Source organism: Burkholderia sp. 3C (genome assembly GCF_054589155.1).
In genome coordinates, this window is sequence record NZ_BAAILN010000044.1 from 5,988 (window position 1) to 61,851 (window position 55,864).

At 67.5% G+C, this 55,864-nt stretch carries 52 protein-coding genes (1 of these 52 running past the window's edge); 13 read left to right on the forward strand and 39 right to left on the reverse strand.

The window, feature by feature from the left end:
* On the reverse strand, positions 1-1,491 hold a 1,491-nt coding region (ppx, locus tag ACYP33_RS06495), incomplete at its 3' end, for an exopolyphosphatase (RefSeq protein ID WP_459620489.1).
* Between the two features lie 48 nt (positions 1,492-1,539).
* Between ppx and ACYP33_RS06500 the strand changes: the two genes are divergently transcribed.
* Both ACYP33_RS06500 and ppk1 read left to right on the forward strand, forming a co-directional pair.
* A complete protein-coding gene (locus tag ACYP33_RS06500) occupies positions 1,540-1,815 on the forward strand; it encodes a hypothetical protein (RefSeq protein WP_414444572.1) in 276 nt (91 codons plus the stop codon).
* A gap of 19 nt (positions 1,816-1,834) precedes the next feature.
* Positions 1,835-3,898: a polyphosphate kinase 1 gene (gene ppk1, locus ACYP33_RS06505; protein WP_459620491.1), complete on the forward strand. Its 2,064-nt coding sequence runs from the start codon at positions 1,835-1,837 to the stop codon at positions 3,896-3,898.
* A gap of 112 nt (positions 3,899-4,010) precedes the next feature.
* On the opposite strand, the gene phoR is transcribed toward ppk1, so the two are convergent.
* From phoR to ACYP33_RS06560, 11 genes are all read right to left on the reverse strand, one after another.
* Entirely contained in the window at positions 4,011-5,324 is a 1,314-nt protein-coding gene (phoR, locus tag ACYP33_RS06510; protein ID WP_414444570.1) for a phosphate regulon sensor histidine kinase PhoR, read from the reverse strand.
* Positions 5,325-5,402: 78 nt separating this feature from the next.
* The gene (phoB, locus tag ACYP33_RS06515) at positions 5,403-6,104 is read right to left on the reverse strand and encodes a phosphate regulon transcriptional regulator PhoB (RefSeq protein ID WP_206127137.1); all 702 of its coding nucleotides are present in this window, start codon (positions 6,102-6,104) and stop codon (positions 5,403-5,405) included.
* A gap of 31 nt (positions 6,105-6,135) precedes the next feature.
* Entirely contained in the window at positions 6,136-6,840 is a 705-nt protein-coding gene (gene phoU, locus ACYP33_RS06520; protein WP_414444569.1) for a phosphate signaling complex protein PhoU, read from the reverse strand.
* A gap of 16 nt (positions 6,841-6,856) precedes the next feature.
* Positions 6,857-7,705, reverse strand: a complete 849-nt coding sequence (pstB, locus tag ACYP33_RS06525; RefSeq protein ID WP_459620494.1) for a phosphate ABC transporter ATP-binding protein PstB — start codon at positions 7,703-7,705, stop codon at positions 6,857-6,859.
* A gap of 15 nt (positions 7,706-7,720) precedes the next feature.
* Entirely contained in the window at positions 7,721-8,617 is an 897-nt protein-coding gene (gene pstA, locus ACYP33_RS06530) for a phosphate ABC transporter permease PstA (RefSeq protein WP_414449865.1), read from the reverse strand.
* The gene (gene pstC / locus ACYP33_RS06535) at positions 8,614-9,594 is read right to left on the reverse strand and encodes a phosphate ABC transporter permease PstC (protein WP_414449866.1); all 981 of its coding nucleotides are present in this window, start codon (positions 9,592-9,594) and stop codon (positions 8,614-8,616) included. The genes pstA and pstC overlap by 4 nt, the downstream gene beginning before the upstream one ends.
* A gap of 112 nt (positions 9,595-9,706) precedes the next feature.
* The gene (gene pstS, locus ACYP33_RS06540; protein ID WP_414444565.1) at positions 9,707-10,738 is read right to left on the reverse strand and encodes a phosphate ABC transporter substrate-binding protein PstS; all 1,032 of its coding nucleotides are present in this window, start codon (positions 10,736-10,738) and stop codon (positions 9,707-9,709) included.
* Between the two features lie 562 nt (positions 10,739-11,300).
* Positions 11,301-12,656, reverse strand: coding sequence for a phosphoglucosamine mutase (gene glmM / locus ACYP33_RS06545; RefSeq protein WP_459620497.1), 1,356 nt, complete (start codon positions 12,654-12,656; stop codon positions 11,301-11,303).
* 24 nt (positions 12,657-12,680) lie between these two features.
* Positions 12,681-13,487 carry a dihydropteroate synthase gene (folP, locus tag ACYP33_RS06550; protein WP_414451974.1) on the reverse strand — a complete coding sequence of 269 codons (807 nt, stop codon included), beginning with the start codon at positions 13,485-13,487 and terminating at the stop codon, positions 12,681-12,683.
* 155 nt (positions 13,488-13,642) lie between these two features.
* Positions 13,643-15,532, reverse strand: coding sequence for an ATP-dependent zinc metalloprotease FtsH (gene ftsH / locus ACYP33_RS06555; RefSeq protein ID WP_414449869.1), 1,890 nt, complete (start codon positions 15,530-15,532; stop codon positions 13,643-13,645).
* Positions 15,533-15,700: 168 nt separating this feature from the next.
* A complete protein-coding gene (locus tag ACYP33_RS06560; RefSeq protein WP_414445550.1) occupies positions 15,701-16,363 on the reverse strand; it encodes an RlmE family RNA methyltransferase in 663 nt (220 codons plus the stop codon).
* A 226-nt stretch (positions 16,364-16,589) separates the two neighbouring features.
* Between ACYP33_RS06560 and ACYP33_RS06565 the strand changes: the two genes are divergently transcribed.
* Positions 16,590-17,138 carry a YhbY family RNA-binding protein gene (locus ACYP33_RS06565; protein ID WP_414451975.1) on the forward strand — a complete coding sequence of 183 codons (549 nt, stop codon included), beginning with the start codon at positions 16,590-16,592 and terminating at the stop codon, positions 17,136-17,138.
* A gap of 99 nt (positions 17,139-17,237) precedes the next feature.
* On the opposite strand, the gene ACYP33_RS06570 is transcribed toward ACYP33_RS06565, so the two are convergent.
* From ACYP33_RS06570 to gloB, 9 genes are all read right to left on the reverse strand, one after another.
* Positions 17,238-17,720 carry a DUF4149 domain-containing protein gene (locus ACYP33_RS06570; protein ID WP_459620499.1) on the reverse strand — a complete coding sequence of 161 codons (483 nt, stop codon included), beginning with the start codon at positions 17,718-17,720 and terminating at the stop codon, positions 17,238-17,240.
* A gap of 14 nt (positions 17,721-17,734) precedes the next feature.
* Positions 17,735-18,211: a transcription elongation factor GreA gene (gene greA / locus ACYP33_RS06575; protein WP_414444561.1), complete on the reverse strand. Its 477-nt coding sequence runs from the start codon at positions 18,209-18,211 to the stop codon at positions 17,735-17,737.
* 117 nt (positions 18,212-18,328) lie between these two features.
* On the reverse strand, positions 18,329-21,583 hold the full coding sequence (gene carB, locus ACYP33_RS06580) for a carbamoyl-phosphate synthase large subunit (protein ID WP_459620501.1): 3,255 nt from the start codon (positions 21,581-21,583) through the stop codon (positions 18,329-18,331).
* 51 nt (positions 21,584-21,634) lie between these two features.
* Complete coding sequence (gene leuE, locus ACYP33_RS06585) at positions 21,635-22,312, reverse strand: leucine efflux protein LeuE (RefSeq protein WP_459620502.1); 678 nt, start codon at positions 22,310-22,312, stop codon at positions 21,635-21,637.
* A 23-nt stretch (positions 22,313-22,335) separates the two neighbouring features.
* Complete coding sequence (gene carA / locus ACYP33_RS06590) at positions 22,336-23,481, reverse strand: glutamine-hydrolyzing carbamoyl-phosphate synthase small subunit (RefSeq protein ID WP_414449873.1); 1,146 nt, start codon at positions 23,479-23,481, stop codon at positions 22,336-22,338.
* Between the two features lie 341 nt (positions 23,482-23,822).
* On the reverse strand, positions 23,823-25,061 hold the full coding sequence (locus tag ACYP33_RS06595) for an MFS transporter (protein WP_459620504.1): 1,239 nt from the start codon (positions 25,059-25,061) through the stop codon (positions 23,823-23,825).
* A gap of 144 nt (positions 25,062-25,205) precedes the next feature.
* A complete protein-coding gene (locus ACYP33_RS06600) occupies positions 25,206-26,774 on the reverse strand; it encodes a transglycosylase SLT domain-containing protein (protein ID WP_459620506.1) in 1,569 nt (522 codons plus the stop codon).
* Positions 26,710-26,907, reverse strand: coding sequence for a hypothetical protein (locus tag ACYP33_RS06605; protein WP_414452006.1), 198 nt, complete (start codon positions 26,905-26,907; stop codon positions 26,710-26,712). Before ACYP33_RS06605 ends, ACYP33_RS06600 begins: the two co-directional genes overlap by 65 nt.
* 162 nt (positions 26,908-27,069) lie before the next feature.
* On the reverse strand, positions 27,070-27,876 hold the full coding sequence (gene gloB, locus ACYP33_RS06610; RefSeq protein ID WP_459620508.1) for a hydroxyacylglutathione hydrolase: 807 nt from the start codon (positions 27,874-27,876) through the stop codon (positions 27,070-27,072).
* A 19-nt stretch (positions 27,877-27,895) separates the two neighbouring features.
* On the opposite strand from gloB, the gene ACYP33_RS06615 reads away from it, so the two are divergent.
* From ACYP33_RS06615 to dnaQ, 3 genes are all read left to right on the forward strand, one after another.
* Positions 27,896-28,708, forward strand: a complete 813-nt coding sequence (locus ACYP33_RS06615) for a class I SAM-dependent methyltransferase (RefSeq protein ID WP_414444554.1) — start codon at positions 27,896-27,898, stop codon at positions 28,706-28,708.
* Entirely contained in the window at positions 28,705-29,154 is a 450-nt protein-coding gene (gene rnhA / locus ACYP33_RS06620; protein WP_459620510.1) for a ribonuclease HI, read from the forward strand. Before ACYP33_RS06615 ends, rnhA begins: the two co-directional genes overlap by 4 nt.
* Positions 29,155-29,234: 80 nt before the next feature.
* The gene (gene dnaQ, locus ACYP33_RS06625; protein WP_414449879.1) at positions 29,235-29,966 is read left to right on the forward strand and encodes a DNA polymerase III subunit epsilon; all 732 of its coding nucleotides are present in this window, start codon (positions 29,235-29,237) and stop codon (positions 29,964-29,966) included.
* Positions 29,967-29,988: 22 nt separating this feature from the next.
* On the opposite strand, the gene ACYP33_RS06630 is transcribed toward dnaQ, so the two are convergent.
* Positions 29,989-30,321 carry a YnfA family protein gene (locus ACYP33_RS06630; protein WP_459621053.1) on the reverse strand — a complete coding sequence of 111 codons (333 nt, stop codon included), beginning with the start codon at positions 30,319-30,321 and terminating at the stop codon, positions 29,989-29,991.
* A 596-nt stretch (positions 30,322-30,917) separates the two neighbouring features.
* On the opposite strand from ACYP33_RS06630, the gene proP reads away from it, so the two are divergent.
* Positions 30,918-32,399: a glycine betaine/L-proline transporter ProP gene (gene proP, locus ACYP33_RS06635; protein ID WP_414444550.1), complete on the forward strand. Its 1,482-nt coding sequence runs from the start codon at positions 30,918-30,920 to the stop codon at positions 32,397-32,399.
* Between the two features lie 172 nt (positions 32,400-32,571).
* On the opposite strand, the gene ACYP33_RS06640 is transcribed toward proP, so the two are convergent.
* The 11 genes from ACYP33_RS06640 to mdcA form a co-directional block, all read right to left on the reverse strand.
* Positions 32,572-32,778, reverse strand: coding sequence for a hypothetical protein (locus ACYP33_RS06640; RefSeq protein ID WP_206127117.1), 207 nt, complete (start codon positions 32,776-32,778; stop codon positions 32,572-32,574).
* A 136-nt stretch (positions 32,779-32,914) separates the two neighbouring features.
* Positions 32,915-33,544, reverse strand: a complete 630-nt coding sequence (locus ACYP33_RS06645; RefSeq protein ID WP_414444549.1) for a glutathione S-transferase family protein — start codon at positions 33,542-33,544, stop codon at positions 32,915-32,917.
* A 99-nt stretch (positions 33,545-33,643) separates the two neighbouring features.
* Positions 33,644-34,498, reverse strand: coding sequence for an alpha/beta hydrolase family protein (locus ACYP33_RS06650; protein ID WP_459620514.1), 855 nt, complete (start codon positions 34,496-34,498; stop codon positions 33,644-33,646).
* Between the two features lie 93 nt (positions 34,499-34,591).
* Entirely contained in the window at positions 34,592-35,149 is a 558-nt protein-coding gene (locus tag ACYP33_RS06655) for a phospholipase D-like domain-containing protein (protein WP_459620516.1), read from the reverse strand.
* A 183-nt stretch (positions 35,150-35,332) separates the two neighbouring features.
* Positions 35,333-36,265, reverse strand: coding sequence for a malonate decarboxylase subunit epsilon (gene mdcH, locus ACYP33_RS06660; RefSeq protein WP_459620518.1), 933 nt, complete (start codon positions 36,263-36,265; stop codon positions 35,333-35,335).
* Positions 36,262-37,128, reverse strand: a complete 867-nt coding sequence (gene mdcB / locus ACYP33_RS06665; RefSeq protein WP_459620520.1) for a triphosphoribosyl-dephospho-CoA synthase MdcB — start codon at positions 37,126-37,128, stop codon at positions 36,262-36,264. Before mdcB ends, mdcH begins: the two co-directional genes overlap by 4 nt.
* Positions 37,125-37,862: a malonate decarboxylase holo-[acyl-carrier-protein] synthase gene (gene mdcG, locus ACYP33_RS06670; RefSeq protein ID WP_459620522.1), complete on the reverse strand. Its 738-nt coding sequence runs from the start codon at positions 37,860-37,862 to the stop codon at positions 37,125-37,127. Before mdcG ends, mdcB begins: the two co-directional genes overlap by 4 nt.
* The gene (mdcE, locus tag ACYP33_RS06675; protein WP_459620523.1) at positions 37,837-38,553 is read right to left on the reverse strand and encodes a biotin-independent malonate decarboxylase subunit gamma; all 717 of its coding nucleotides are present in this window, start codon (positions 38,551-38,553) and stop codon (positions 37,837-37,839) included. The genes mdcG and mdcE overlap by 26 nt, the downstream gene beginning before the upstream one ends.
* On the reverse strand, positions 38,540-39,463 hold the full coding sequence (locus ACYP33_RS06680; protein ID WP_459620525.1) for a biotin-independent malonate decarboxylase subunit beta: 924 nt from the start codon (positions 39,461-39,463) through the stop codon (positions 38,540-38,542). The genes mdcE and ACYP33_RS06680 overlap by 14 nt, the downstream gene beginning before the upstream one ends.
* On the reverse strand, positions 39,460-39,777 hold the full coding sequence (mdcC, locus tag ACYP33_RS06685; protein WP_414444541.1) for a malonate decarboxylase acyl carrier protein: 318 nt from the start codon (positions 39,775-39,777) through the stop codon (positions 39,460-39,462). The genes ACYP33_RS06680 and mdcC overlap by 4 nt, the downstream gene beginning before the upstream one ends.
* A 77-nt stretch (positions 39,778-39,854) precedes the next feature.
* On the reverse strand, positions 39,855-41,501 hold the full coding sequence (gene mdcA / locus ACYP33_RS06690) for a malonate decarboxylase subunit alpha (protein WP_414449889.1): 1,647 nt from the start codon (positions 41,499-41,501) through the stop codon (positions 39,855-39,857).
* A gap of 199 nt (positions 41,502-41,700) precedes the next feature.
* On the opposite strand from mdcA, the gene ACYP33_RS06695 reads away from it, so the two are divergent.
* Entirely contained in the window at positions 41,701-42,549 is an 849-nt protein-coding gene (locus ACYP33_RS06695; protein WP_414444539.1) for a LysR family transcriptional regulator, read from the forward strand.
* A gap of 54 nt (positions 42,550-42,603) precedes the next feature.
* Here the strand turns inward: ACYP33_RS06695 and ACYP33_RS06700 are convergent, their stop codons facing one another.
* Positions 42,604-43,524, reverse strand: coding sequence for a 3-hydroxyacyl-CoA dehydrogenase NAD-binding domain-containing protein (locus ACYP33_RS06700; RefSeq protein ID WP_459620528.1), 921 nt, complete (start codon positions 43,522-43,524; stop codon positions 42,604-42,606).
* Between the two features lie 182 nt (positions 43,525-43,706).
* A complete protein-coding gene (locus ACYP33_RS06705; protein WP_459620530.1) occupies positions 43,707-45,572 on the reverse strand; it encodes a phosphoenolpyruvate carboxykinase (GTP) in 1,866 nt (621 codons plus the stop codon).
* Between the two features lie 535 nt (positions 45,573-46,107).
* On the opposite strand from ACYP33_RS06705, the gene ACYP33_RS06710 reads away from it, so the two are divergent.
* The 3 genes from ACYP33_RS06710 (at position 46,108) to ACYP33_RS06720 (ending at position 48,849) form a co-directional block, all read left to right on the forward strand.
* On the forward strand, positions 46,108-46,602 hold the full coding sequence (locus ACYP33_RS06710) for an Hsp20/alpha crystallin family protein (RefSeq protein WP_414444536.1): 495 nt from the start codon (positions 46,108-46,110) through the stop codon (positions 46,600-46,602).
* 21 nt (positions 46,603-46,623) lie between these two features.
* Complete coding sequence (locus ACYP33_RS06715; RefSeq protein ID WP_414449892.1) at positions 46,624-47,049, forward strand: Hsp20/alpha crystallin family protein; 426 nt, start codon at positions 46,624-46,626, stop codon at positions 47,047-47,049.
* A 207-nt stretch (positions 47,050-47,256) separates the two neighbouring features.
* Positions 47,257-48,849, forward strand: coding sequence for a DUF2242 domain-containing protein (locus ACYP33_RS06720; protein WP_459620533.1), 1,593 nt, complete (start codon positions 47,257-47,259; stop codon positions 48,847-48,849).
* A 172-nt stretch (positions 48,850-49,021) separates the two neighbouring features.
* Here the strand turns inward: ACYP33_RS06720 and ACYP33_RS06725 are convergent, their stop codons facing one another.
* Positions 49,022-50,215 carry an MFS transporter gene (locus ACYP33_RS06725; protein ID WP_414449894.1) on the reverse strand — a complete coding sequence of 398 codons (1,194 nt, stop codon included), beginning with the start codon at positions 50,213-50,215 and terminating at the stop codon, positions 49,022-49,024.
* A 479-nt stretch (positions 50,216-50,694) separates the two neighbouring features.
* On the opposite strand from ACYP33_RS06725, the gene ACYP33_RS06730 reads away from it, so the two are divergent.
* Complete coding sequence (locus ACYP33_RS06730) at positions 50,695-51,435, forward strand: HAD family hydrolase (protein WP_414444532.1); 741 nt, start codon at positions 50,695-50,697, stop codon at positions 51,433-51,435.
* Positions 51,436-51,847: 412 nt separating this feature from the next.
* Here ACYP33_RS06730 and ACYP33_RS06735 read toward each other — a convergent pair whose 3' ends face one another.
* The 3 genes from ACYP33_RS06735 to ACYP33_RS06745 form a co-directional block, all read right to left on the reverse strand.
* The gene (locus tag ACYP33_RS06735; protein ID WP_414444531.1) at positions 51,848-52,180 is read right to left on the reverse strand and encodes a DUF2322 family protein; all 333 of its coding nucleotides are present in this window, start codon (positions 52,178-52,180) and stop codon (positions 51,848-51,850) included.
* A gap of 197 nt (positions 52,181-52,377) precedes the next feature.
* A complete protein-coding gene (locus ACYP33_RS06740) occupies positions 52,378-52,974 on the reverse strand; it encodes an anthranilate synthase component II (protein ID WP_459620536.1) in 597 nt (198 codons plus the stop codon).
* A 96-nt stretch (positions 52,975-53,070) separates the two neighbouring features.
* Positions 53,071-54,348 carry an aminotransferase-like domain-containing protein gene (locus ACYP33_RS06745; RefSeq protein WP_459620538.1) on the reverse strand — a complete coding sequence of 426 codons (1,278 nt, stop codon included), beginning with the start codon at positions 54,346-54,348 and terminating at the stop codon, positions 53,071-53,073.
* A gap of 420 nt (positions 54,349-54,768) precedes the next feature.
* Between ACYP33_RS06745 and ACYP33_RS06750 the strand changes: the two genes are divergently transcribed.
* Positions 54,769-55,864, forward strand: partial view of an alpha-hydroxy-acid oxidizing protein gene (locus ACYP33_RS06750; RefSeq protein ID WP_459620540.1) — the 5' portion only. It continues 65 nt past the right edge of the window; 1,096 of the gene's 1,161 nt are visible here — the first part of the coding sequence; the start codon lies at positions 54,769-54,771; the stop codon falls past the right edge of the window.

Consider the following 55,864-nt stretch of genomic DNA (forward strand, 5'->3'; position numbering starts at 1 on the left):
ATACGGAATACCGACCTTCTCCCACTCCGCCGCTTCCTGGCTCAGGCTGTAGTCGGTCAACGGGTTCTGCTCGACCCAACTGCCCGGCAGCCGCACCTCGTAGCCGCCCTTCTTGGCGTCCGACACCGAAATCTCGGGCAAGCCGGCATCGGTTCGGCGACGGCACAGCAGCGCCGCCAGGCGCAGACAGAACAGCAGCGGCCATTCGACGTCGCGCGACTGCGAGAGCTTGCCGAGCTTGCCCGCATGGCCGAGCACCAGCGCCGCCAGGCGGGCCTGATCGGTGCGCGAGAAGCCGGGCATGTCGGCATTGCTGGCGATATAGGCCGAATGCTTGTGATAGGCGCTGTGCGAGATCGACAGGCCGATTTCATGCAACGCGGCGGCCCAGCCCACGAACGTGCGATCTTCCGGACGACGCAGTTCCTCGGTCTGCTCGAGCTGGTCGTAGAAGCTGGTAGCCAGCGAGGCGATCCGGTCGGCCTGGGCGCGATCGACGCCGTAGCGGCGCGTGAAGCCCTCGACCGTCACCGCGCGCATGTCCTCGTGCTGCGCCCGGCCGAGCAGGTCGTACAGCACGCCGAGGCGCAGCGCGCCGTCGGTGGTGTCCACGTAATCGATGCCCAGTTCCTCGAACACCGCGAGCATGATCGACAAACCGCCGGCCAGCACCGGGATGCGATCGGGCTTCAGCGCGACGAGCTTCAGGCGGTTGACGTTCTCGGCCTTGATCAGCGCGCGCTTCAAGCGTTCGAGCCCGCCGCGCGAGATGCCGTGCGTGATGCCGGCATCGTTGAAGCCGTTGCCCTCGACCAGTTCGGCCAGCGCGCGCGCCGTGCCCGACGAGCCAATCGCCTGATCCCAGCCGGCCTTCTTGTACTCGCCCGAGATAATCTGGATTTCGCGCTTGGCGGCCAGTTCGGCCTGCCGCATGGTGTATTCGTCGACGTTGCCGGCCGGGAAGAACTGGCGGCTGTGGCTGACGCAGCCGATATACAGGCTTTCCATGACGATCGGCGTGTAGTGCTGGCCGATGATGAATTCGGTCGAGCCGCCGCCGATGTCGACCACCAGCCGCTTGCCCGCATTGGCCGGCACCGAGTGCGCGGCGCCCGCGTAGATCAGCCGCGCTTCCTCGCGGCCCGCGATCACTTCGATCGGGAAGCCGAGCGCCGCTTCGGCCTCGACCAGGAATTCGCCGGCATTCTTGGCGACGCGCAGCGTATTGGTGGCCACCGCGCGCACGTGATCGGGGTGGAAATCGCGCAGGCGTTCGCCGAAACGCTTCAGCGCGTCCCAGCCCCGCTCCTGCGAGGCGCGATCGAGCATCTTGTCGCGCGACAGGCCTGCCGCGAGGCGAACCGGCTCGCGCAGGGCGTCGACCGGGTAAATCTGGCTGCCCGCAGGCGTTTCCTCGACGCGGCCGACAATCAGCCTGAAGCTGTTCGAACCGAGATCGACGGCGGCGAGTAGTTGCGGGGATGTGACCATCGGGTAGTTGCTCCGTTCTCGGCAGGCGAGCCGCCGCTACGCCAAACCATGACATTCAAACGCAGCATTTTAAATGCTGTCGCCGCCGCGGTGTCGGATCATCGCAGGCAATTGCAGCGCCGGCGAATGGTTTCGTTTGAAACAGACGATGAGATTTGCCGATTGCCGACGTATTATTTGCTGAACCATCCTGCATTGTCATCAATACGTCATCAAATCATGGAATGCCAGGACGTATCATTCGAAAAGAAGGTCAAATACGTCATCAATATGTCATTAAACCGTGAGAATTTCCGAGCACCCCTTCCTTCCCTCCGCACCTGACCAGCCCTCCACGCTGCCGATGTCCATCCGCTACCCGCTGCTCAACCGTGAACTGGGCATCCTCGGCTTCAACGAGCGCGTGCTCGCGCAAGCCGCCGATCCGCACGTTCCGCTGCTGGAACGGCTGCGTTTCATCTGCATCACCAGCAGCAACCTCGACGAATTCTTCGAAGTCCGCATGGCCGGGCTGCAGGAGCAGATGCGCGACAACCCGGGCGCGCCGTCGCCCGACGGCATGTCGCTGCAGCATGTGTACGACCTGGTGGTGCAGCGCGCGCAACGCCTGGTCCACAAGCAATACGCGATGCTGCACGAGACCATCATCCCGGCGCTCGAAACCGAAGGCATTCATTTTCACGGCACCGACAGCTGGAGCGAGGCGCAGCTCGACTGGGCCCGCAACTACTTCCTCGACGAACTGCTGCCGGTGCTGACGCCGATCGGGCTCGATCCGGCGCACCCGTTCCCGCGCGTGCTCAACAAGAGCCTGAACTTCGTGGTCGAACTCGAAGGCCGCGACGCATTCGGCCGCCAGGCGCTGCTCGGCATCGTGCAGGCGCCCCGCGCGCTGCCGCGCGTGGTGCGCATGCCGCAGGAGCTGTCGGGCTTCCGTCACGGTTTCGTGCTGCTCAGTTCGCTGATGCAGCGCTTCGTGGGCGAGCTGTTCCCGAAGCTCGTCGTCAAGAGCTGCAACCAGTTCCGCATCACGCGCAACAGCGAGCTGTTCGTCGACGAGGACGAAATCACCAACCTGCGCGTCGCGCTGCAGGGCGAACTGCCCGCGCGCCACCTCGGCAACGCGGTGCGGCTCGAAGTGTCGGCCGACACGCCCGCCCACATCGTGCGCCGCCTGCTCGACGAAAGCGACCTCAGCGAACGCGATTGCTACCGCGTCAACGGCCCCGTCAACCTGGTGCGGCTGATGCAGTTGCCCGACCTGGTCGATCTGCCCGAACTGAAGTTCGTGCCGCACACGCCGTCCACGCCGGCCGAAGTCACGAACGCGGCGTCGATGTTCGCGGCGATCGATCGCGCCGACATCCTGCTGCACCATCCGTACGAAAGCTTCCAGCCGGTGCTGCAACTGCTGCAGGAGGCCGCCCGCGATCCGAACGTGGTCGCCATCAAGCAGACCATCTACCGCACCGGCACCGATTCGCCGCTGATGGACGCGCTGATGGAAGCCGCGCGTAACGGCAAGGAAGTGACGGTGGTGGTGGAGCTGCTCGCGCGCTTCGACGAGGAAACCAACATCAACTGGGCGTCGCGGCTCGAAGCCGTGGGCGCGCACGTGGTGTACGGGGTGGTCGGCCACAAGTGCCACGCCAAGATGGTGCTGATCGTGCGCCGCGAGAAGCGCGGCGGCAAGAACGTGCTGCGGCGCTACGTGCACCTCGGCACCGGCAACTACCATCCGCGCACGGCGCGCCTCTATACCGATTTCGGGCTGATGACGGCCGAGCCGAGGATCTGCGAGGACGTCCATCACGTGTTCCAGCAGTTGACCGGCATCGGCGGCGAGCTGCGGCTGCACGAGCTGTGGCAATCGCCGTTCACGCTGCATCCGAAGATGATCGAGGGCATCCGCCGCGAAATCGCCAACGCGCGCGCCGGCAAACGCGCGCGGATCGTCGCGAAGATGAACGCGCTGCTCGAACCGTCGGTGATCGCCGAGCTTTACGAGGCCTCGCAGGCCGGCGTGAAGGTCGATCTGATCGTGCGCGGCGTGTGCGCGTTGCAGCCCGGCGTGCCGGGCCTGTCGGAGAACATCACGGTGCGCTCGATCATCGGCCGCTTCCTCGAACATCACCGCATCTACTACTTCCATGCGGGCGGCGCCGAGGAAGTCTATCTGTCGAGCGCCGACTGGATGGACCGCAACCTGTTCCGCCGCGTCGAGGTGGCGTTCCCGATCCACGATCGCAAGCTCAAGCGTCGCGTGATCGCCGAAGGGCTGTCGGTGCTGCTCGGCGACAATCAATCGGCGTGGCTGATGCAGAGCGACGGCCACTACAAGCGCCGCCGCACCGGCAAGACCTCGCGCAGCGCGCAGCTCGGGCTGCTGGAGAAGTTCGGCGGCTGAAGCCGGAAGCGCGCCGGCGCGCGCGTCGGGCTCGAACGAAAATGCCACCCTCGCGGGTGGCATTTTTCATGGCGGTGGCAACCGGTGTCGATCCGTTGTCCTGCGAATGCGCTCAGACTTCGTGCCGCCGCCGCGCCACCGTGCGCTGCGCCGGAAAGCGCGCCGTGAACGTGCTGCCGCGCCCTTCCTCGCTCTGGATCAACAACTGGCCGTCGTGGCGTTGCAGCACATGCTTGACGATCGCGAGGCCCAGGCCCGTGCCGCCGGTATCGCGCGAACGGCTGCGATCGACGCGATAAAAACGCTCGGTCAGCCGCGGCAACTCTTCCGCCGCAATCCCGAACCCGCTGTCCTTCACCGAAAACACCGCCTGCGAGCCGTCGCGCCGCCAGCACACGCGGATCTTGCCGCCCTCGGGCGTGTAGCGCACCGCGTTCGTGACGAGGTTGCCGAGCGCGCTGAAGATTTCCGTCTCCGCGCCCGTCACCGTCAGCGCTTCGTCGATCTCGAACGAGATCTCGTGATGGCCGGCCGACAGCGATTGCGCGACATCCTCGAGATGGCCGAGCACGTCGTCCATGTCGACCGGCTTGTCGGTCGGCGGCTTGCCCTCGCCTTCGAGCTTGGCCAGCACCAGCAGGTCGGTGACGATCTTGCGCATGCGCGACGCCTGCTGCTCCATCATGTCGAGATAGCGCGCGCGTTCTTCCTCCGACACCGGCAGCTCGCGCAGCGTTTCGAGGAAGCCCGACAGCACCGTCAGCGGCGTCTTCAGTTCGTGCGAGACATTGGCCACGAAGTCGCGGCGCATCGCGTCGGTGCGTTCGACCTCGGTGATGTCCTGCGTCAGCAGCAGCTTGCGGTTGTCGCCGTACGGGAACACCTGCACCGCGATCACGTGCTGACGTCCCTCGCCCATGCCGCGCATCACGAGCATCTCGTCGTAGTGCTGGGCATTGAGGTAACGCACGAAATCAGGATGCCGAACCAGATGCGTGATGTGCTGGCGCAGGTCGCGCTTCGAATCGAGCCCGAAATGCAGCTCGGCGATCGCATTGCACCATTCGATCTGGTCGTGGTCGTCAAGCATCGCCACGCCGTTCGGCGAGGCCTGGATCGCCTGGATGAAGCGCGAGTGCTGCTGCTCGACCTGACGCACCTGCGAATGCCACTGCTTCGCGAGCTTGTGCAGGCGATAGTAGATTTCGCCCCAGATGCCCGGCGCGCTCGGCACTTCGCCATACACCGGCGCGTCGAGCAGGCGCCAGAGGCGCTGCGTATGGAAGGTGCTGAAGAACGCCTGCGCGGTCAGCAGGATGATCGCGACCGCGAGACCCGCGCGCATGCCGATCAGCGCGCCGGCCAGCGCGGAAACCAGCGCGAGCAGGACGAGCGAGACCAGAAAGCGCGCCCAGATGATGTTCATGGTTGGCGCTCTAAAGAGAACGGGAATGAGCGGAGCCGCGGCGCGCGGGCGATCGCCCGAATCGCGCGCCGCATTGCATCAAGCGTGTTTCGCGAGGCGGTAGCCGCTGCCACGAACGGTTTCGATCATAGCATCGCACCCTGCCGGCTTGAGGGCCGCGCGCAGGCGCTTGATATGCACGTCCACCGTCCGTTCCTCGACGAATACGTGATCGCCCCACACCTGATCGAGCAGTTGCGTGCGGCTGTGCACGCGCTCGGGGTGGGTCATGAAGAAATGCAGCAGGCGGAACTCGGTCGGACCGAGATCGAGCTTGATCTCGTTGCCTTCGGCGCTGGCCGCGACACGGTGCGTAGCCGGGTCGAGGCGCAGGCCGTTGATCGACACCACGTCCTCGGTGAGCTGCGGCGCGCGGCGGCGCAACACCGCCTTGATGCGCGCCATCAGTTCCTTCGGCGAGAACGGCTTGGTGACGTAGTCGTCCGCGCCGATCTCGAGACCCAGCACCTTGTCCTGCTCGTCACCGCGCGCGGTCAGCATGATGATCGGGATGTGCTTCGTGCGCTCGTTGTTGCGAAGTTCGCGCGCGAACGCGATGCCCGATTTGCCCGGCAGCATCCAGTCGAGCAGGACCAGATCAGGCAGCACGTCGCTGATCAGGTTTTGCGCCTGCTCCGCGTTGTACGCGCGAATCGCACAATGGCCCGCGTGTTGCAGGTTCACCGAAATGAGTTCGGAAATCGCGGGCTCATCTTCGATGACGAGAATGTTGCTGGGCATCGGCACCTCTATCCGTCCTTATCCTGGCTGATTAACTGTTGGCTTCGCGGTCGAGCAGGTCGCGCGGCTTGTGCCGCACGTCGGTGCCCTTGACGATGTAGATGATGAATTCGGCGATGTTCTTGGCGTGGTCGCCGACGCGCTCGATCGCCTTGGCGATGAACAGGAAGTCGAGGCCGACCGAGATCGTGCGCGGATCTTCCTGCATGTACGACACGAGCTTGCGCACGAACGCGCGGAATTCCTGGTCGATTTCCTTGTCGTCCTTGACGATCTGGGCCGCGGCCACCGTGTCGAGGCGCGCGAACGCGTCGAGCGCGCGGCGCAGGATCGTCACGGCCATTTCGCCCGACACCTTGATCTCGGCGATGTTCACGCCACGCGCGATCGGCTCGTCGGCGAGACGGCGCACGCGCTTGGCGATCTTTTCGGCTTCGTCGCCGGCGCGCTCGAGATTGGTGATGGTCTTCGAGATCGACATCAGCAGGCGCAGGTCGCGCGCGGCCGGCTGGCGGCGCGCGATGATGTTGCCGCACTCTTCGTCGATGTCGACTTCCATCTGATTCAGGATGTCTTCGTTGGCGATCACGCGCTCGGCCGCTTCGCGGTCGAATTCGTTCAGGGCGTGGATGGCCTCGGTAATTTGCGCCTCGACGAGGCCGCCCATTTCGAGAACCTTCGACGACACCGCGTTCAGGTCGGCGTCGAATTGGCTCGACAGATGCTTATCGGTCATTGTTCTTGCTCCGTCATCAACCGAAACGGCCGGTGATGTAATCTTCCGTTTCCTTGCGGGCCGGCTTGATGAAGATTTTTTCAGTATCGCCGAATTCGATCAGCTCGCCCAGATACATATACGCTGTGTAGTCCGAACAACGTGCGGCCTGCTGCATGTTGTGCGTGACGATCACGACCGTATAGTCGCTCTTCAGCTCCGCGATCAGCTCTTCGATGCGGCCGGTCGAGATCGGGTCGAGCGCCGAGCACGGCTCGTCGAGCAGCAGCACTTCCGGGCGGATCGCGATGCCGCGCGCGATACAGAGGCGCTGCTGCTGGCCGCCCGACAGGCCGTAGCCGCTCTGGCCCAGCTTGTCCTTCACTTCGTTCCACAGCGCGGCCTTGGTCAGCGCCCACTCCACGCGATCGTCCATTTCCGAGCGCGTGAGCTTCTCGAACATCTTCACGCCGAACGCGATGTTGTCGTAGATCGACATCGGGAACGGGGTCGGCTTCTGGAACACCATGCCGATGCGCGCGCGCAGCAGCGAGATGTCCTGCTTCGATTCGAGCAGGTTCTCGCCGTCCATCACGATCGCGCCTTCGGCGCGTTGTTCCGGATACAGCGCGTACATCTTGTTGAACGTGCGCAGCAAGGTGGACTTGCCACAGCCCGACGGCCCGATGAACGCGGTCACCTTGCCTTCCGGAATGCGCATGTTGATGTTCTTCAGCGCATGGAACTTGTTGTAGAAGAAGTTCAGATTGTTGACTTCGATCTTCGCTTCAGGCGCTGCAAGCGGGCTCTGGCCAGGTGATGCGCTGGCGCCGGCGGGCGCTTTGCCGAGTTGGATCGGATTCAGGTGGCTTTCTGCCATATTCATCGGATTGCTCCGCCGTTACTTTTTCGAGAAGATCGAGCGCGCCAGGATGTTCAATCCCAGCACGCCCAGCGTGATCAGGAAGACGCCCGCCCAGGCGAGCGATTGCCACTGCGCAAACGGGCTCATCGCAAACTTGTAGATCGTGACGGGCAGGTTGGCGATCGGGTGGCTCATGTCGAGCGAGAAGAACTGGTTCGACAGCGCCGTGAACAGCAGCGGCGCGGTTTCGCCGGCGATCCGTGCAACCGCGAGCAGCACGCCCGTCATGATGCCGGCGATCGACGCGCGCAGCGTGATGGTCAGCACCATGCGCCACTTCGGCGTGCCGAGCGCGAACGAGGCTTCGCGCAGCGCGATCGGCACCAGGTTCAGCATGTTTTCGGTGGTGCGGATCACGATCGGCACTTGCAGCAGCGCCAGCGAGATCACCCCCGCCCAGCCCGAGAAGCGGCCGGTCGGCGCCACCACCACGGCATAGACGAACAGGCCGATCACGATCGACGGCGCCGACAGCAGGATGTCGTTGATGAAACGCATCGTGCTCGCCAGCAGGTTCTTCTGGCCGTATTCGGCCAGGTAGACACCGGCCATCACGCCGATCGGCGTGCCCACCAGCGTGCCCAGAACAACCATCATCAGGCTGCCGACGATGGCGTTGGCAAGACCGCCGCCATCGGTATCCGGGGCCGGCGTCGACTGCGTGAACAGGTCGACCGACAGGCCGCCGATGCCCAGGCGCAGCGTCGTGTAGAGAATCCACACCAGCCACACCAGACCGAACACCATCGCGGCGAGCGAGAAGGTCAATGCAACGGCGTTGGTGCGCTTGCGGCGAGCCTGCAGCCTGGTGCGCATCGCCTCGAGTGCGGGGCCGGACTGGCCGCCCGGCATGTTCAGGACGCGTTCGCTCATTTCTTGCCTTCCGACTTCTGGAGACGCAGCAGCATCAGTTTCGAAACCGACAGCACGACGAAGGTGATCACGAACAGGATCAGGCCCAGTTCCATCAGTGCCGACGTATGCAGGCCCGGCGCGGCTTCCGCGAATTCGTTCGCGAGCGCCGAGGTAATGCTGTTGCCCGACGAGAACAGCGAAATATCGTTGAGCAGGTTGGTGTTGCCGATCACGAACGTGACGGCCATCGTCTCGCCGAGCGCGCGGCCGAGGCCGAGCATCACGCCGCCGATCACGCCGGTCTTGGTGAAGGGCAGCACGATCTTCCACATCACTTCCCAGGTCGTGCAGCCGATGCCGTACGCCGATTCCTTCAGCAGGACCGGGGTGACCTCGAACACGTCGCGCATCACCGAGGCGATGTACGGGATGATCATGATCGCCAGGATCACGCCGGCGCTGAGCAGGCCGATGCCGATCGCCGGACCGGCGAAGATCGCGTTGAGGCCCGGGATGGGTTTCACGAGCTTGCCGAGCGGGCCTTCGAAGTATTCCGCGAAGATCGGCGCGAACACCAGCAGGCCCCACATGCCGTACACGATCGACGGAATGGCGGCCAGCAATTCGATGGCGATGCCGAGCGGGCGGCGCAGCCACACGGGCGAGAGTTCGGTGAGAAACAGGGCGATGCCGAAGCTGACGGGCACGGCGATCACCAGGGCGATGATCGACGTGACGATCGTGCCGTAGATCGGCACGAGCGCGCCGTAGACATCGGCGTTGGGGTCCCATTCGGACCGCCAGAGGAAACTGAGGCCAAACTTCTCGATAGTCGGCAACGACGCGATGAGCAGCGACACGATGATGCCGCCGAGCACCAGCAGGGTCACGATCGCGGCAATGCGCGCAAGACCGCCGAAGATGACATCGCCGAGCCGGCCCGGCGCGCGCATCTGGCCTGCGGCGGGACGTGACGAGAGAGGAATGTCGGACATGGGTGCCTGATTGTTCAGTGGCAGGCGGCGCATGCCGCCCCGCCGATACTGCACCGCGCCGCCCGACACATGCCGGACGGCGCGACCACGACTTGCTTGCTGCCGATGAAGCTTACTGAGCGACCGGCTTGCCGGCTGCGTCGGTCACCTTCACCTTCCATTGCTTGCGGATTTCATCCGTCACCGACTTCGGCAGCGAGATGTAGTCGAGATCCGTTGCAGCCTTTTCGCCGTTCTTGAACGACCAGTCGAAGAACTTCAGCACTTCCGCGCCTTGCTCCGGCTTGTCCTGCTTCGTGTGCAGCAGCACGAACGTTGCGCCGACGACCGGCCATGCGTCCTTGCCCGGCTCGTTCGTCAGGATCTGGTAGAACGACTTCGTCCACTCCGCGCCGGCTGCGGCGGCGGCGAACGTCTTGGCATCCGGCGCCACCACGTTACCCGACGCGTTCTTGATGTTGGTGTAGATCATGTGGTTCTTCGTGGCGTAGGCCGATTCGACATAGCCGATCGAACCCGGCAGGCGTTGCACGAAGGCCGCGACGCCGTCGTTGCCCTTGCCGCCCGTACCCGTCGGCCAGTTGACCGTTGCGCCTTCGCCGATCTTCGACTTCCACTCGGCGTTGACCTTCGACAGGTAGTTCGTCCAGATGAACGAGGTGCCCGAACCGTCAGCGCGGCGAACCACGGCGACGTCCAGATCCGGCAGCTTGACCTTCGGGTTCAGCGCGACGATGGCCGGGTCGTTCCACTTCTTGATCTTGCCCAGGTAGATGTCGCCGAGCACTTCGCCCGACAGAACGATTTCACCTGCCTTGATGCCCGGGATGTTCACCACCGGCAGAATGCCGCCGATGACCGTCGGGAACTGGAACAGGCCTTCCTTGGCCAGCTCGTCGTCCTTCAGCGGAGCGTCCGAGCCTGCGAAATCGACCGTCTTGGCGATGATCTGCTTCAGGCCACCCGAGGAACCGATGCCTTGGTAGTTGACCTGAGCGTTGGCAGCGTTCTTGTACTCGGCTGCCCACTTCGTGTAAATCGGTGCGGCGAACGTGCTGCCGGCGCCGGTGATGTCGGCTGCGTGGGCGGCAACAGCGAAGAGCGCGCCAGCCAGACCAGCGAACGCAGTTTGCATCAACTTCATGAGACCTCCAGTGTGTGAGCGGATGACTACGGCACCGCGAAGATTAGGGGGTACCCATGACAGTAATATGACAATTGATGAACCTGATGTGACAACAACATGACAGACCGAAAGCTGTGAGCCGCCCTGCCCGGCCGGCGGGCCTCGCCGCGGATGTCCCATCCGGCAAGGCTTCGCGGCGGCTGCGCGGGGAGGTTCGCGAAGGGAGGTCGAGCGGGCCGATGCCGCGAATGCATCGAAATCGCGCATCGAACGGCACGATTGTTCAACGCCGTCCGGCCCGAGCGGCAGCGCTCATCCACAGTAGTCGAAATGTCACGAAACGGAAGATTTTTGCCGATGCAAACGATTTTTTCGGGTAATTGCGGAGAAAATCGGGATCGAACGGCAGTGGCGTGGCGCGCACCGGTAAACGTTTTCATCCGAGCCATGACGAGATCGGGCGACGCCTGCGTCCGATCCGCTGCCGTGCGACAAGGTGGCGCGTCATCACGGTGCGCCGTCGGACCAATAAAAAAGGGCGACGCCCCACGCCGCCCTTGCCTTTCGTCCGCCTGGCCTGTCAGGCCGTCGCGGCCCGGACCGCCGCGGCGATCGTTTCGGCATGATGCTGCGCATCCGCGGCTTCGCGCGCCTCGACCATCACGCGCAGCACCGGCTCGGTGCCCGAGGCGCGGATCAGCACGCGCCCGCTTTCGCCCAGCTCTCGCTCGGCCCTGGCAATCGCGGCCTGGATCGAGGCGTCGCCCTTCCAGTCCGCGCCGGCCTTCATGCGCACGTTGATCAGTGTTTGCGGGAACAGCTCGACGCCGTCGAGCAGTTGCGCCAGCGTCTTGCCGCCGCGCGTCAGCGCGGCCAGCACCAGCAGCGCCGAGACGATGCCGTCGCCGGTCGAATGACGGTCGAGCGACAGGATGTGACCCGAGCCTTCCGCGCCGAGCTGCCAACCGCGTTCACGCAATTGCTCGAGCACGTAACGATCGCCGACGGCCGCGCGCACGAACGGCACGCCGAGCTTCTGCAGCGCCACTTCCACGGCCAGGTTCGTCATCAGCGTGCCGACCGCGCCCGGCACCTTGCCGTCGGTGGCCATGCGATCCTGCACCAGCACGTAGAGCAGTTCGTCGCCATTGAACAGACGGCCGGTGGAGTCGACCACCAGCAGGCGGTCGGCGTCGCCGTCGAGCGCAATGCCGAGATCCGCGCCGTTTTCCTTGACGGCGGCAATCAGCGCATCGGGCGCCGTGGCGCCGACCTTGTCGTTGATGTTGAAGCCGTTCGGCTTCACGCCGATCGGCACGACATCCGCGCCCAGCTCGTGGAACACGTGCGGCGCGATCTGGTACGCCGCACCGTGCGCGCAATCGACCACCAGCTTGAGCCCGCGCAGGTCGTATGAGGCCGGAAACGTGCTCTTGCAGAACTCGATGTAGCGGCCGTTCGCGTCGTCGAGCCGGCGTGCCTTGCCGAGGCCGTCGGACGCCTCGCAGGCCAGCGGCTTGTCGAGCCAGGATTCGATTTCGGCTTCGGTTTCATCGGGCAGCTTGTTGCCGTCGCCCGAGAAAAACTTGATGCCGTTGTCGTGATACGGATTGTGCGAGGCGCTGATCACCACGCCGGCGGCGAGGCGCAGCGCGCGCGTCAGGTAGGCGACGCCCGGCGTGGGCATCGGGCCGGCCAGCATCACGTCGACACCCGCCGCCGAGAAGCCCGCTTCGAGCGCTGCCTCGAGCATGTAGCCCGAGACGCGCGTGTCCTTGCCGATCAGTACCGTCGGGCGGCCGGCCGTGCTGCGTGCGTTCGAGCGCGCCAGCACCTTGCCGGCCGCATAGCCGAGCCGCAGCACGAATTCGGGGGTGATCGGGCCTTGGCCGACTTCGCCGCGAATGCCGTCCGTACCGAAATAACGACGTCCCATGAATGCAATCCTCCTTGTATGTACTTACGCGCGCCGTGCTGCCTCGCGCACGGCGCGCCAGATTTTCAGCGCATCCACCGTCGCGGCGACGTCGTGGACGCGAATGATGGCCGCCCCCCGCTCGGCGGCGCACACGGCCGCCGCCACGCTCGCGGCCACGCGCTCGGCGGGCGGCTTGCCGATCAGCGCGCCGAGCATCGATTTGCGCGACATGCCGGCCAGCACCGGGTAACGCTGCCCGTCCGGCCGCGCGGGGGCCGTTTCCGGCAAGCGCGCCAGCAAGGCGTAATTGTGCTCGACCGTCGCCTTGCCGAACCCGAACCCCGGATCGACGCTGATCCGCGACGGCGCGATCCCGGCCGCGACAAATGCCGCGGCGCGCACGGTAAGAAAATGTCTCACCTCCGAGACGACGTCAAGATAGTCCGGTTCGCCGATCTGCATCGTCTGCGGCTCGCCGAGCATATGCATGACGCACAGCCCGCAGTTGCTGTCCTTCACTGCCTCGATCGCACCGGCCTGCCGGAAGCCCCAGATATCGTTGATCAGGTCCGCGCCAGCGGCCAGCGTCGCGCGCATCACGTCGGGCTTGTAGGTGTCGATCGAGAGCGGCACGTTCATGCCGTGCAGCGCCTCGACGATCGGCACGACACGCGCCAGTTCCTCGTCGAGCGGCACGGGCGGCGCGCCCGGGCGTGTCGATTCGCCCCCGATGTCGATCAGATCGACGCCATCGGCCAGCATCTGCTCGGCCTGGCGCAACGCGGCGTCGCGGGCCACGTAGCGGCCACCATCGGAAAAGGAATCGGGGGTGACGTTCAGGATGCCCATCACGAGCGGACGGTCGAACGTCAAGGTGAAACGGCCGCACTGCAAAGGCGGCGGCGCGATGGAAGCGGTATCGGTCAACACGAAAAATCCGGAGGCAGAAACAAAACGGGCCGGTGTGAATCACACCGGCCCGCTCATGAGATCTCGTTTCGAGATTATGCCGGCGCAGTCGCGCTACCCGGCTTGACTTCGGCACCCGCGCCACCGGACGGGTCGCTGGCCGGCGGCACGTTGCCGCTGCTCTTCGGCGAGCGCGGCGGGCGGCCCGCCATGATGTCGTTGATCTGATCGGCGTCGATCGTTTCCCACTCCATCAGCGCGGCCGTCATGGCCTCGACCTTGTCGCGGTTCTCGTCGAGCAGGCGGTGTGCGAGCTTGTACTGATCGTCGATCACGCGACGGATTTCAGCGTCGACCTTCTGCTGCGTCGCTTCCGAAATCGCACGCGTAAAGCCCTTGCCGAACGGGCCGCCTTCGTTTTCGTCGTCGGCATACACCATCGGCCCGAGCGCATCGGTCATGCCGAAGCGCGTGACCATCGCGCGCGCCGTTTGCGTCGCCTTGTTGAAGTCGTCCGACGCACCCGTGCTGATCAGGTTCATGAACAGTTCTTCAGCCGCGCGGCCACCGAACAGGATCGCCAGACGGTCGAGCAGGTAATCCTTCGAATACGTCTCGTTGTCGTGCTCGGGCAATTGCCACGTCACGCCCAGCGCACGGCCACGCGGAATGATCGTGACCTTGTGGACCGGATCGGCCTTCGGCAGCAGCTTGGCCACCACGGCGTGACCTGCCTCGTGGTATGCCGTGGCACGCTTCGATTCCTCGCGGATCACGGCCGACTTGCGCTCCGGACCCATGAAGATCTTGTCCTTGGCATCTTCGAAATCCTGCATTTCGACGATGCGCTTGCCGCGACGCGCGGCGAACAGCGCCGCTTCGTTGACGAGGTTCGCCAGATCGGCGCCCGAGAAACCCGGCGTGCCGCGTGCCAGCACGGCCGCGTCGACGTCGTTCGAGATCGGCACCTTGCGCAGGTGAACGCGCATGATCTGCTCGCGGCCACGAATGTCCGGCAGGCCGACATAGACCTGGCGGTCGAAACGGCCCGGACGCAGCAGCGCCTTGTCGAGCACGTCGGAGCGGTTCGTTGCAGCAACCACGATCACGCCCGAGTTCGCCTCGAAGCCGTCCATCTCGACCAGCATCTGGTTCAGCGTCTGCTCGCGCTCGTCGTTGCCGCCGCCCATGCCGGCGCCACGATGGCGGCCGACCGCGTCGATTTCGTCGATGAACACGATACACGGTGCGTGCTTCTTGGCTTGCTCGAACATGTCGCGCACACGTGCCGCACCGACACCGACGAACATTTCAACGAAGTCCGAACCCGAGATGCTGAAGAACGGCACCTTCGCCTCGCCGGCGATCGCGCGGGCGAGCAAGGTCTTGCCGGTACCCGGAGGGCCGACCAGCAGCACGCCGCGTGGAATGCGCCCACCGAGCTTCTGGAATTTCTGGGGATCGCGCAGGAAGTCGACCAACTCGGACACTTCTTCCTTCGCTTCGTCGCAACCCGCGACGTCGGAGAAGGTCACCGCGTTGTTGTTCTCGTCGATGAGACGCGCGCGCGATTTGCCGAACGAGAACGCCCCGCCCTTACCGCCGCCCTGCATCTGCCTCATCATGTAGAACCAGAACACGATGATCAGCAGCGTCGGCCCGAGGTAATACAGCGCGGACACCAGCGCGTTCGGTTCGTCGTCAGCCTTGCCGCTCACCTGCACGCCGTACTTCATCAGGTCGCCGACCATCCAGATGTCGCCGGGCGACACGATCTGGTATTTCTGGCCTTCTGCCGGAGTGACGGTGAGGTTGCGGCCTTGCACGATCACGTTCTTGATCTTGCCGCCCTTGGCGTCGTCCATGAACTGCGAATACGACACACCTTCCTGGACGCGGGGCTTGTCGAATTGCTTGAACACGGTAAACAGCACCAGTGCGATCACGAGCCACACTGCCGCTTTCGATAACATATTGTTGTTCAAAGCACCACTCCTTCACTCATAGACGAGCGCCTACATTTTTCTTGCAGCGCTCCTGAGGCATTCTAATCCAGTCCGTAGCCCATCGCCATAAGCTTCGCCAAACGCTTCGATAGGCAAATCCCATGACCGGCAAGGCTCCCGGCTGGCCTGCGGCGCCTGCCGCATCCGTCAGCGCGGATGTTTCAGATGCCGACCCAAAATAAACGTCTCCGACGATTTATCGCGCGAGGCTTTCGGCTTGCGCGGTGCAACCGTACGGAATTGATGCTTGAACTTCTCGACGATCTGGCTGTAGCCCGTGCCGTGAAAGCATTTCACCAAAAGGGCGCCATCCGGTTTGAGATGGTTCTGTGTGAATTCGAGCGCGAGATCGCAAACGTGTTCGATCCGGGCCGCATCCGCAGTCGCCACGCCCGACAGATTGGGTGCCATGTCCGAAATTACAAGGTCGACGGCGCGGCCTTGCAGCACTTCTTCGAGCTGATGCAGCACCACATCCTCGCGAAAATCGCCCTGGATGAAGTGCACGTCGGCGATCGGCTCCATCGGCAGCATGTCGAGCGCGATGATGGTGCCGTCGATCCCGCCGTCACGCTGGGCGTCGCGCTGCTTGCCCTGCGCGAGCTTGTTGCGCACGTACTGGCTCCAGCTGCCGGGCGTCGAACCCAGGTCGACGATCACCTGACCGGGGCGGATCAGCTTGTCCTGCTCGTCGATTTCCTTGAGCTTGTAGGCCGCGCGTGCGCGATAGCCTTCCCGTTGCGCCAGCTTGACGTACGGGTCGTTGATATGGTCGTGCAGCCACGAATGGTTGAATCGGTTCTTTGCCATGCAGGAGGAAAAATGTCGGCCAAATACCACAGAGCCGGGACCGTTCGCCGATCGAAGCACCCAATGAATGGCGTCGATCGTGCAATGGTTCCGTCAGCTCGCGCTTTTGGCGGATAATACGCGTCTTGTTCGCGCGGCAGACGCCTCGATGGCGGTCCCGCAGCGATTTTACGTGGTTTTCGAGCGCGCCCATGCGGCGCGCCGATCTATTGATTCAAGAGTTCCGATGCCCGCCCTTTCGCTTTCCCCTGTCGAGCGCTCCGCGCTGCGTTCCCAAGCCCACGCGCTGAAGCCCGTCGTGCTGATCGGCGCCGAAGGCCTGACCGACGCCGTGCTGGCCGAGATCAAGGTCCACCTGGCCGCGCACCAGTTGATCAAGATCCGCGTGTTCGGCGACGAACGCGACGCCCGCATCGCCATCTATGAAGAAATTTGCGATCGCCTGAACGCCGCGCCGATCCAGCATATCGGCAAGCTGCTGGTGATCTGGCGCCCCGAGCAGGCCGAAGTGGCGCCGGCTCGCAGCCGCCGCGGCCCGCCGAGCGCTCGCGAAGCGGCGATGCAGCGCGCCGCCGGCGAGCCGGAAAGCCGGGGTGGCCGCGCGCCGCGCGTCGTGAAGGTCGTCAAGCATTCGCCCGATGCCAGCCCGGTTCGCAAGCCGCGAGCCACCAAGGTGGTCGTGCGCGGCAACGAGCGCGTAACGGCGGGCGGTACGGTCAAGCGCGCCAAGAAGCGCCAGCAAAGCACGAAGCGCCCGTTCCAGAACGACAAATAAGTATCGGGCAGCACCCGGCCGGGCAAGCAAGCCGCAAGGCATGCCCGGCTGCCGGTGCCGTCAGGCGCGGAGCATCACGCCTCGCAGCCTGCACGGCATTCAGGCACCCGCGGTACGCGATTCGCCCGCTGCGGACAGCCGCCACACCAGCCCGATACCGAGCACGCTTTCGACCAGATAGAACAGGCTCGAAACGCCGTGCAGCATGCCGAAGCGGCTTGCATATTCCGAATGGCCGACATCGGTGCCCGCCGCCTGCGCGGCCAGACGCATCGCGTCCATGAACGGCTCGATCGCGAAATACCCGAGCAGCACGCACAGCAGCATCGCGCCGACGATCACGCGCAGCCGGCGATAGTCGCGCTCGCCCGCTCGCACGCGTGCGTTCGCGATCAGCAGCATGACGACGCCGCACACCACACCGATCAGGCCCTCGATCCGGAACAGGCGTGCCGCCACGCCGCCCGCTGCGACGCGGTCGAGCGTGGTGAACAGCACCGGCGCAACCGCATAGCCGATCGTAAGCAGGCTGCCGACCCAGACGGTGGAGAGAAAACGGAACAACCGGGGCGCGTTGCGCATCGAAGCGCTCCCGATCAGATGTAGCTGACCGAGATGATCTCGTACTCGCGCACGCCGCTCGGGGCCTGCACCGCAGCCACGTCGCCTTCCGACTTGCCGATCAGGGCACGCGCGATCGGCGAGCTGATGGAAATCAGGCCGTGGTCGATATCGGCTTCGTCGTCGCCGACGATCTGATATTTGACGGTGTCGCCCGATTTGAGATCTTCGAGTTCGACAGTGGCCGCGAACACGACGCGCCCTTCCGCGTCGAGCAAGGACGGGTCGATGACTTGCGCCGCCGACAGCTTCGACTCGAGATCGGCGATCCGACCCTCGATGAAACCCTGCTTTTCTTTCGCGGCGTCGTATTCGGCGTTTTCGGACAGATCGCCCTGCGCGCGTGCTTCGGCGATCGAATTGATCACGGACGGACGCTCGACCGATTTCAGGCGCTGCAGCTCCTCGCGCAGTTGTTCGGCGCCACGCTTGGTCAACGGAATGGTGCTCATAAACGGCTCAATAACAAAAAACGGGCGTAAAAAAAATCACCGCGATTAAGCGCATTTCCGGTGAACCGGAAACGCCGCCTAACCGCGGCCTGTGAGTGCCTGGGAAAACCCGACGACTTAGTTTAGGCGAGCGTGAAGACCTTGTAAATCATAGACTTCGAGGTCCTTCAGGTAGCGCAAACCTTCGACCGCGGCGCGAGCGCCCGACATCGTCGTGTAGTACGTCACCTTCTGCGCCTGCGCGCTCATGCGGATCGAACGCGAATCGGCGATCGCCGTGCGCGTCTCGTCGACCGTCGTGAACACCAGGGCGATCTCGCCGTTCTTGATCATGTCGACGATGTGCGGACGGCCGTCCTTCACCTTGTTGACGACCTTGACCGGCACACCGGCCGCCTCGATCGCGGCAGCCGTGCCGCGCGTGGCGACGATCGGGTAGCCGAGGTCATGCAGCATGCGAGCGACTTCGACGGCCTTCGGCTTGTCGGCGTCCATCACGGTCAGCAGCACCGTGCCCGATTCCGGCAGGCGCGAGCCGGCCGCGAGCTGCGACTTGAACAGCGCTTCGCCGAAGGTCTGGCCAACGCCCATCACTTCGCCGGTCGAACGCATTTCAGGTCCGAGCACCGGGTCGACGGTCGGGAACTTGACGAACGGGAACACCGCTTCCTTGACGCTGAAGTACGGCGGCACGACTTCCTTCGTCACGCCCTGGTCGGCCAGCTTCTGACCGACCATCGCGCGCGCCGCGATCTTCGCGAGCGGCAGGCTGGTGGCCTTCGACACGTACGGCACCGTGCGCGAGGCGCGCGGGTTCACTTCGAGCACGTAGATGACGTCTTCCTTCGAACCATCCGCCTGCGGCACTTGCTGGATCGCGAACTGCACGTTCATCAGGCCGACCACGTTCAGCGCACGGGCCATCGCGCCGGTCTGGCGCTTCAGTTCGGTCACGGTTTCCGGCGACAGCGAGTACGGCGGCAGCGAACACGCCGAGTCGCCCGAGTGAACCCCCGCCTGTTCGATGTGCTCCATCACGCCGCCGATGAACACGGCTTCGCCGTCGCAGATGCAATCGACATCGCATTCGATCGCGTCGTTCAGGAAGCGGTCGAGCAGCACCGGCGAATCGTGCGACACCTTGACGGCCTCGCGCATGTAGCGTTCGAGGTCGCGCGGCTCGTGGACGATTTCCATCGCGCGGCCACCCAGCACGTAGGACGGGCGCACCACCAGCGGGTAGCCGATTTCGGCGGCCAGCGCGAGCGCTTCGTCTTCGGCGCGTGCGGTGCGGTTCGGCGGCTGGCGCAGGCCCAGGCCCTGCAGCAGCTTCTGGAAGCGCTCGCGATCTTCCGCGGCGTCGATCATGTCCGGCGAGGTGCCGACGATCGGCACGCCCGCGGCTTCGAGATCGAGCGCGAGCTTCAGCGGCGTCTGGCCGCCGTACTGCACGATCACGCCGACCGGCTTTTCCTTGTCGACCACTTCGAGCACGTCCTCGAGCGTCAGCGGCTCGAAGTACAGGCGGTCGGACGTGTCGTAGTCGGTCGACACGGTTTCCGGGTTGCAGTTGACCATGATGGTTTCGTAACCGTCCTCGCGCATCGCGAGCGCCGCGTGCACGCAGCAGTAGTCGAACTCGATACCCTGGCCGATCCGGTTCGGGCCGCCGCCCAGCACCATGATCTTCTTGTTGTTGGTCGGCTGCGCCTCGCACTCTTCCTCGTAGGTCGAGTACATGTAGGCCGTCTTGGTGGCGAACTCGGCCGCGCAGGTGTCCACGCGCTTGTAGACTGGGCGCACGTTCAGTTCGAGACGGCGCGCACGCACGTCGGCCGCGCTGGCGCCGAGCAGGGTTGCCAGGCGACGATCCGAGAAGCCGCTCTGCTTCACGAAGAACAGCTCTTCCTTCGACAGGCTGGCCAGCGTGCGGCCGCGCAGCGCCGCTTCCTTCTGGATGATCTGTTCGATCTGAGCCAGGAACCACGGGTCGATCGCGGTTTCCTCGAAGATCTGCTCGGCCGTCAAGCCGACGCGGAACGCATCGCCGACGTACCAGATCCGATCCGGGCCCGGCTCGCCGATCTCGCGGACGATCTCGTCGCGGTCGGTGGTCTTCTCGTCGAGGCCGTCGACGCCCACTTCGAGGCCGCGCAGCGCCTTCTGGAACGACTCCTGGAACGTGCGGCCGATCGCCATCACTTCGCCGACCGACTTCATCTGCGTGGTCAGGCGCGAATCGGCTTCGCGGAACTTCTCGAACGCGAAACGCGGGATCTTCGTGACGACGTAGTCGATCGTCGGCTCGAACGAGGCCGGCGTCTGGCCGCCCGTGATTTCGTTCTTCAGTTCATCGAGCGTGTAGCCGACCGCCAGCTTCGCCGCGACCTTCGCGATCGGGAAGCCGGTGGCCTTCGAGGCCAGCGCCGACGAACGCGACACGCGCGGGTTCATTTCGATGACGACCATGCGGCCGTCCTTCGGGTTGATCGAGAACTGGACGTTCGAGCCGCCGGTGTCGACGCCGATCTCGCGCAGCACCGCGAGCGACGCGTTACGCAGGATCTGGTATTCCTTGTCGGTCAGCGTCTGGGCCGGTGCGACGGTGATCGAGTCGCCGGTGTGCACGCCCATCGGGTCGAGGTTTTCGATCGAACAGACGATGATGCAGTTGTCCGCGCGGTCGCGAACCACTTCCATCTCGTATTCCTTCCAGCCCAGCAGCGATTCCTCGATCAGCAGCTCGCGGGTGGGCGAGAGGTCGAGGCCGCGCTTGCAGATTTCCTCGAATTCCTCGCGGTTGTAGGCGATGCCGCCGCCCGAGCCGCCCAGCGTGAACGACGGGCGGATCACGGTCGGATAGCCGCTGCTGCCGGTCAGCGCGGCGATTTCCGCCTGCACCTGCAGCGCTTCTTCCATCGAATGCGCGACGCCCGACTTGGCCGAACCGAGGCCGATCTTGGTCATCGCGTCCTTGAACTTCTGGCGGTCTTCCGCCTTGTCGATGGCTTCCGGCGAGGCACCGATCAGCTCGACCTTGTACTTTTCCAGCACGCCGTGGTGGTGCAGGTCGAGCGCGCAGTTCAGCGCGGTCTGGCCGCCCATGGTCGGCAGGATCGCGTCCGGGCGCTCCTTGGCGATGATGCGCTCCACCACTTCCCACGTGATCGGCTCGATGTACGTGACGTCGGCCGTGTTCGGGTCGGTCATGATCGTCGCCGGGTTGCTGTTGACGAGGATGACCTTGTAGCCCTCCTCGCGCAGCGCCTTGCATGCCTGCGCGCCCGAGTAGTCGAACTCGCACGCCTGGCCGATGATGATCGGGCCGGCGCCGATGATGAGGATGCTCTTGATGTCTGTGCGTTTTGGCATGGCTCGAATATTCAATAGGTAATCGTTAATGCGTGGCGGCGGCGGAGTCGGTCATCGGAGCGTCGCGAAGGCGAGCTTGAGGCCGAAGCCGATGAACAGACTGCCCACGCCGCTCGCCGCGCCCGCCGCGAGCTTGCGGCGGCGGCGAAACTGTTCGGCAAGACGCGCGCCCGCGAAGATCAGCGTGCTCAGGTACAAAAAGCTCGCGAACTGCGAGATCGCGCCCAGCACGACGAACGACACCACCGGATACCGGTAGGTCGGATCGACGAACTGAATGAAGAACGAAATGAAGAACAGGATCGCCTTCGGGTTCAGCAGGCTGACGACCAGCGCCTTGCGGAACGGCCGCTCGCCGTCCACCGGGCGTGCGTTGGCGGCCGGGGCGCTGGCGACGGGCGTGCCGTTGCGCGCGGCGCGCAGGGCCTGCCAGCCGCTGCGCAGCATGTTGAACCCGATGTAGAACAGATAACCGGCGCCGCCGTACTTGACGACCGAGAACAGCAGCGGGTTGGCCTTCAGCAGCGACGCGACGCCGGCCGCCGACAACACCATCAGGACGGTGTCGCCGACGAACACGCCGCACGCGGCACGATAGCCGGCCTTGACCCCGCGCTGCGCCGCGAGCGACAGCACGTACATCGAATTCGGGCCGGGCAGCAGGATGATGAACACCACGCCCACGACGTAGGTCCAGAAATCCGTGATCCCGAGTGCATGACCGAACATGATGCGCCGTCTCCGTTCTTCGCTCAGGCGCCGTGCGCCTTGGCCTTGTCCATCAACGCCGTGAAGCGATCGAACAGGTAGCCGATATCGTGCGGGCCGGGCGAGGCTTCCGGGTGGCCCTGGAAGCAGAACGCCGGCTTGTCGGTCAGCTCGAAGCCTTGCAGCGTGCCGTCGAACAGCGAGACGTGGGTCGCGCGCGCGTTGGCCGGCAGCGAATCGGCATCGACCGCGAAGCCGTGGTTCTGCGACGTGATCACCACGCGGCCGTCGGTCAGATCCTTGACCGGGTGGTTCGCGCCGTGATGGCCGGTTTTCATCTTCAGCGTCTTGGCGCCGACCGCGAGGCCCATGATCTGGTGGCCGAGGCAGATGCCGAAGGTCGGCACGCCGCGCTCGATGAATGCCTTGGTCGCCGCGATCGCGTAGTCGCACGGTTCCGGATCGCCGGGGCCATTCGACAGGAACACGCCGTCCGGATTCAGCGCGAGCGCGTCGGCCGCGCTGGCCTGGGCCGGCAGCACCGTCACGTCGCAGCCGCGTTCGGCCAGCATGCGCAGGATGTTGTACTTCACGCCGAAGTCGTATGCCACGACCTTGTAGCGCGGCGCGGTCTGCTCGCCGTAGCCGCCTTCGAGGCGCCATTCGGTCTGCTTCCAGGCGAACGGTTTATCGGTCGAGACGACCTTGGCCAGATCCATGCCGGCCAGGCCCGGGAACGAGCGCGCCAGCTCGATCGCCTTCGCTTCGTCGTCGGAACCGGCCAGGATGCAGCCGCCCTGCGCGCCCTTGTCGCGCAGCACGCGGGTCAGCTTGCGGGTATCGATGCCGGCGATGGCGACCACGCCTTCGGCGCGCAGGTAGGCGTCGAGGGTCTGGTCCATGCGGAAGTTCGAGGCGAGCACCGGCAGGTCGCGAATGATCAGGCCGGCTGCGTGAACCTTGGTGGCTTCGACGTCTTCGCGGTTCACGCCGACATTACCGATGTGCGGATAGGTAAGCGTGACGATCTGCCGCGCATAGCTCGGGTCGGTCAGGATTTCCTGATAGCCGGTGATCGCGGTATTGAACACGACTTCGCCGATCGTATGGCCGGGCGCGCCAATCGAATAACCGCGAAACACCGTGCCGTCGGCGAGAGCGAGCAAAGCGGGAGAAAAAGACGGCAACACGGGAGGCTCCTTGGGGGACACCCTTGCTGCCGACCTGTCGACCTGCCGCTGGCCGGTTCGCCTCTCGGGAGGCGGTCGCCGGCGCTCGCTCGGCTCACCCGGAAGACGCGCCAGGAACGCGCGCGCTGGCTAAAAGCGCGGGCTGCATTCGGCGGCGTCGCGTGCCGGGCGGCAGGCGGCGGAAGACGGGGATTTGGAGGTAGGCGCTAGGGTGCGGGGTTGAATTGCGCAAACCTTCAAATTATAGCGTGAAACCCCGACTATCTCAAATCTGACTTACCCGGCATTGTGTGACAGGGGTTTGACAGGCGGCCCGGAACACCCGCCCTGCCCGCCCCGGCTCACGATGCGCCCGGTTCGACGCCGGTTCGCGCCCGCCCCGGCCGCCCCGGCAATACGTACCAGATCGCGCCGGCGATCTGCAGCGCCACCAGCACGCCCCACGCCACCAGATGGGCGGCGCGCGGGTAGTGCCCGCCCTGCGTCGGCCATTGCGACAGCACCGCGCCGACGCCCAACTGGAAACCGAAGATCAGCACGAAGATCACCAGCGTCAGCGTGGTGTTCGCACGGCCGATCAAGTGAACGGGGAAATGCTCGGCCAGAATCGCGTAGCTGAGGATGCCGATACCGCCGAACGCGCCGTAGGCGGCCCACAGCACCCCCGCCGGCAGCGGCGCGCCGAGCATGATCGCGATCTGGGTCAGCACGAAGCAGCCCATGCCGATCCCGCAGAACGCGTAGACCGACACGCCGTGCCCTTCCAGCCAGCGCGCCGCCACGCCGGTGCCCACGCTGCCGGCCATCATCGCGAGGCCGATCACCGAAACCAGCGCCGCCGCCTCGTGCGGCGCGAAGCCCATCACGTCGCGCATCCAGGCGCCCACCCACAGCGACTGCATCGCATAGAACACGCCCTGCGTCACCACCGAGAACGACGCGATCTTCCAAAACGCCGGGCTGCACAGGATGTGCCAGGTGCCCTTGAACTGGCTCGCGATGCCGGCCTGTCGGTGCGTGCGTACGGCATCGGGCGCGCCGAGCCAGATCAGCGCGGCGACCGCCACGGTGAACACCGCGAGCGCCGCGCACATGGCGCGCCAGCCCATGAAGCCGAGCGTCCAGGCCAGCGGCGAGCCGACCGCCACGCCGCCGAAGCCGCCCACCGCCATCACGAAGCCGTTGACGAGCGGCAAGCGCGCCAGCGCGAACTGCTCGGCGATCGCCTTGAACGCGGCGCCCAGGCAGACCGACACCCCCACCCCGATCAGCAACCGGCCGGCCATCATCGCCCCGATGCCGTGCGCCATGCCGAACACGGCGATGCCGGCCGCCGCGAACAACAACATCGCCGCCGTCACGCGGCGCGGCCCGAAATGGTCGAGCAGAACGCCGGCCGGAATCTGCGCGCCGGCGAAACCCAGGAAATACAGGCTCGTCAGCAGGCCGAGATCGGCGGCCGACAGCCCGAGGTCGTGCGTGATCAGCGGCGCGAAGCCGAGATTGACGCCACGAAACACATAGGACACGAAATAACCGAGCGAGAACAGCACGAACACGCGCAGCTTGATGGACGACATAGGCACCTCGAAACCACCGCCCGCGCTCGCGAACGGCCACGCCAAACGAAAACGCCGTCACCTCGGTGACGGCGTGGGAGCGGGATCATAAGCGACGCGCGGCGAATCGGGCGAAAGCCCCTCGCGCGCAGCGACCGATTCGCGTTATTTCTTGTTGGTTTTGCGCGAGGCGGACTTGGCGGCCGGCTTGCTGCTGCGAACCGGCTGCTTGGCGGCGGCCTTGACCGGCGCGCGGCGCACGACCTTGCCGCCCGAGCGCAGGCTGGCGCGCTCGATGCGGGCGCCGCCCGTCGTGGTGGCGATCCGCTCCGGCCCCGGCTCGGCCGGCACCGCACGGCCCACCGGCACATGCAGCACCATGGTCTGGCCCGGCATCACCATGTCGCGGCGCGTGCGGTTCCAGGCATGCAACTGCCCGACCGACACGCCGTAGCGGCCGGCCAGCGACGCCATCGTCTGCTTGCGGCGCACCCGGATCAGCATCTTGCGCGTGTCGGGCACATCCGCTTCCATGGCCAGCGCGCCGTTCTCGGCCACGTCGGCGCTGATGTCCTCGTCGTCGTCGTCGGCGCGCGGCACCACGATCGTCGAACCGGGCTTCAGGCGCATGCCGGCCGGAATCTTGTTGACGGCCATCAGCGTATCGGCGTCCACGCCGATCTTCTCGGCGATCGCCGCCGGGCGCGCGCGCTCGGTCACCGTGTAAGTGGTCCACGACGACAGCTGGCCACCGTACGACTTCAGGCCCTTCTCGAACTGCGATGCGTTGTCGAACGGCAGCAGGATTTGCGGCTGCGTCGCGCCGACGATCACCGGCTTCGAGAACGACGGGTTCAGCGCCTTGAATTCCTCGAGCGACAGGCCCGACAACTGGGCGGCCATCTTGACGTCGATGTCGTGCGACGTGGTGACCGTCACGAAATACGGGTGGTTCGGGATATCGGGCAGCGTCAGGCCGTATTGCTGCGGATTCGCGATGATGTTCTTGACCGCCTGGAGCTTCGGCACGTAGTTGCGCGTCTCGTTCGGCATGCGCAGGCTTTGGTAGTCGGTCGGCAGGCCGGCCGCCTGATTGCGCGCGATCGCGCGCTGCACGTTGCCCTCGCCCCAGTTGTACGCGGCCAGCGCCAGATACCAGTCGCCGAACATGTCATGCAGGCGCGACAGGTAATCGAGCGCCGCGCTGGTCGAGGCCAGCACGTCGCGCCGCTCGTCCTGCCACATGTTCTGCTTGAGGTTGTAGGTGCGGCCCGTGCCGGGAATGAACTGCCACATGCCGGCCGCCTTCGCCACCGACAGCGCCTGCGGGTTGTAGGCCGATTCGATGAACGGCAGCAGCGCCAGCTCGGTCGGCATGTTGCGCGCCTCGAGCTCCTCGACGATGTGATAGAGGTACTTCTGCGAGCGCTCGGTCATGCGCTGCACGTAGTCGGGACGCTCCGTGTACCAGGTGGTCTGCATGTCGACGAGGTCGCTCTGCAGGTCCGGCATCTGAAAACCACGGCGAATGCGCGCCCACAGATCGGAATCCTTGGTCGTCAGGTCGCCGACCGACTGCTTGTCGACGTCGACGGTTTCCTTCGAGGTGGCGGACTTGCGGAGAAAATCGGAGGCGGCCTGCGGATTGGAAGCGGCGGCGGCGGGGACGTCAGGCCCGGGGCTCGCACAAGCGGCCAGCAACAGGACCAACATCGCACTGATCAGAAATCGCATGTAAATCTCGGCTTCCAACGGCTGAAAATTGCAGGCGATAGTAAGGTGGCCCGAGCATCGCGTCAATAAAAACGCCGAAAAATGCCAATAAATCCGGTATTTGGGGCGCATTCTCCAGATTCAGCTTGAGCATTGGCTGAATCGAATCAGGCAGTTTCTGATGGCCGTCGCCCGATCATGCGCCGCTTCGCGCCATCGAAACATTGAGAATTGTTGCGCGCGGGCCGCCGGCCTCGCGAGGCGGCGGCCCTACGCGAAGACAGGTCGGGAACAGCGGCAGCGGATAGTGGAACGATCAGCGGAAGCGGTTCTTCCACTCGCGCATCATCGTGAAGGCGGCGAGCCGGTCGGCCGGCGCCTCGTGCAGCTCGGCTTCGAGCGTCGCGGCGATCGCCGGGCTGTCGGCGCGCAGGAACGGATTGACGGCACGCTCGTGGGCGATGGTGGTGGGCAGCGTGGGCACGCCGCGCGCGCGGCGCGCCTGGGCGTCGTCGCGCCAGGCGGCCAGCGCCGCGTTGTCGGGCTCGCACGCGAGCGCGAAGCGGATGTTCGAGAGCGTGTATTCGTGCGCGCAGTGCACCTGGGTTTCGCCCGGCAGCGCGGCCAAGGCGTCGAGCGAGGCCAGCATCTGCGCCGGCGTGCCCTCGAACAGCCGGCCGCAGCCGCACGAGAACAGCGTGTCGCCGCAGAACAGGTGCGGCGCGCGGTTCGCCGCGCCGGCGGCCTGGTAAAACGCGATGTGGCCGCGCGTGTGGCCCGGCACGTCGAGCACCGTGAATTCGAGCGCCGGCTTGCCGATCGCCACGCGCGCGCCGCCCGCGAGCGGCACCGTGACTTGCGCGATGTCCTCGCCGGCCGGGCCGTAGACGGGCACGGGGTCGCCCTGCTTCGGGTCGTCGAGCAGCGCGGCGACGCCGCCGACGTGGTCGGCATGATGGTGGGTGAGTAGAATAGCGGCTAGCCGCCAGCCCCGCGCATCGAGATACCGACGCACCGGGGCGGCGTCGCCCGGATCGACGGCGATCGCGTCGCTGCCATCCGACACGAGCCAGATATAGTTGTCATCGAATGCCGGTACCGGCACGTATTCCAGCTCGTTCATGGGCGCGCACTCAATCGATATGTCAGACCGTCCGATTATAGACTGGCCCGCCTGGAGCGCTTCGCCGCCCGGCCGCTACGTGCTCGAGTGGGAACAGGCCCAGCTCGACCGCGTGGTGTCCGACGTGTTCGGCTTCCACGCCTTGCAACTGGGCCTGCCCCAGCTCGATTCCCTGCGCGAGAACCGCATGCCCGGCCGCGGGCTGGTGCTCGATCCGGCCAGCGGCGCCAGCGCGCCGTTCCGCTTTCCGTGGGCCGGCGACCCGCCCGGCCCGCATCATGCGCCGGTCGGCCGCAGCACCGTCTGGTGCGACCTGCTCGACCTGCCGTTCGAATCGCAGAGCGTCGATCTGATCGTGATGCCGCACACGCTCGAATTCACGGCCGATCCGCACGGCCTGCTGCGCGAAGCCGAGCGCGTGCTGATGCCGGAAGGCCGGCTCGTGATCACCGGCTTCAATTCATTGAGCCTGTGGGGCGCGCGGCAATCGTTCGGCCGCATCGCAAAACGCCCGTTCGTGCCGGGCGCGCGCGATCCGATCGCCTTCATCCGCCTCAAGGACTGGATGAAGCTGCTCGGTTTCGACATCGAGCGCGGCCGCTTCGGCTGCTATCGCCCGCCGCTGGTCACCGACAAGTGGATGTCGCGCTACGCCTTCATGGAAGCGGCCGGCGACCGCTGGTGGCCGATCTTCGGCGCTGTTTACATGGTCACGGCCGTCAAGCGGGTGCGCGAGATACGCCCGGTCGGCCCGATCCGGGTTCGCAAGCCGGCGCGTGCGCCCGCGCTCGCACCGGCCGCGGCCCCTACCACCCATCAAGAGCATTCATGACGTTGCAATCGATCGATATCTATACCGACGGCGCCTGCAAGGGCAACCCCGGCCCCGGCGGCTGGGGCGCCCTGCTGCGCTTCGGCGACCAGGAAAAGGAACTGTTCGGCGGCGAGCCGGGCACCACCAACAACCGCATGGAGCTGCTCGCCGTGATCAAGGCGCTCGAAGCGCTCAAGCGCCGCTGCCAGGTGGTCGTGCATACCGATTCGCAATATGTGCAGAAAGGCATCAGCGAATGGATTCACGGCTGGAAGAAAAAAGGCTGGGTGACGGCCGCCAAGACGCCCGTCAAGAACGCCGATCTCTGGAAGCGGCTGGACGAACTGGTCGCCGGCCACGAGATCGAATGGCGCTGGGTCAAGGGCCACGCCGGCCACGCCGAGAACGAGCGCGCCGACGCGCTCGCCAATCGCGGCGTCGATTCGCTGTCGCAGCAGGCCTGAGCGGCGGCACGCGCCGCGCTCCCCTGCCGCTTCGTCTTCGTTACCGCCGGCCCGCGCGCCGGCCTCACTGAATTACCGACATGCGCCAGATCATCCTCGACACCGAAACCACCGGCCTGAATGCCCGCACCGGCGACCGCATCATCGAAATCGGCTGCGTGGAAATGCTGAACCGCCGGCTGACCGGCAACAATCTGCACTTCTACGTGAACCCCGAGCGCGACAGCGATCCGGGCGCGCTGGCCGTGCACGGCCTGACCACCGAATTCCTCAGCGACAAGCCGAAATTCGCCGAAGTCGCCAACGCGATCTGCGATTTCGTGCGCGGCGGCGAGCTGATCATCCATAACGCGCCGTTCGACATCGGCTTTCTCGACGCCGAATTCGAGCGCCTGAAACTGCCGCCGCTGCTCAAGCACTGCGACGGCGTGATCGACACGCTGGTGCAGGCCAAGCAGATGTTCCCCGGCAAGCGCAATTCGCTCGACGCGCTGTGCGACCGCTTCGGCATCAGCAACGCGCACCGCACGCTGCACGGCGCGCTGCTCGACTCGGAGCTGCTGGCCGAGGTCTATCTGGCGATGACGCGCGGCCAGGAAAGCCTGGTGATCGACATGCTCGGCGATGGCGACGACGAAGGCGGCGCGGGCGGCGGCTCGCGCGTCGCGCTGGCGTCGCTCGCGCTGCCGGTGCTGACCGCCAGCGACGAGGAACTGGCCGCGCATCAAACCCAGCTCGACGAGCTCGACAAGTCGGTCAAGGGCACCTGCGTCTGGCGCAAGGAAGCCGAGCCGGCCACGCCGGCGGCTTGACCCGCCGCGCCCGCGCCATCCTTCAGCCGCGCGGCTGAAGCGCAATCACCGCCATACCGGCCAGCGCCAGCACGGCGCCGGCCGTATCCCAGCGTGTCAGCGGCACGCCGTCGACCACCCGCAGCCAGCCGAGCGCCACCGCGATATACACGCCGCCGTAGGCCGCGTAAGTCCGCCCCGCGGCCGACGGATGCAGCGTCAGCAGCCACGCGAACAGCGCCAGCGATACCGCCGCGGGCACCAGCAGCCACGCGCTGCGCCCCTCCTTGAGCACCTGCCACGGCAGATAGCAGCCGACGATCTCGGCGAGGGCGGTGAGAACGAACAATCCGGCGATCTTGATCAGGTCGGGCATGGGTCGGGAAACGGATTCGAGGGCCACTCGCGGCGGCGAACATTGACGAGGGAAACCGGACAGGAACGGACGCTGCAACGCGCCCGCGCGCATCGCCAGCGCCGTGCCGGCACCGGCTGGATTATCTCCCGCCAATCCCCCACCGGGCGGGGCTGAGCCGGCAATTTGCACGATCTCCTGCGATCGTGGTACTATAGCCGCTCTTTCATTTATCTATTTCGTTCATTCTGTTTGAGCAGCGAGCGTTTGCGGAATTCCCGCCACCGTCTCGTCGCACGAAATATCGATCACAGGCAGGCAGCCGTTTTCGGCCCACCTGCTTCGTTTCAGCGCCCTTTCCAGGGTTCGTTTCCGGTCGCAGGCGCCACGCCGCGTACCGGTCGTCGTCGGTCCCCCTTGTCAGGCCAGCCCGGCGGCAATCTCATGAGCGCATCGACGCGGCGGCCACTGGCGCGCCGCACGCGGCCCCGTCCGATCTCGGCGTCTTCGTGCGCCCGACGTTCCGTGCTGCCACGCCGCTGCGCTCCTCGGCAAACCGTGGCGATGCTCGCGCCTTCCGGCAACGCGCATCGTCCGCTGTCAAAGGAGCCTTCACCTTGACTGCATCACACGTCAGCCCTTCCGCTGTCTCCGCGTCGTCCAGCGACGCCCCCGTCACCGTCAACGACATCACCGTCGTCGATCAATCGCTGCTGAAGCGCGCCGTGCGCGCCATGGCCATCGGCAATGCGATGGAATGGTTCGACTTCGGCGTCTACAGCTACATCGCCGTCACGCTCGGCCAGGTGTTCTTCCCGTCGAGCAACCCGTCCGCGCAGTTGCTGGCCACCTTCGGCACGTTCGCGGCCGCCTTCGTGGTGCGCCCGATCGGCGGCATGGTGTTCGGCCCGCTCGGCGATCGCATCGGCCGCCAACGCGTGCTCGCCATGACCATGATCCTGATGGCGCTCGGCACGTTCTCGATCGGCCTGATCCCGAGCTACGACTCGATCGGCATCCTGGCCCCGATCCTGCTGCTGGTCGCCCGCCTCGTGCAGGGCTTCTCGACCGGCGGCGAATACGGCGGTGCGGCCACCTTCATCGCCGAATTCTCGACCGACAAGCGCCGCGGCTTCATGGGCAGCTTCCTGGAATGCGGCACGCTGATCGGCTATGTGCTCGGCGCGGGCGTGGTCACGCTGCTTACGGCCGTGCTGCCGCACGACGCGCTGACCTCCTGGGGCTGGCGCGTGCCGTTCCTGGTGGCCGGCCCGCTTGGTCTGATCGGCCTGTATATCCGGATGAAGCTCGAGGAAACCCCGGCCTTCAAGCGTCAGGCCGAACTGCGCGAGGCGCAGGACAAGACCATGCCGAAGGTCAAATTCCTCGACATGCTCGTCAAGCACCGCAACGCGATGCTGCTGTGCGTGGGCCTCGTGCTGATCTTCAACGTGACCGACTACATGGTGCTGTCGTATCTGCCGAGCTTCCTGTCGTCGACCCTGCATTTCAACGAAACGCACGGCCTGGCGCTGGTGCTGCTGGTCATGGTGCTGATGATCCCGATGACGATCGGTGCAGGCCGCCTGTCGGACGTGGTCGGCCGCAAGCCGGTCATGCTGGCCGGTTGCGTGGGCCTGCTGGTGCTGTCGATCCCCGCGCTGATGATGATCCGCACGGGCGAGATGCTGCCGGTGTTCGGCGGCCTGATGATCCTCGGCGTGATGCTGTCGTGCTTCTGCGGCGTGATGCCGTCGGCGCTGCCGGCGCTGTTCCCGACCGAGATCCGCTTCGGCGCGCTCGCGATCGGCTTCAATATCTCGGTGTCGCTGTTCGGCGGTACGACGCCGCTGGTCGCGGCCTGGCTGGTGGAACGCACCGGCAACCCGATGATGCCGGCGTACTACCTGATGGGCGCCGCCGTGATCGGTGCGATCTCGGTGCTGGCCCTGCGGGAAACGGCCCGCCAGCCGCTGGCCGGTTCGCCGCCGGCCGTGGCATCGCGCCGCGAGGCGCATGCCCTGGTTCGCGAACTGCGCGAACAGGCGGAAGAAGATAACAACGACGCTTACCATAGCGTATCGGCGGCCCGCGCTTAAGCCACTTCGGCCACTTCAGCCACTTTAGCCGGCTCAAGCCCCTCCGCCGTTCCCAACGCCGCGCCAGCTCGCCAGAGCCGGCGCGGCGTTGTCATTTCCGGGCGCCCAAAAACGAACACCCCCGCCGAGGCGGGGGTGTGGGCGTGTCCGGCGCCGGGTGACGCGGCGCGCTTCAATGCGCCGTGCAACCGCCGTGCCGGCAGGCCATGCAGGTCACGAACGAGCGCGAACGCTCGACCACGGCCCGCATCCCGCGCCCGGCCACCACGAACCCGACCTGGCTCAGGTTGAAGTCGTGCGTCACCATCAGTTGCATCAACGACACCATCGGCAGCACGACGGACGGGTGATACAGACGATTTTCGATGAGGGTTCGCATGACGGGCTCCGACGGGACGATGAACTGACCCGACGAATTCTACGAACCGGCAGCCCGCGGATAAATGGGCTGCACACGAAGTCAGTTGTTTGCCTGCGCGAACAATCGGTGGCAACCCTAGGTTTGCCGCCCCCGCTCAGTCGGGCGGCGTGCTGACGAACTCCGGCAGTTGCTCGGCGCGCGCCGACAGCGCGGCGATGGTCGGGAAGCGCTGCGCATCGAACGGCGCCAGATCGCGCTGGTGGGCGCGCTCCGCCTGCGTGAAGCGCCACGCCACGGCCACCGTCACGTCGGCCTGGGTGATGCGCTCGCCGAGCAGCCAGCCGGTGGTGCCGAGAATGCGCTTCTCGAGCGCGCCGTAAGCGGCGTCGACCTGCTCGACTAGGCGGTCGAGCCACGGCCGATGCACCTTTTCGTCGGGGCGCATGTTGTTCTCGTACACCACCTGCACCGTCTTCTCGGCGGCGACGAGTGCGAGGCCGATCAGTTCGATCGAGCGCAACCGCGCGGCCGCGTCGTCGGGCATCAGCCGTTTGGACGGCTCGACGAGGTGGTCGAGATAGTCGACGATGAGCGACGAGTCGAGCACCATCGTGCCGTCGTCGGTCAGCAGCGTCGGCGCTTTCACGACCGGGTTCACGGCCTTGAACTGGTCGAAATGACGAAACACCGACAGCGGCAGGTGCTCGAACGACAGCCCGAGCAGCTTGGCGGACACGGCGCTGCGGCGAACGTACGGGGAATCCAGCATTCCAATCAGCTTCATCTGACACTCACTCTGGTTGAGGGCGGGACCGACGACTGTAGCAGCCTCGCGTCGCATCGCGCCAGCGTCGATCGTGAGGAGATCTCGCGCGCTGCCCGTTCAGCGTGCGCCGAACCAGGCGGCCAGCGACGGCCAGAGCGCGCGATTGTCGTCGCGGAAATAGCCGACCGCGCCGATCGGGCGTTGGCCCGGGTGCGGCGCGAGGGTGCGGAATTCGACCTCCGCGGCGGTGAAGCGCCGGTGCAGCGCGGCCACGGCGGCGGGCGGCGCGAACGGGTCGTCCTCGACGGCATAGGCCAGCAGCGGGCCGCGATAGGCATCGAAGCCGGCGCGCATTTCCCGGCCCGCCGCCGCCACGCGGCCGCCCGGCCCCCGCCCGCCAACGGCGCAATCGAGCGCGATGCCGGCCGGCACGTCGGCTTCGGCGCCGAGCAGGCGGCCCGGCACGCGCGTCATGAAGCGGCCGGCCAGCGGCAGCGCCACGTAGGTGGCGAACGCAAGCGCGATGCCCGCCGCGCCACGCGCATCGCCGCAATAGCCGGTGCCGGCGGCCACCGTCGCGATGCCGGCCAGCCGCCCGAGGTTCGGCGCAAGGCCCAGCAGGCGGCCGCCCGTCGCATGGCCGAGCGCGAACAGGCGCGCCGCGGGCGCGTGGGTGGCCAGGCAATCGAGCGCGGCGGGCAGATCGGCTTCGCCCCATTGGCGCAGCGTCACGCGATCGGTGTCGGCCACCGCCGTGCGCGAACCGCCGATGCCGCGATTGTCGTAGCTGAGGACCGCGAACCCGGCTTCGGCCAGGCTGCGCGCAAACGCGTCGTAGCGCACGCGCGGCATGCCGAGCGCGCTGTTGATCAGCACCGCCCGTTCAGGGTTCAGGTGGGGAAGATAGAGCGAGCCCGTCAACGGTCGTCCGTCGCGCGCCGCGAACTGGAGAGTTTCGACCGTGATCGCCATCGTCTGCCTCGTCGTGGAAGCGGCTATTGTGCAAGCGAACGACGCGGGCCGCTACCTCGATCGGTGCGCGGTTTGAGGTGTTTGGGTTACGCGTCAGCGCGCCCCGGCGGCCACGCGATACCACTGCCAGAACGTACGTGTATAGGCCTGCGCCAGTTGCGGCACGTCGCGGAATACGTTCAGCGCACGCACGGTCATGGCGCCATCACCGGCGGTGGATGGGCCGTGGGCGGGCGGCGTGACGGCGGTGTCGATCGCCACGGCGTCGTCCGCCACGATGAACGGCGTGCGCGTTGCGCCGGCCCGACGCGCGAACGCCACGTCGATGCCCGATTCGGCCAGAAACGCCGCGCCGCTGTAGCGCGCGGCCGGCGCCGAGCGGTCGAGCACCACGCGCACCGCCACGCCGCGCCGACGTGCCTCGCACAAGGCCGAGGCCAGCGCCGGCGACACCGAGGCATACCCGGCCACCAGCACGCGCCGGTGTGCACCGTTCACCAGTTCGGCCGCCACGCCGAAGGCGTCACCGACATGCGCGAAATAGGCGCTCGCCTCCCCGCCGACAAAGGGCGCGGGCAGCGCGGAAACGGCTGGCGAAGCAAGGGCGAGCGCCGCGCAGGACAGCGCGGTCAGGTAGGCGTGTGGTCTCATCGGGCGCGTATTGTAGTCACGCCGATCGGCCCCGCAAGTGGTTTCTGAGAAGCGTGGCGCGGCGGCGACGAACGCGTGTTCGCGGTGCGGAAAATCGCGCCCGGATCAGGTGCGGAGCGAGCCGCCGAACGGATTGATCGGAGGATTATCGAAGGCCGCCGAACCGTGCCGTTCTTGATGAATTCAGGCCGCGTCGAGCTTCGCCAGCCACGCGGCCAGCCCGTCCCACGAGCGGAAATCGGCCACGCTGCGCGCGGGAACCGCCGGATACGCGCCGGCAGCCATCTCGGCCAATGCGCGGCCCGGCCCCAGTTCGAGGAACGCGCTCGCGCCGGCTTCGACGCAGGCCGCGAGGCATGCGGCCCACTCCACCGGCTCGGCGATCTGCCGCGCGAGCTTGTCGAGGCCATCGCCCACATCGAGCACCACGGCGCCGTCGATGCCGCTGAACAGCCGCGTGCCGGCCGCGCCACGCCCGACGCTCGCCTGCCCGAGCGCGGCGCGAAACACCGGCACGGCGGCGGCCAGCCGTGGCGTGTGCGAAGCGATCCGCACCGGCACCTCGACCACGCGCGAGGCGCCATGCGCCTGCGCCTCGCCGGCCAGCGCGGCCAGCGCCTCGGTGCTGCCGGCCAGCACGCAGGCCTCGCCGGGGTTGACGATCGCGACCGCGGCGTCGTGCCCGGCGCACAGTGCGTCGAGCGCCTCGCGCGCGAGGCCGCGCACGAACAGCATGCCTTCGTTGCCCGCGCTTGCCGCATCCATTGCATCGGCGCGCGCCGCGATCAGGTCGAACGCATCGCGCGCGTCGAACCGGCCCGCCACATGCCACGCGGCGATCTCGCCCACGCTGTAGCCGGCCACGCAGCGTCGCCTGGGCAGCAACGGCGCGAGCCGGGCGTACACGGCCAGCGCATGCAGCGTGCACAAGCGCTGCGCCGCGCCATTTTCACGCAGCGCATCGCGGCCGGCCTCGCGCACCCAGTCGCGCGGATCGCCGCCGAACCAGCGCGACGCGTGCGCGAACAGCGGCGCAGCGGCCGGATCGTCGCCGATCAGGTCGAACATGCCGGGGCCTTGATGACCCTGGCCGGAGCACAGGAGCGCGAGCGTCATTGCGGATCGAGCCCATCGGCGAACAGGCTCATCGCGAGCAGGTCGGCCGTGCCGCCGGGGCTCAGCCGCCGCGCGACGAACGCGCGATGCACGGCGGCGGCCTGCTCGCGCCAATCGTCGGCACCCACGCCGCCGCGTGCCAGGAAATCCCGAGCGGCCTGCTGCGCGAACGCCAGGCCGGCCTCGCCGCCGCGATGCAGCAGATTGGTGTCGTCGAGCGCCGCGATCAGTGCGAAGCAGGCCTGCACGCGCGCCGCCTCGGCGTGGCCGGGGCGCAGCGCCCGCGCGGCGCGCAAGGCCGGCACGCCGATCGCGTAGACCGCCGGAAAGCCGTTGGCCGCCTCGCCGCGCGCGCCGCCGACGCCGTAGCGGCGGATCGCCCGCTCGCCGTGGCTGTCCGACGGACGCGGGCCGCCCAGGATCTCGTCGCCCCATTGCGCGGCAACGCACGCGCCGAGCGTGAGCGCCGGCACCGGTTCAGCGGTCGCTCGCCAGCCCGCCGCCGCGCACAGCAGGCCGAGCCCGAAGATCGCGCCGCGATGGGTGTTCACGCCGCCGGTGGCGGCCAGCATCGCGTGCTCGGCGCGCAGTCCGATCCGGCGCAGCGCCGCCATCTCCGCCCGCGCCGCGCCGGCCCGCGCCAGTTCGGCCAGGAACGGGCGAATCGCGGCGGCGCTGCGCGCGAACGTGGCGGCATCCATATCGTCATGGCTGCCCTGATCGACATGGCTGACGAGGCCGGGCTTCGGCCAGGTCCGCACTTCGAGCCGCAGGCAACGCTCGGCGAATTCGGCAATCGCGTCCGCGGCCTCGCGCGGCGACGGCTTCGCTTCGAACGCAGGCACCCGCATCGGCTGGATCATGCCGCCTCCTTCGCACCGTCGAGAAATTCGCGCGGCGACAGCAGCACCACGCCAGCCGAGGTCTTGGCGACGATCTCGCCGCGCTCCGCCAGCGCCGTACGCAGTTCGCGCCAGTTGGCGCCCGCGCCGTCGGCCCGAATCACTTCGCCGTCGATGCGCATCGGGGCCTCGCCGCCATCGGCACCATCGGCACCATCGGCCAGCGCCGCGACATCGTCGAGCAGCGCCGCGAGCGCCGCCTCGGCATCCGCGCCGATGGGCGCATCGAACAGCAGATCGAGATCGGAACCGGAAGACAGATAGGTCAGGCCCGTCAGGGCCTGCCAGGCCAGGCTGCCGAACGCGCGGCAACCCACGTGATGCCGCCGCGCGATCGCATCGAGCCGATCGAGCGTGGCGCGCCAGTGCGCCGGCGCGGCCTCGCGCAACCGCGCAACGGCGGGCGGCGGCTCGACCGAGACGATCGCCGACTCGGGCACCACCACGCCGATGCGGCGCTTGCCCAGCGACGGCGGCAACGGCAAGCCGAGCGGCACGCCGGCCGCGCCGGCATCGCACGGCCCGGCGCGCCGCACCATCAGCGGCCAGCCGCGCGCAGCCCACTCCCGTACCTCGGGCGGCGCGTCGGCCAGCGCCGGGTGGGCGGCCAGCACGTCGCGCCACGCATCGGGCGCGACGCGCACGACGCTATGACGGATCAAGCCGGCCTCAGCCGGCCGAGCGGGCGAGTTCATGGACGCGTTGCGCGATACGCGCGGCAGCCGGGCGGCCGCCGCGTTCCGCGCCGAGGCGATCGCGGCCGTCGGCGCGATCGGCCGGCGTATCGAACCACGGCGCCAGTTGCGCGCCGAGCGGCTGCGCCGGATCGAGCACGGCGTCGACCGCGCCCGTTTGCGCGAGATTGTCGAGGCCCGGCGCGAACACGGCGGTCGATTTCGCCATCTCCTGCAGCACGTCGAGCGGCAGCTTGGTGACGCGCGAGATCGACGGCAGATCCATCACGGCCGGCTCCGCGCCCGGCAGCGCGACCAGCACGCGGGTGGCGAGCGCGGTCGCGATGAACGCGCCGGCCGCCGTGCCGCCATACAACAGGCCGACGGTCGGATGGCCGCGCAGGCTCGCCAGCATCAGGCTCTTGGCCAGATGCGACAGGCATTCGTTGAGGCCGAGCAATTCGTCGCGCTTACTCATGCGCTGGCTCGCGCTGTCCACCAGCACGAGAATCGGCGTGCGATCACCACGGCGCACCACATCGAGCACGCGCGCCGACAGCCACAAGGCTTCGTCCACGCCCACGAACGCGCCGCCCGACACGCCGATCACGTCCACCGTGCGGCCGTCGACGGTGGCGCGGCCGGCCAGCAGGCCGTCGTCGCGCACCGCGACGTCATGGTCGAAGGAACCGAGAATCTCATCGAGCGTCATCGCGCGTCTCCTGAAGGCGGTCGGCCAGCGCGGCGAAGGCGTCGCCGGGCATGGCGGGAATGGCGTCGGCCTCGGCATCGGTCGCCCCGAGCCGGCGCCAAACGTCGCGTGCGTCGGCGCAATCGCCGAACGCCGCGAGGCGCGCCTCGAGCCGCGTCTGCTCGGCATCGAGCACCGCGAGGTCGAAGCCGTGGCGCACCGCGAGCAAATCGAGCGCGGCGGCGCGGAACGCCGGCAGCGTGTCGTCGACGAAGCGCTCGGCGCCGCCGATCAGCCGGCGATGCTTGCCGCCCATGGTGCGCCAGACCAGCGCGCGATCCTTCGAGTCGAATTCCTCGACGCCGCGATTCGTTTCGATCACCTCGGGCCCGGACACGCTGATGCGGCCCGGCTCCGACACCGCCAGCGCCGAACAGCACGCAGCGAGCAAGCCGCCGCCGCCGTAGCAGCCGGCGCGACCGCCGATCAGCCCGATCACCGGCACGCCGGCCTCGCGCGCATCGACCAGCGCGCGCATCACCTCGGCGATCGCCAGTTCGCCCGCATTGGCTTCCTGCAGGCGCACGCCGCCGGTATCGAACAGGATCAGCACGGGCGTGGCCGATTCGCGCGCGGCGCGCAGCAGGCCGGTGAGCTTCGCGCCGTGGATCTCGCCGAACGCGCCGCCCATGAAGCGGCCTTCCTGCGCGGCCACCAGCACGGCGCGGCCGTCGAGCGCGGCGCGGCCGACGATCATGCCGTCGTCGAACTGGCGCGGCAGCGTGAACAGCGGCAGGTGCGGGCTCATTTCGCGCTCGGCGGGCCCGATGAATTCGGTGAAGCTGCCGGCGTCGACGAGCCCGTCGATGCGTTGCCGCGCCGAGGCTTCGTACCAGCTCGCGCCGGCCGTGGCGAGTTCGAATCCGCTCATCGCTGGCCTCCCTCGATCGCACGGACCGCCTGCGCGAGCCGCAGCGCCACCGTATCGGGACGCGCGCCGCCGTCGTTGATCGAGAAGCGCAGGCCGCCCGGCGAGCGCCGCTCGACGAAATCGGCGACCACGGCCTGCCACACTTCGCCGAAGCCGGTGGCGGCGGTTTGAATATCGATCTCGCAGGCCGCGCCGGGCAGCACACGCTCGACGAGCACTTCGAGATTGCCGGACGCGACCACGCCGACCAGCGCCGACGCCGCATCCCCGCCCGCACGCTCGCGCGCGGTGTGAAGATAGTTGAGCTGTTCCATTCGATCTCTCCCGCCAGCCCGCTCGGGGCCGGCCGAAACGCGCACGGGGGCTCGACTGCCGCCCCGCGCGGCAGGGCTTACCAGTTGCGAAAGCGTGACGGCGGCGAATACAGGCCGCCGGACCAATGCACGAGGTCCTTCACCGAGCGCGCCGCGAGCAGGCGGCGGTCGGCATCGAGCGGATCGATGCCGAGATCCTCGGGGCGGCGGATCACGCCGCGCTCGCGCAGCCGCTCGACCATCTTGCGGTCGCGGCCACGGCCCACGTCCGTGTAGCCGGCCACGCCGCGAATCGCATGCTCGCGCTCGTCGGCGTCGCGGCACAACAGCAGGTTCGCGATGCCCTCCTCGGTCACGACGTGCGTGACGTCGTCGCCGTACACCATGATCGGCGCGAGATCGAGCGAGAGCTTGTCGGCCAGGCGCAGCGCGTCGAGCTTCTCGACGAACATCGGCACGTTCTTCTCGCCGAACGTCTCGCCGATCTGCACCACCAGCTTGCGCCCGCGCCGCAGCGCGGCCGGCGTGTGCGGATCGGCCTCGGCGCCGGCCTTCAGCCAGGGCTCGCTCGAATGGCGGCGCCCGCGCGCGTCGCTGCCCATGTTCGGCGCGCCGCCGAAGCCGGCGATGCGGCTCTCGGTCACGGTGGACGAATGGCCGGCCAGGTCGATCTGCAGCGTCGAGCCGATGAACATGTCGCAGGCGTAGAGGCCGGCCGTCTGGCAGAACGCGCGGTTCGAGCGCAGCGAGCCGTCCGAACCCGTGAAAAAGATGTCGGAGCGCGCGCGGATGTAGTCGTCCATGCCGACTTCGGAGCCGAAGCAGTGGATCTGTTCGACCCAGCCCGATTCGATCGCCGGGATCAGCGTGGGATGCGGATTGAGCGCCCAGTGCGTGCCGATCTTGCCCTTCAGGCCGAGGCGTTCGCCGTAGGTCGGCAGCAGCAGTTCGATCGCCGCCGTGTTGAAGCCGATGCCGTGATTCAGGCGCTTGATGCCGTAGGGCTGATAGATGCCCTTGAGCGCCAGCATCGCGGTAAGAATCTGGGTTTCGGTGATCGCCGCCGGGTCGCGCGTGAACAGCGGCTCGACGAAGAACGGCCGCCCGGCCTCCACCACGAAATGCACGCGGTCGCCCGGAATGTCGACGCGCGGCACGCGATCGACGATGCGATCGACCTGGGCGATCACGATGCCGTCCTTGAACGCGGTGGCCTCCACCACGGTGGGCGTGTCCTCGGTGTTCGGGCCGGTGTAGAGATTGCCGTCGGCGTCGGCGCTGACGGCCGCGATCAGCGCGACCTGCGGCGTCAGATCGATGAAGTAGCGCGCGAACAGTTCGAGGTAGGTGTGCACGGCGCCCAGCTCGATGCGCCCGCCGAACAGCAGCTTGGCGATGCGCTGCGATTGCGGGCCCGAGTAGGCGTAGTCGAGACGCCGGGCGATGCCGCGCTCGAACACGTCGAGGTGCTCGGGCAGCACGACGCCCGATTGCACCATGTGCAGATCGTGGATCTTCGCGCTGTCCACCTCGGCGAGCGCGGTGGCCAGCAGGTCCGCCTGCTTCTGGTTGTCGCCTTCGAGGCAGACCCGGTCCCCGGGGCGTAGCACCGCTTCGAGCAGCGCCGTTGCGTCCTCGGCCGCCACCCGTTTGCCACGCGCGAGCGGCGCGCCCGCCGCGAGGCGTGCGTCGCGGGCCTGCCGCGCCTGATTCCATCCCGTCATTGCGTCTCTCCTGCGATGCGTATCCGGTGCTGGCGATTGTATGCCGCGCCGTGCGGGCCATTGATGAAGTTGCCCAATGCCACTCAGAGGCCGCGCCAATCGATCGCGCGCCGCCCTCGGGCGTCTTGCCGTAAACTGCTGCGACGGCCCAGCCGGGCCGCGCCCGCGCGCCGCTGCCGCCGTTCATCTGGATTCCACCATGCGTTCGTTATCGCCCGAACTGCTGCGCAGTTTCGTCGCCGTCGCCCAGACCGGCAGCTTCACCGCCGCGTCCGAGCGCGTCAATCTCTCGCAATCCACCGTCAGCCAGCACATCCGGCGGCTCGAGGAGCTGCTCGACCGGCCGCTGTTCGAGCGCGACACGCGCAACGTGCGGCTGTCCGCCAACGGCGATGCGCTGCACCGCTACGCGAGCCGAATCCTCGAACTGATGGACGAAGCGGTGATGTCGGTGTGCGGACCGCCGCTGTCGGGCAAGGTACGGCTCGGCATGTCGGAGGATTTCGCGTCGGCCCACCTGCCCGCCGCGCTGGTCAGCTTCATCCAGCGCAATCCCGAAGTCGAACTGGAGATCACCACCGGGCTGTCGGGCGACCTGTTCCACGCGCTCGACGAGGGCCGCCACGACCTGGTGTTCGCCAAGCGCATCGCCGGCAGCCGGCGCGGCCGCGTGATCCGCACCGAGCCGCTGTACTGGTGTACCGGGCCGGCCTCGCCGATCACCGGGCGCGAGCCGGTGCTGCCGCTCGCGCTGCACCCGGAGCCGAGCGTGTCGCGCCAGCGCGTGCTCGAAACCCTGAACGCGATCGGTCGCCCCTATCGGATTGCCGTATCGAGCAGCAGCATCGCGGCGCTGCGCGCAGCCGCGGCGGCCGGGCTGGGCGTGTCGGCGTTTGCCGGCTACGTGATCCCGCAGGGCCTGGCCAAGCTCGAAGCGGGCCTGCCCGCGCTCGGCGACCTCGAATACGTGATCGACCGGCCCGCCTCGGCGTCGCGTTCGACGCTCGCGCTCGAAGCCACGCTGGTGGCGGCAGCGGCGGAGTTCTGAGGCAGGCCGTCGCTACGGCGGCCTGCCCTCATTCGCGCGCGGGCTCGGTTTCGATCAGGGCAGGAAGCTGCGCCGGCGCGCCTCGATCAATTCCACCAGCAGCCGGTCGCGCTCCGCGCCGAGTTCGGCAATCGAGCGCGCACCCTGGATCTCGCGCAGTTCCTCGATCAGCTTGCGATCGACGTCCTCGTTGAACGCCGGCGCGCCGAGATCGTCCCACCAGCTCGTGATCGGCCCCGACAGATGGTCGAGGAAATGCCCCATGCCGCCGTCGCCGCCGCCCAGGTGATAGGTCAGGCCCTGCCCCATCAGCCCCCAGCGCAGGCCCGGTCCCCAGGACACCGCCTTGTCGGCGTCGGCCACGCTGACCACGCCCTCGCCCACCAGGTGATACACCTCGCGGAACAACGCGGCGGCCAGCCGGTTCGCCACGTGGCCGGGCATCTCCTTGTTCAGCACGATCGTGACCTTGCCGAGCTCGTCGTAGAAGCGCTTGGCGCGCGCGATCGCGTCGGGCGCGGTGGCTTCGCCACCGGCCAGCTCGACGAGCGGAATCAGGTGCGGGGGATTGAACGGATGCGCGATCAGGCAGCGCTCGGGATGCCGTTCGCAGGCGGTCTGGATATCGGACATGCGCAGGCCCGACGAACTCGATGCGATCAGCGCCTCGGCCGGCAGGCGCGCATCCAGGCGGCGATACAGCTCGCGCTTGACGTCGAGCCGCTCGGGGCCGTTTTCCTGCACGAAATCCACGCCGTCGAGCGCGGCGTCGAGATCGGCCACGAAACGCAGCTTGGCGCGGCAGGCCGCGAGCCGCGCCTCGCCCATGAAGCGCACGAGCGCCACGTCGAGCCGTTCGGCCGCGTCGGGCGCGGGGTCGGTCACGACCACCTCGAAGCCCTGATCGAGATAGAAGGCGGTCCAGCTTGCGCCGATCACGCCCGCGCCGACGACGGCAATGCGTTGGATATCCATGGGATGCGGTCTCCGGTAGCGAATTCGTTCAATGAATGACGGCGACGATTGTCGCATCGAACGGCTGCGGATCGCCCTGAACTGCTTTGGACCGCCGATTCTCCACGCCAATGAAAAACGCCACGCGAACCGGGTTCGCGTGGCGTTTTTTCAGGGTGAATCCGGGCAGGCCTGCTACCCGGTCAGCCTTGGAGCCGCGCCTCGAAGGCCGCCTTGGTGTCGGCCAGCGCTTGCGGCAGGCGCGTCTTCAGCTTGTCGAACAGCTCGTCGTGCAGCGCCAGTTCCTCGCGCCATGCGTCGCGATCGACCGAGGCCACCTGCTCGAACTGTTCGGCCGTGAACGCCATGCCGCCCCAGTCGATGTCCTGATAGCGCGGCGTCAGGCCGAGCGCGTGCTCGACGCCGTCGCCCCTGCCGTCGATGCGCTCCAGCATCCACTTCAGCACGCGCATGTTCTCGCCGAAGCCGGGCCACGCGAAGCGGCCGTCGGCGTCCTTGCGGAACCAGTTCACGCAGTAGATCTTCGGCAACGTCGCGCCCGACGCTTCCAGTTGGCTACCAAGCTTCAGCCAGTGCGAGAAATAGTCGCTCATGTTGTAGCCGCAGAACGGCAGCATCGCGAACGGGTCGCGGCGCACCACGCCCTGCTTGCCGGCGGCAGCGGCGGTGGTTTCGGAACCCATCGTGGCGGCCATGTAGACGCCCTCGGTCCAGTCGCGCGCCTCGGTCACGAGCGGCACCGTGGTCGAGCGGCGGCCGCCGAACACGAACGCGTCGATCGCCACGCCGGCCGGGTTGTCCCAGTCGGCATCGATCGACGGGCATTGCGAGGCCGGCGCCGTGAAGCGCGCGTTCGGATGCGCGGCCTTGCGGCCGGTTTCCTTGCCGATCGCGGGCGTCCAGTCCTGGCCCTGCCAGTCGAGCAGATGCGCGGGCGGCGTGTCGGTCAGGCCTTCCCACCAGACGTCGCCGTCGTCGGTCAGCGCGACGTTCGTGAAGATCACGTTCTCGCGCAGCGTGGCCAGCGCGTTCGGGTTGGTCTTCTCGCCGGTGCCCGGCGCGACGCCGAAATAGCCGGCTTCCGGGTTGATCGCGTAGAGCTTGCCGTCCTGGCCGGGCTTGATCCAGGCGATGTCGTCGCCGATCGTCGTGACCTTCCAGCCGTCGAAGCCGGCCGGCGGGATCAGCATCGCGAAGTTGGTCTTGCCGCAGGCCGACGGGAACGCCGCCGCGATATGGCGCTTGGTGCCGTCGGGCGCGGTCACGCCGAGGATCAGCATGTGCTCGGCGAGCCAGCCTTCGTCGCGGCCCATCGTCGAGGCGATCCGGAGTGCGAAGCACTTTTTCCCGAGCAGCGCGTTGCCGCCGTAGCCCGAGCCGTAGCTCCAGATCTCGCGCGTTTCGGGGAAATGCACGATGTATTTGGTGTCGTTGCACGGCCACGGCACGTCGGCCTCGCCGGCCGCGAGCGGCTTGCCGACGCTGTGCACGCACGGCACGAAATGGCCGTCCTCGCCGAGCACGCGATACACGTCGCGGCCCATGCGCGTCATGATCCGCATGTTGACGGCCACGTACGGGCTGTCGGACAGCTCCACGCCGATATGCGCGATCGGCGAGCCGAGCGGCCCCATCGAGAACGGCACGACGTAGAGCGTGCGGCCGCGCATCGCGCCGCGGAACAGGCCGTCGAGCGTGCCGCGCATCTCGGCGGGCGCGACCCAATGGTTGGTCGGGCCGGCATCGTCGCGCGCTTCGCTGCAGATGAACGTGCGATCCTCCACGCGCGCCACGTCCGACGGATCGGACAGCGCGAGAAACGAGTTCGGGCGCTTGGCCGGGTTGAGCCGGATCATGGTGCCCTGCGCGACCATCTGTTCGCAGAAGCGATCGTATTCTTCCTGCGAGCCGTCGCACCACACCACCTTGTCGGCTTCGGTCAGCGCCGCGATGCGCGCGACCCAGTCGATCAGGCCGCGATGGCGAACGTACTCGGGCACATCGAGCGACAGGGAATGCGTGGCCTCGACCGCTTGGTTTCGGGTCATGGAAATCTCCGGATAGGTGTTGAAAAGGAAGACGGTGTGCGTGAGGCCTGCGCGTCAGCGCGTGCGCGGCGGGGCGCGGCGCCGCGCACGCCTCGCGCGGTCGCGGGACGCTGCTGGCGCAGGCGGGTTTCTGTGCGGCGCGGCAGCGCGGCCGGCGGCGAAACCTTCACGGGGATTGGGGATTGCAACGATCACGGGAATCGGCATTGCCGATGCGAGACCTCAGTATTCGGGAGTGGGGCAGCATACCATCGCGATTCCAAAGTTTGGGATGGCACGACGCCGCTGCTAGGGATGATCCCGATAGGGATGCCCCTGAAGCGGGGCGCGACCCCAACGGGCTGTCAGCGGGCGGCCGGCGATCGATGCACCCGCAAGCATCGGTTTGAAAAATCCCTCTTGAATTCGTGCGCAACGTTCCTATTTGTGGAGCCATGAGGCGGTTGCGTTCCGCACCGCCGGTTGACCCCGCATCGCATGGCCCGCGCCCTTCGCGCACCGTCCATGCCGATCGATCTTCGAGAGGATTCGAACCATGACCACGTATCGCTTCGGCGCCGACCTGTTCGGCGAACTCGACCGGCTGCAACGGCAGATGTCGGGCTTCGCCGCCTCGCGCGGCAGCCGCTTCGACACCTTCCCGCCGATCAACGTCGGCGCGAACGACGATGCGATCGAGATCGTCGCCTTCGCCCCGGGCATGCAGGCCGGCGATTTCGACGTGACCATCGACAAAGGGCTCCTGACCATCAGCGGCGAACGCAGCACCGCATCGCCCGGCGTTTCTTTTTCGTCCAATAATGTTTCGGATGCCGAATCATCTGGCGCGGAACCTGCCGCCCGAACCGCACAAGCCGAAGCGGCTCGCCCGCTGTCGCGCGAACGCTTCAGCGGCCGCTTCCGCCGCGCGGTGGAACTGCCGTCGAATGCCGACGCCGGCAACATCGAGGCGCGCTACGACAACGGCTGCCTGCATATCCGTATCGCGAAGCGCGCTGCCGCGCAGCCGCGTTCGATTCACGTTCAGTAAATGATTGCGAGGACCATCGCCATGACCACCACTCCCGAACTCATCGACCGCCCCGCCGCCGACGCCACCGCACCGGCCCAACCGGGCGCCCACGACACGCCGCGCCGCGGCCCGAGCGTCACGCCGTCGGTGGATATCACCGAGGACGCGCAAGGCATCACGCTGTGGGCCGACCTGCCCGGCGTCGCGAAAGCGGGCCTCGACGTGCGCGTGCACGACGGCCGCCTGACCATCGACGCCCAGGCCGATCTGCCGCAAACGGCCGGCCTGCGCGTGCAGCATGCCGAACGGCGCACGCCGCGCTACCTGCGCAGCTTCGCGGTCAGCCCGCACTTCGACACCGCGCGCATCGACGCGAACCTGCGCGACGGCGTGCTGACGCTGCGCATCCCGCGCCGCGCCGAAGCGCTGCCGCGCAAGATCGAGATCGCCACGGGCCAGGCCTGAGCGATTCGGCAACCCATGCAGCACGATCCCGCCCCGGTTGGGCGGGATTTTTTTCGTGTGTCGTTTTTCGATTGCGCCGCCTGCGCGTTCGCGCGGCAAATGCAGCCTGGCATCAGGGGAAACTATAATAGCGGCCGGTCACGCAAGCGGCCCGGGGTCGCATCGCGCGGTGCCGGGGCCGGTGCGTCCCTCCCACTACCCGACGCCATGCACACTCGACTTCGCCTGATTTCCCTGACTTGCGCGTTCGCGGCCACGGCCTTGCTGTCGGCCTGCTCGTCCGCGCCCAAGCCGCTGTACACGCAGGAGCAGTTCGACGCGTCGAGCAGCCCGTACACGCACACCTTCCACGACACTTCGTCGGCCACCTGCGAGGCCGCGCGCCGCGCGCTGCTGAGCCAGGGCTACACCACCAACCTGGCGCGGCCCGATACCGTCGACGGCAGCAAGAACTTCCAGCCGGCCAACGATTCGCACGTGGTGATCGAATTTCACGTGGTCTGCGTCGATTCGGATCCCGATTCGGGTTCGAGCATCGCCTACGTGAACGCCGTGCAGGACCGCTACACGCTCAAGAAGACCAGCACGTCGGCCAGCGTGGGCCTGTCGGTGCTCGGTTCGTTGTCCTTGCCGATCGGGTCGAGCGACGATTCGATGGTGAAGATCGCCAGCGAGACGATTCCGGCGGGCGTGTTCTACGACCGCTTCTTCAAGCTCGTCGATCACTTCCTGAAGGTCAATCCGGCCAAGCACGGCAAGGCGGCGGCCAAGGCCGCCGAGCAGGAGCCGGTCGCGCCGCTGCCGGAACCGGCGCCGGGCACGGGTGGGCCGGGCGATACCGGGCCGGTCAAGATGCGCACGCCGGCCGAGCCGACGGGGCCGGCGTCTTCGCCGTCCGCTTCGCCTTCTTCGTCGTCATCTTCGCCGGTAGCGCCCGAGGCTGTGCTGGTGCCTGCGGCGGCAGCAGCATCGCATGCGGCGACGGCACCGGCCGCAGGCGCGAATGTTGCGCCCGGCGCGCAGGCCGTGGTGGCCTCGACGGGCACGTCCGCGCTGCCTAACGGCGGCGCAGCGCAGGCCACGGCCGCGCCGGCCACGCAAGGCATGAACGCGTCGGCAGCGAATCAGGTCGGCGCGGCCGGCGTGCCGACGCAAGGCGAGGTGAATCTGACGCCGGGCGCCGCGACAACGATCGCTCCGAACGGCCATGCCGCGGCCAACGCACCGGCGCAGCAGGCCGCGCCGGTCAAGGCCGCTGCTGCACCGGCGGCATCGAATACGACCGCGCCGGTTGCGGCTTCGCATCCCGCAGCCATGCCGAGCGCCAACCCGGCTCCTGCGTCGAGCGCGACGGCGGCCACACCCGCAGCGGCTCCGGCCGCTGCATCGGCATCTGCCGCGGCCACGACTGCCACATCGGCACCTGACACAGCCACCGCCGCCGCATCATCCCCCGCACCGGCCACGGCCGCGCCTGCTCAGTCGGCCGCTGCCGCATCGAACGTCAACGCAGCCTCGGCACCGACGCAGAACACCAGCGCGGCCGTTGCCGCGTCCGCCGCGGCCCCGGCCAGCGCCGCATCGTCACCCACCGCCGCAAACCAAGCCGCTTCCGCACCGGCTGCCGCTTCGGCCACTTCCGCGTCTGCCGCATCAACCCCGGCAGCTGGTTCAACCACGTCTGCTGCCTCAACCGCGGCCGCCGCTTCGACCACGTCTGCTGCCTCGACCCCGACCGCCGCTTCGACCGCTCCCGCCTCAGCACCAACCGCTCCCGCTTCCGCCGCCTCGGGTCAGTAAGCGCCCCCTGCTTCACGGCCCTCGCGCCTTCCTCGCCCCACGCTCGTCCGGGCAAAAAAACAAAACGGCGGCGCGTAGCACGCACCGCCGTCAGGGCAGAACAAACCAACCCTCAGCAACCTCGCCTCACACGCGGCGCACCGCACGCGGGCCAATACTCAAGCCACCGCGTTCAGCAAGCGGCCGGACTCGCCCGGCGACGCATCTGCGACAGCACCAGCAACAGCCCGAGCGCCGCGATCCCAGCGCCCGCCAGCGACACGGCCGCATACCCCAGCCCCGACGACAGCACCGCGCCGCCGGCCGCCGCGCCGAGCGCATTGCCGAGATTGAACGCGCCGACGTTGACCGACGCCGCCAGCCCCGGCGCTTCGGACGCGGCGCGCATCACGCGCATCTGCAGCGGCGGCACCACGGCGAACGCGCCCGCGCCCCAGACCAGCAGCGCCAGCGCCGCGCCCACCTGCGTCGTGGCCAGCACCGGGAACGCCGCCATCACCACGATCAGCAACAACAGAAACGCGATCAGGCTGCCTTCGAGCGACCGGTCGGCCAGCCGCCCGCCCGCCACGTTGCCGATCGAGAAGCCCACCCCGATCAGCACCAGCATCGCCGTGACGAAGCCCGGCGACGCGTGCGTCAGGTGTTCGAGCGCCGGCGCGATATAGGTGTAGAGCGTGAACATCGAACCCGCGCCGAGCACCGTGGTGGCCATCGCCCCGAGCACCACCGGGCGCGTCAGCACGGCCAGTTCGGCGCGCACGTCGGGCATGCGGCCGGCCTCGCCCTTCGGCAGCGCCGCGAGCAGCCCGGCCATGGCCAGCACGCCGAGGCCGGAGGTCGCGACGAACGACATCCGCCAGCCGATCATCTGGCCGAGCCAGGTGGCGGCCGGCACGCCGCCGACGTTGGCGATGGTGAGCCCCATGAACATCGTGGCCACCGCGCTGGCCTGGCGTTCGCGCGGCACGAGCGAGGCCGCCACCACCGAGCCGATGCCGAAGAACGCGCCGTGATTCAGGCTGGTCACGAGCCTCGCGAGCAGCAGCGTGGTGTAGTCGGGCGCGATGGCCGACAGCAGGTTGCCGATCGTGAAGATGCTCATCAGCAACACCAGCGCGGTGCGGCGCGAGGCACGCGCGAGCAGCAGCGTCATGATCGGCGCGCCGACCATCACGCCGATCGCGTAGGCGCTGATCAGCATGCCGGCGCTCGGAATCGAGACGTGGACGCCGTCGGCGATCACCGGCAGCAGGCCCATCGGCGAGAACTCGGTGGTGCCGATGCCGAACGCGCCGACGGCCAGCGCCAGCAGCGGCAAGGTCGAGCTCGGCGCCGACGCGGCGGGAGAGGAGGAAGCGTTCATGACGGCGGTCCTGTAAAGGCGCAATAAAAGCGCGGGCCGGCTGCACCCGCTATTCGACATGGTCGCAGTGTGCCCGCAATGCTGCCCTGCAAAAAGCCGCCAAATCGGGAAAGAGCCTTGACTCTCAGTCAAGAATTGCGCACTTTCATCGTGCAAGCTCTGGCAGCGATTGCTTGAGGCGGATGGGATCAGGTCGCGATGAAATCGCATTGATTACCTTCATATCGGCCCATTTATTCATCATGAAAGCGAAAACATCGATTTATTGCCGAATCTGACACCTCGCGCTCCGGATGACACGACACCATCTATTTCATCCAAAAATCAAGACACGATCTTTTGCTTGATGAAAGATCAAATGATCTGGTGCAATGCACCATCTCCCGGCCAGGTCGCGCCGGGACAAGAACCTGCCGGCGTCCGGCGAGCCGGCCGCACGGCCTTGCCGGTATCATGGCCGGTTACCGCAGGAGAACCCCATGCAAGCCCCCACCCCTTCCCCGCTGCGCGCGGACCGTGCCCTGATCAGCGATTGCGACGGCGTGCTCGTCGACAGCGAGGCGATTGCCGAGCGCATCGTCATCGAACGCCTGGAGGCGCTCTGGCAGGTCGAAGGCGTCCACGACGCGATCCGCCCGCTGCTCGGCATGCGTACCGCCGTGGTGCTGACCGAGGCCGGCAAGACGCTCGGCCGCACCATCAGCGAGGACGAAATCCATTCGATCCGCGAGGACATCCGCACCAACGCGGCCCACGCGCCCGAGATTCCGGGTGCCGTCGAGGCGCTCAAGTCGATCGCGCTGCGGCTGGCCTGCGCGAGCAACAGCGATCTCGATTACGTCGAGCGCGTGGTCAAGCGCGTCGGCCTCGACGAGGTGTTCGGCGGCCGCCTGTTCACCGGCGAACGCGTGGCGCGCCCGAAGCCGGCGCCCGACGTCTACCTGGCCGCGTCGGACACCTTGCAGGTGCCGCCGTCGGGCTGCGCCGTGATCGAGGACAGCGTGACCGGCGCGCGCGCCGCGCTCGCGGCCGGCATGACGGTGCTCGGCTTCACCGGCAGCGCTCACGCGCCCGACGAACGGCGCGCGGCGCTGCTCGCGATCGGCGTGCATGTGACGTTCGAACGGATGACGGAACTGCCGGGCGTGGTGCAGCGCTGGCTCGACGGCGAATTCGGCGCGGCGAGCGAGGCGTCGGCCACGGCCGGGTCGGCAACGTAAGAGAAACCTCGGGCGGGAACGGCCGCCGCGCTCGGCGGGCGGCTCGCAATGGGCCGTGGCGGCAGGGCCAAACAACCCGGAGGGAGCGCAAGGCCCTCGGAGGTCAGGATGAAGCCCTGCAACCGGGGCGGCGCAAAGCCCCCGGAGGTTGAGCCGAAGCCCTTCAATCGAGGCAGCGCGAAGCCCCCGAAGGTCGGGCCGAAGCCCTGCAACCGGGGCGGCGCGAAGCCCCCGAAGGTTGAGCCGAAGCCCTGCAACCGAGGCGGCGCGAAGCCCCCGAAGGTTGGGCCGAAGCCCTGCAACCGAGGCGGCGCGAAGCCCCCGAAAGTCGGGCCGAAGCCCTGCAATCGAAACGGTGCGAAGCGTTCGGCAGTCAGGCTGAAACGCGCCGAGCCTCGCGCCGCGCAGCCGCTCAGGCCGCGGCGATCACATCGATACGCAGCGCGGGCGCGCCGCCTGCCACCTCCAGCAGACGATCGACGTTCGGGTGCGCGCCCGGACGGTTGCGCGCGTCGGCCGTGTGCTCGCCGAACACCGCGAGGCCATGCTCGGCCGCTGCGGCGTCGAGCTTGCCGAACGCCTGTTGCAGGTAGTGATAGACCGCGAGCGAGCCTTGCTTGCCCGGCTTGTTTTCGATCGTCGACACGACGCTGCCGCCGGCATCGACGAGGTCGATCCGTTCGATGCCGTCGATGGCCGGCAGTTGCGCGAGGTTGTCCTTGAAGACGGGGGTCGGTTGAATCACGGCGTACTCCGCTGGTTCGGTAATGATGGGCGGGCCGTATCTTAGCCGATCCCCTGGAGCGTGTTGCGCACGTCTCCAAACCGCCGCCGAAGCGCGAAGAAAACCGCAGCCCCTCACCCGGTAACGTCAAGGCGAACCATGCGGCTGCGGCGCGCCTTGTCCGATCCGGATGAAAGAGGACGCGCCGCGTGGGCGATTCAGGCGGCCTGCTTGCGCTTGTGGGCCAGCGCGATGTCGCGGAAGTTGCGAAACAGGTCGATGCCGCCTTCGGTGCAGATCGATTCCGGATGGAACTGCACGCCGTGCAGCGGACGCGTGCGATGGCGGATGCCGTGGATCACGCCGTCCTCGCCCCACGCGCAGGCCTCGAACGGCTCCTGCACCGCCTTCACCACCAGCGAGTGATAGCGCACGATCGACAGCGCCTCGGGCAGGCCGGCGAACACGCCGCGCCCATCGTGGCGAATCACGTTGACCCGGCCGTGCATCGGCTCGGGCGCGTGCACCACCTCCATGCCGTGCACGTGCGCCATGCACTGATGGCCGAGGCACACGCCGAGCAGCGGCAGCGTGCCGTCGCGGATCACGTCCGCGCTGATGCCGACATCGGCGGGCACCGCCGGCGTGCCCGGCCCGGGCGACACGATGATGCAGTCATAACGCGAGAAATCGATCTCGTCGAGCCGCGCGGTGTTCTTCACGACGGTCGGTTCGACGCCGCAGGCCTCGCCCATCTGCTGGAAGATGTTGTAGGTGAACGAATCGAAGTTGTCGATGATGAGGGTCTGGCACATCTGCGCACGGTCCTGTAGACGAGTGGTGAAGGACACGAAAGGGACACGGCCACGCGCGGCGACGCCCCCGCTCGGGGCGCGCCCGCGCGAGGCCGATCAGCCGGGGGCGTGCAGCTTCGCGTCGAGATAGCGCGCGAAGCGCTCGACGCCGGCCTCGATCGCGGCCGGCTCGGCATTGCTGAAGGCAAGGCGCACGGCGTTGCGATACCCGCCGTCGAGCGAGAAGAAGCTCATCGGCATCACGATCACGCCGTGATCGCGCGCGCATTCCACCGTCTCGCGCTGGCCGAAATCGAACGGCAGCGTCACCCCGAGGAAGAAGCCGCCGTCGGGGCGATTCCAGGCGATGCCGTCGCGCCCGCCGAGCCGCGCCTCGAGCGCCGCCACCAGCGTGTCGCGATTGCGGTGATAGAACGCGCGCGGCGCCTCGACGAGCCTGCGCAGGCTGCCGCCCTCGCGCAGCAGCACGCCGCCCACCAGCGCCTGCGTGACCTGGCTCGTGTTGACGGTGACGAAGCTCTTGCGCTCGGCGAGCTCGGCGCGCAACCGCTCGGCCGCCGCCTCGTCGCCGAACAGCCGCTTCGGCAGCACCGCCGCGCCGATGCGCACGGCCGGGCACAGCGTCTTCGAATAGGTGGCGAGATAGATCACGCAGCCGGCCGGATCGAGCGACGTCATCAGCGGCGGCGCGTCGCCGTCGAAGCGGAACATGCCGTACGGGTTGTCTTCGAGCGCCACGATGCGGTGCTCGATGCAGCCGGCGATGATCGAGCGCCGCTCGGCTTCGCTGAGCACGGTGCCGGTGGGATTGTCGAAATCTGGCGTCAGGTAGAAGCCGCGCGCGGTCTTGCCTACGCGGCGCAACTCGGCCGCGGTGCGCGCCAGCGCCTGCTCCCAACGCTCGCCGTCGGCGCAGGCCACCGGCACGATCTCGATGCCGGCGAAATCGGCCACGCCGGTGATGCCGATATAGGTGGGATTGCGCGCGAGCATCACGTCGCCGGGCGCGCGGCACAGCGCCGGCACGATCAGCGCGAGCGCCTCCTGGCAACCGGCCGTCACCATGACCTGCTGCGGGTCGCAGTCGACGCCCTCGTCCACGCGCAGTTGCTCGGCCACCAGGGCGTTGATGATGCCGGCCGTGCGGCCGTATTGGGCGATGCGCCGGCCCGCGAACGCGAGATCCCGGCCCGCCTCGCGCGCCGCGTGCGCCTGATAGTCGGGCACGGCGGCGAGCCAGCCTTCTAGCGAAAAGAACTGCTCGGCCGGCCGGCCCGACGCGAACGAAATCGCATCCGGATAATCGTTGGCGGCTTCGTTGAGGAAATTCATCACCGCGAGCCGCGAGGCTCCGGCATTGGCTTGAGTCGACATGGCCCTCTCTCCTGTATCTGACAGCATCCGGAGCAGCGCTTGGGCGCGCGAAACGGGGGTATCCCGCCGCGACGCGCCATCACGAGTCCGGTGCCCGGTGCGCCCCGCCCCAGCTTCATTCGCGCGGCACCCGATGATTGTGTTCGCGGAACGGCGCGCGGCGTTGCCGGCGCGGGCCATCGACGATCGCGGCTACGATAGCACCGCCATTTCTCCATGAATCGTTTGCTGATTTTTCTTGATTAAGTCGCACGCGCCGGCGGTTCGCGCACTTCGCATTGGCGGCCAATGCGAAGCGAGCAGGCCGCAGGCGCGCCCGTGCAGGCGCAAAGCGTTTACACTCGTGCGCTTTCGCGCCAGCCCCGCGTAAGCGACGCATTCGTCGTCGCGCCGCATGGGCCGCCACCACGCCTGCCGCCGATGCCCGATCCCGTCAACGTCGAAGATTTTCGCCGCCTCGCCCGCCGCCGCCTGCCGCGCCGCGTGTTCGACTATCTCGACGGCGGCGCCGAGGACGAGCGCGGCCTCGATCGCAATCGCGACGCGTTTTCGCGCATCGCCTTCGTGCCGCGCCGGCTCGTCGATGTCAGCACGCGCACGCTCGATACCACGCTGTTCGGCAAGCCGCAGGCCGCGCCGTTCGTGATCGCGCCCACCGGGCTGAACGGCCTGATCTGGCCGGACGGCGACATCGCGCTGGCGCGCGCGGCGGCGCAGGCCGGCGTGCCGTTCGCAATGTCCACCGCCTCGAACGTCACGCTCGAACGGCTCGCCGGCGAGGCCGGCGGCGAGCCTTGGTTCCAGCTTTACGTGATGCATCGCGCGCTCGCCGACAGCCTGGCCGAGCGCGCCGCCCGCGCCGGCTATCGCACGCTGGTGGTGACCGTGGACGTGCCGCTGAACGGCAAGCGCGAGCGCGACCTGCGCAACGGCTTCGCGCTGCCGCTGCGCTACACGCCGCGCGTGCTGCTCGACGGCCTGCTGCATCCGCGCTGGTCGTGCGCGCTGCTCGCCAACGGCGGCGTGCCGACGCTGGCCAACGTGGGCGCCGACGACGGCGCGAGCGTCGAGATGAAGGCCGCGCTGCTCAAGCGGCAGATGGATGCGAGCTTCAACTGGCAGGACCTGCGCCGCTTGCGCGATCGCTGGCCGCATCGCCTGCTCGTGAAGGGCATCCTCGCCGCCGACGATGCCCGCGCCTGCCTCGAACTCGGCGCCGACGGGGTGATCCTGTCGAACCACGGCGCGCGCCAGCTCGACGACGCGATCGCGCCCATCGACGTGCTCGCCGCCACGCGCCGCGCCTGCGATGCCGGCCAGGCGCGCGGCACGCTGCTGATGGACAGCGGCATCCGCCGTGGCGCCGACGTGGTGAAAGCGCTCGCGCTCGGCGCCGATGCCGTGCTGCTCGGCCGCGCGACGCTGTACGGGCTGGCCGTGGCCGGCGAGGCCGGCGCCTCGCGCGTGATCGCGATCCTCAAGGACGAGATCGACCGCACGCTCGCGATGCTCGGCT

Excerpts from the sequence above, each read along its gene's own strand:
- ACYP33_RS06500 (WP_414444572.1), top strand. The coding sequence starts at position 1,540 with ATGACATTCAAACGCAGCATTTTAAATGCTGTCGCCGCCGCGGTGTCG.
- ppk1 (WP_459620491.1), top strand. The coding sequence starts at position 1,835 with ATGTCCATCCGCTACCCGCTGCTCAACCGTGAACTGGGCATCCTCGGC.
- phoR (WP_414444570.1), bottom strand. The coding sequence starts at position 5,324 with ATGAACATCATCTGGGCGCGCTTTCTGGTCTCGCTCGTCCTGCTCGCG.
- phoB (WP_206127137.1), bottom strand. The coding sequence starts at position 6,104 with ATGCCCAGCAACATTCTCGTCATCGAAGATGAGCCCGCGATTTCCGAA.
- phoU (WP_414444569.1), bottom strand. The coding sequence starts at position 6,840 with ATGACCGATAAGCATCTGTCGAGCCAATTCGACGCCGACCTGAACGCG.
- pstB (WP_459620494.1), bottom strand. The coding sequence starts at position 7,705 with ATGAATATGGCAGAAAGCCACCTGAATCCGATCCAACTCGGCAAAGCG.
- pstA (WP_414449865.1), bottom strand. The coding sequence starts at position 8,617 with ATGAGCGAACGCGTCCTGAACATGCCGGGCGGCCAGTCCGGCCCCGCA.
- pstC (WP_414449866.1), bottom strand. The coding sequence starts at position 9,594 with ATGTCCGACATTCCTCTCTCGTCACGTCCCGCCGCAGGCCAGATGCGC.
- pstS (WP_414444565.1), bottom strand. The coding sequence starts at position 10,738 with ATGAAGTTGATGCAAACTGCGTTCGCTGGTCTGGCTGGCGCGCTCTTC.
- glmM (WP_459620497.1), bottom strand. The coding sequence starts at position 12,656 with ATGGGACGTCGTTATTTCGGTACGGACGGCATTCGCGGCGAAGTCGGC.
- folP (WP_414451974.1), bottom strand. The coding sequence starts at position 13,487 with ATGGGCATCCTGAACGTCACCCCCGATTCCTTTTCCGATGGTGGCCGC.
- ACYP33_RS06560 (WP_414445550.1), bottom strand. The coding sequence starts at position 16,363 with ATGGCAAAGAACCGATTCAACCATTCGTGGCTGCACGACCATATCAAC.
- ACYP33_RS06565 (WP_414451975.1), top strand. The coding sequence starts at position 16,590 with ATGCCCGCCCTTTCGCTTTCCCCTGTCGAGCGCTCCGCGCTGCGTTCC.
- ACYP33_RS06570 (WP_459620499.1), bottom strand. The coding sequence starts at position 17,720 with ATGCGCAACGCGCCCCGGTTGTTCCGTTTTCTCTCCACCGTCTGGGTC.
- greA (WP_414444561.1), bottom strand. The coding sequence starts at position 18,211 with ATGAGCACCATTCCGTTGACCAAGCGTGGCGCCGAACAACTGCGCGAG.
- carB (WP_459620501.1), bottom strand. The coding sequence starts at position 21,583 with ATGCCAAAACGCACAGACATCAAGAGCATCCTCATCATCGGCGCCGGC.
- leuE (WP_459620502.1), bottom strand. The coding sequence starts at position 22,312 with ATGTTCGGTCATGCACTCGGGATCACGGATTTCTGGACCTACGTCGTG.
- ACYP33_RS06595 (WP_459620504.1), bottom strand. The coding sequence starts at position 25,061 with ATGTCGTCCATCAAGCTGCGCGTGTTCGTGCTGTTCTCGCTCGGTTAT.
- ACYP33_RS06600 (WP_459620506.1), bottom strand. The coding sequence starts at position 26,774 with ATGCGATTTCTGATCAGTGCGATGTTGGTCCTGTTGCTGGCCGCTTGT.
- ACYP33_RS06605 (WP_414452006.1), bottom strand. The coding sequence starts at position 26,907 with ATGCTCAAGCTGAATCTGGAGAATGCGCCCCAAATACCGGATTTATTG.
- gloB (WP_459620508.1), bottom strand. The coding sequence starts at position 27,876 with ATGAACGAGCTGGAATACGTGCCGGTACCGGCATTCGATGACAACTAT.
- ACYP33_RS06615 (WP_414444554.1), top strand. The coding sequence starts at position 27,896 with ATGTCAGACCGTCCGATTATAGACTGGCCCGCCTGGAGCGCTTCGCCG.
- rnhA (WP_459620510.1), top strand. The coding sequence starts at position 28,705 with ATGACGTTGCAATCGATCGATATCTATACCGACGGCGCCTGCAAGGGC.
- dnaQ (WP_414449879.1), top strand. The coding sequence starts at position 29,235 with ATGCGCCAGATCATCCTCGACACCGAAACCACCGGCCTGAATGCCCGC.
- ACYP33_RS06630 (WP_459621053.1), bottom strand. The coding sequence starts at position 30,321 with ATGCCCGACCTGATCAAGATCGCCGGATTGTTCGTTCTCACCGCCCTC.
- ACYP33_RS06640 (WP_206127117.1), bottom strand. The coding sequence starts at position 32,778 with ATGCGAACCCTCATCGAAAATCGTCTGTATCACCCGTCCGTCGTGCTG.
- ACYP33_RS06645 (WP_414444549.1), bottom strand. The coding sequence starts at position 33,544 with ATGAAGCTGATTGGAATGCTGGATTCCCCGTACGTTCGCCGCAGCGCC.
- ACYP33_RS06650 (WP_459620514.1), bottom strand. The coding sequence starts at position 34,498 with ATGGCGATCACGGTCGAAACTCTCCAGTTCGCGGCGCGCGACGGACGA.
- ACYP33_RS06655 (WP_459620516.1), bottom strand. The coding sequence starts at position 35,149 with ATGAGACCACACGCCTACCTGACCGCGCTGTCCTGCGCGGCGCTCGCC.
- mdcH (WP_459620518.1), bottom strand. The coding sequence starts at position 36,265 with ATGACGCTCGCGCTCCTGTGCTCCGGCCAGGGTCATCAAGGCCCCGGC.
- mdcB (WP_459620520.1), bottom strand. The coding sequence starts at position 37,128 with ATGATCCAGCCGATGCGGGTGCCTGCGTTCGAAGCGAAGCCGTCGCCG.
- mdcG (WP_459620522.1), bottom strand. The coding sequence starts at position 37,862 with ATGAACTCGCCCGCTCGGCCGGCTGAGGCCGGCTTGATCCGTCATAGC.
- mdcE (WP_459620523.1), bottom strand. The coding sequence starts at position 38,553 with ATGACGCTCGATGAGATTCTCGGTTCCTTCGACCATGACGTCGCGGTG.
- ACYP33_RS06680 (WP_459620525.1), bottom strand. The coding sequence starts at position 39,463 with ATGAGCGGATTCGAACTCGCCACGGCCGGCGCGAGCTGGTACGAAGCC.
- mdcC (WP_414444541.1), bottom strand. The coding sequence starts at position 39,777 with ATGGAACAGCTCAACTATCTTCACACCGCGCGCGAGCGTGCGGGCGGG.
- mdcA (WP_414449889.1), bottom strand. The coding sequence starts at position 41,501 with ATGACGGGATGGAATCAGGCGCGGCAGGCCCGCGACGCACGCCTCGCG.
- ACYP33_RS06695 (WP_414444539.1), top strand. The coding sequence starts at position 41,701 with ATGCGTTCGTTATCGCCCGAACTGCTGCGCAGTTTCGTCGCCGTCGCC.
- ACYP33_RS06700 (WP_459620528.1), bottom strand. The coding sequence starts at position 43,524 with ATGGATATCCAACGCATTGCCGTCGTCGGCGCGGGCGTGATCGGCGCA.
- ACYP33_RS06705 (WP_459620530.1), bottom strand. The coding sequence starts at position 45,572 with ATGACCCGAAACCAAGCGGTCGAGGCCACGCATTCCCTGTCGCTCGAT.
- ACYP33_RS06710 (WP_414444536.1), top strand. The coding sequence starts at position 46,108 with ATGACCACGTATCGCTTCGGCGCCGACCTGTTCGGCGAACTCGACCGG.
- ACYP33_RS06715 (WP_414449892.1), top strand. The coding sequence starts at position 46,624 with ATGACCACCACTCCCGAACTCATCGACCGCCCCGCCGCCGACGCCACC.
- ACYP33_RS06720 (WP_459620533.1), top strand. The coding sequence starts at position 47,257 with ATGCACACTCGACTTCGCCTGATTTCCCTGACTTGCGCGTTCGCGGCC.
- ACYP33_RS06725 (WP_414449894.1), bottom strand. The coding sequence starts at position 50,215 with ATGAACGCTTCCTCCTCTCCCGCCGCGTCGGCGCCGAGCTCGACCTTG.
- ACYP33_RS06730 (WP_414444532.1), top strand. The coding sequence starts at position 50,695 with ATGCAAGCCCCCACCCCTTCCCCGCTGCGCGCGGACCGTGCCCTGATC.
- ACYP33_RS06740 (WP_459620536.1), bottom strand. The coding sequence starts at position 52,974 with ATGTGCCAGACCCTCATCATCGACAACTTCGATTCGTTCACCTACAAC.
- ACYP33_RS06745 (WP_459620538.1), bottom strand. The coding sequence starts at position 54,348 with ATGTCGACTCAAGCCAATGCCGGAGCCTCGCGGCTCGCGGTGATGAAT.